The organism is Pseudomonas sp. ML2-2023-6 (assembly GCF_037055265.1).
GTDB classification, from domain to species: domain Bacteria; phylum Pseudomonadota; class Gammaproteobacteria; order Pseudomonadales; family Pseudomonadaceae; genus Aquipseudomonas; species Aquipseudomonas kulmbachensis.
In genome coordinates this window covers 2,357,724-2,414,917 of the sequence record NZ_CP146347.1, presented here as the reverse complement: position 1 = coordinate 2,414,917, position 57,194 = coordinate 2,357,724, and the positions used below count along the sequence as shown (strand labels likewise).

At 57.1% G+C, this 57,194-nt stretch carries 55 protein-coding genes (1 of these 55 only partly in view); 30 read left to right on the top strand and 25 right to left on the bottom strand.

Annotation, left to right across the window (positions count from 1 at the left end):
- The 7 genes from lpdA to sdhC form a co-directional block, all read right to left on the bottom strand.
- Nucleotides 1–1,252 carry the 5' portion of a dihydrolipoyl dehydrogenase gene (gene lpdA / locus V6L79_RS11280; RefSeq protein ID WP_261741572.1) on the bottom strand. Its footprint begins 185 nt before the window's first position, so 1,252 of the gene's 1,437 nt are visible here — the first part of the coding sequence; its start codon is at nt 1,250–1,252; the stop codon falls past the left edge of the window.
- 105 nt (nt 1,253–1,357) lie between these two features.
- Nucleotides 1,358–2,572 carry a 2-oxoglutarate dehydrogenase complex dihydrolipoyllysine-residue succinyltransferase gene (gene odhB / locus V6L79_RS11275; RefSeq protein ID WP_261741571.1) on the bottom strand — a complete coding sequence of 405 codons (1,215 nt, stop codon included), beginning with the start codon at nt 2,570–2,572 and terminating at the stop codon, nt 1,358–1,360.
- Between the two features lie 41 nt (nt 2,573–2,613).
- Nucleotides 2,614–5,445, bottom strand: coding sequence for a 2-oxoglutarate dehydrogenase E1 component (locus tag V6L79_RS11270; protein WP_261741570.1), 2,832 nt, complete (start codon nt 5,443–5,445; stop codon nt 2,614–2,616).
- 260 nt (nt 5,446–5,705) lie between these two features.
- Nucleotides 5,706–6,410, bottom strand: a complete 705-nt coding sequence (locus tag V6L79_RS11265) for a succinate dehydrogenase iron-sulfur subunit (RefSeq protein WP_261741569.1) — start codon at nt 6,408–6,410, stop codon at nt 5,706–5,708.
- Nucleotides 6,411–6,421: 11 nt separating this feature from the next.
- Entirely contained in the window at nt 6,422–8,197 is a 1,776-nt protein-coding gene (gene sdhA, locus V6L79_RS11260) for a succinate dehydrogenase flavoprotein subunit (protein WP_261741568.1), read from the bottom strand.
- A 3-nt stretch (nt 8,198–8,200) separates the two neighbouring features.
- A complete protein-coding gene (gene sdhD, locus V6L79_RS11255; RefSeq protein WP_003446906.1) occupies nt 8,201–8,569 on the bottom strand; it encodes a succinate dehydrogenase, hydrophobic membrane anchor protein in 369 nt (122 codons plus the stop codon).
- Complete coding sequence (gene sdhC / locus V6L79_RS11250) at nt 8,563–8,949, bottom strand: succinate dehydrogenase, cytochrome b556 subunit (RefSeq protein WP_261741567.1); 387 nt, start codon at nt 8,947–8,949, stop codon at nt 8,563–8,565. Before sdhC ends, sdhD begins: the two co-directional genes overlap by 7 nt.
- A gap of 350 nt (nt 8,950–9,299) precedes the next feature.
- Here sdhC and gltA point away from each other — a divergent pair, with 350 nt between their 5' ends.
- Nucleotides 9,300–10,589: a citrate synthase gene (gltA, locus tag V6L79_RS11245; RefSeq protein ID WP_261741566.1), complete on the top strand. Its 1,290-nt coding sequence runs from the start codon at nt 9,300–9,302 to the stop codon at nt 10,587–10,589.
- Nucleotides 10,590–10,849: 260 nt separating this feature from the next.
- Here the strand turns inward: gltA and V6L79_RS11240 are convergent, their stop codons facing one another.
- The 3 genes from V6L79_RS11240 to V6L79_RS11230 all read right to left on the bottom strand — a co-directional run bounded on the left by V6L79_RS11240 (nt 10,850) and on the right by V6L79_RS11230 (nt 13,896).
- Entirely contained in the window at nt 10,850–12,508 is a 1,659-nt protein-coding gene (locus tag V6L79_RS11240; RefSeq protein WP_261741565.1) for a cation acetate symporter, read from the bottom strand.
- Entirely contained in the window at nt 12,505–12,816 is a 312-nt protein-coding gene (locus tag V6L79_RS11235) for a DUF485 domain-containing protein (protein WP_261741564.1), read from the bottom strand. Before V6L79_RS11235 ends, V6L79_RS11240 begins: the two co-directional genes overlap by 4 nt.
- A gap of 222 nt (nt 12,817–13,038) precedes the next feature.
- Nucleotides 13,039–13,896 carry a glycine betaine ABC transporter substrate-binding protein gene (locus V6L79_RS11230; protein ID WP_261742396.1) on the bottom strand — a complete coding sequence of 286 codons (858 nt, stop codon included), beginning with the start codon at nt 13,894–13,896 and terminating at the stop codon, nt 13,039–13,041.
- A gap of 291 nt (nt 13,897–14,187) precedes the next feature.
- Here V6L79_RS11230 and V6L79_RS11225 point away from each other — a divergent pair, with 291 nt between their 5' ends.
- A complete protein-coding gene (locus V6L79_RS11225; protein WP_321836069.1) occupies nt 14,188–15,738 on the top strand; it encodes a beta (1-6) glucans synthase in 1,551 nt (516 codons plus the stop codon).
- A gap of 66 nt (nt 15,739–15,804) precedes the next feature.
- Here the strand turns inward: V6L79_RS11225 and V6L79_RS11220 are convergent, their stop codons facing one another.
- Nucleotides 15,805–16,167, bottom strand: a complete 363-nt coding sequence (locus tag V6L79_RS11220) for a hypothetical protein (RefSeq protein ID WP_321836068.1) — start codon at nt 16,165–16,167, stop codon at nt 15,805–15,807.
- 230 nt (nt 16,168–16,397) lie between these two features.
- On the opposite strand from V6L79_RS11220, the gene V6L79_RS11215 reads away from it, so the two are divergent.
- The gene (locus V6L79_RS11215) at nt 16,398–17,696 is read left to right on the top strand and encodes a serine/threonine protein kinase (protein WP_338580235.1); all 1,299 of its coding nucleotides are present in this window, start codon (nt 16,398–16,400) and stop codon (nt 17,694–17,696) included.
- Nucleotides 17,689–18,477: a VacJ family lipoprotein gene (locus V6L79_RS11210; RefSeq protein WP_261741560.1), complete on the top strand. Its 789-nt coding sequence runs from the start codon at nt 17,689–17,691 to the stop codon at nt 18,475–18,477. Before V6L79_RS11215 ends, V6L79_RS11210 begins: the two co-directional genes overlap by 8 nt.
- 132 nt (nt 18,478–18,609) lie before the next feature.
- Here V6L79_RS11210 and V6L79_RS11205 read toward each other — a convergent pair whose 3' ends face one another.
- Both V6L79_RS11205 and V6L79_RS11200 read right to left on the bottom strand, forming a co-directional pair.
- Nucleotides 18,610–19,755, bottom strand: coding sequence for a patatin-like phospholipase family protein (locus V6L79_RS11205; protein ID WP_261741559.1), 1,146 nt, complete (start codon nt 19,753–19,755; stop codon nt 18,610–18,612).
- Nucleotides 19,756–19,782: 27 nt separating this feature from the next.
- Nucleotides 19,783–20,715 (bottom strand): lipid A biosynthesis lauroyl acyltransferase, encoded by a 933-nt coding sequence (locus V6L79_RS11200; protein WP_338580234.1) that lies wholly within the window; start codon nt 20,713–20,715, stop codon nt 19,783–19,785.
- 118 nt (nt 20,716–20,833) lie between these two features.
- Here V6L79_RS11200 and minC point away from each other — a divergent pair, with 118 nt between their 5' ends.
- The 7 genes from minC (at nt 20,834) to V6L79_RS11165 (ending at nt 27,721) form a co-directional block, all read left to right on the top strand.
- Nucleotides 20,834–21,571 (top strand): septum site-determining protein MinC, encoded by a 738-nt coding sequence (gene minC, locus V6L79_RS11195; protein WP_261741557.1) that lies wholly within the window; start codon nt 20,834–20,836, stop codon nt 21,569–21,571.
- Between the two features lie 199 nt (nt 21,572–21,770).
- Nucleotides 21,771–22,583 carry a septum site-determining protein MinD gene (gene minD, locus V6L79_RS11190; protein WP_048358615.1) on the top strand — a complete coding sequence of 271 codons (813 nt, stop codon included), beginning with the start codon at nt 21,771–21,773 and terminating at the stop codon, nt 22,581–22,583.
- Nucleotides 22,584–22,586: 3 nt separating this feature from the next.
- Nucleotides 22,587–22,841 (top strand): cell division topological specificity factor MinE, encoded by a 255-nt coding sequence (minE, locus tag V6L79_RS11185; RefSeq protein ID WP_019828577.1) that lies wholly within the window; start codon nt 22,587–22,589, stop codon nt 22,839–22,841.
- Nucleotides 22,842–22,931: 90 nt separating this feature from the next.
- The gene (locus V6L79_RS11180; protein ID WP_261741556.1) at nt 22,932–23,567 is read left to right on the top strand and encodes an RluA family pseudouridine synthase; all 636 of its coding nucleotides are present in this window, start codon (nt 22,932–22,934) and stop codon (nt 23,565–23,567) included.
- Nucleotides 23,568–23,797: 230 nt separating this feature from the next.
- Nucleotides 23,798–25,087: a M18 family aminopeptidase gene (locus tag V6L79_RS11175; protein ID WP_261741555.1), complete on the top strand. Its 1,290-nt coding sequence runs from the start codon at nt 23,798–23,800 to the stop codon at nt 25,085–25,087.
- Between the two features lie 174 nt (nt 25,088–25,261).
- The gene (locus V6L79_RS11170; RefSeq protein WP_261741554.1) at nt 25,262–25,453 is read left to right on the top strand and encodes a hypothetical protein; all 192 of its coding nucleotides are present in this window, start codon (nt 25,262–25,264) and stop codon (nt 25,451–25,453) included.
- Between the two features lie 108 nt (nt 25,454–25,561).
- Entirely contained in the window at nt 25,562–27,721 is a 2,160-nt protein-coding gene (locus V6L79_RS11165; RefSeq protein ID WP_261741553.1) for a mechanosensitive ion channel family protein, read from the top strand.
- A 171-nt stretch (nt 27,722–27,892) separates the two neighbouring features.
- Here the strand turns inward: V6L79_RS11165 and V6L79_RS11160 are convergent, their stop codons facing one another.
- Nucleotides 27,893–28,612 carry a UTRA domain-containing protein gene (locus tag V6L79_RS11160; protein ID WP_261741552.1) on the bottom strand — a complete coding sequence of 240 codons (720 nt, stop codon included), beginning with the start codon at nt 28,610–28,612 and terminating at the stop codon, nt 27,893–27,895.
- A gap of 347 nt (nt 28,613–28,959) precedes the next feature.
- On the opposite strand from V6L79_RS11160, the gene V6L79_RS11155 reads away from it, so the two are divergent.
- From V6L79_RS11155 to V6L79_RS11130, 6 genes are all read left to right on the top strand, one after another.
- Nucleotides 28,960–30,027 carry an ABC transporter substrate-binding protein gene (locus V6L79_RS11155; RefSeq protein WP_321836066.1) on the top strand — a complete coding sequence of 356 codons (1,068 nt, stop codon included), beginning with the start codon at nt 28,960–28,962 and terminating at the stop codon, nt 30,025–30,027.
- Nucleotides 30,028–30,174: 147 nt separating this feature from the next.
- Nucleotides 30,175–30,990 carry an alkaline phosphatase family protein gene (locus V6L79_RS11150; protein ID WP_321836065.1) on the top strand — a complete coding sequence of 272 codons (816 nt, stop codon included), beginning with the start codon at nt 30,175–30,177 and terminating at the stop codon, nt 30,988–30,990.
- Entirely contained in the window at nt 30,987–31,823 is an 837-nt protein-coding gene (locus tag V6L79_RS11145; RefSeq protein WP_261741549.1) for an ABC transporter permease subunit, read from the top strand. The genes V6L79_RS11150 and V6L79_RS11145 overlap by 4 nt, the downstream gene beginning before the upstream one ends.
- Nucleotides 31,810–32,610 (top strand): ABC transporter permease, encoded by an 801-nt coding sequence (locus tag V6L79_RS11140; RefSeq protein WP_261741548.1) that lies wholly within the window; start codon nt 31,810–31,812, stop codon nt 32,608–32,610. The genes V6L79_RS11145 and V6L79_RS11140 overlap by 14 nt, the downstream gene beginning before the upstream one ends.
- On the top strand, nt 32,607–33,596 hold the full coding sequence (locus V6L79_RS11135) for an ABC transporter ATP-binding protein (protein ID WP_261741547.1): 990 nt from the start codon (nt 32,607–32,609) through the stop codon (nt 33,594–33,596). Before V6L79_RS11140 ends, V6L79_RS11135 begins: the two co-directional genes overlap by 4 nt.
- 34 nt (nt 33,597–33,630) lie before the next feature.
- Nucleotides 33,631–34,284 (top strand): HAD family phosphatase, encoded by a 654-nt coding sequence (locus V6L79_RS11130; RefSeq protein WP_261741546.1) that lies wholly within the window; start codon nt 33,631–33,633, stop codon nt 34,282–34,284.
- A gap of 127 nt (nt 34,285–34,411) precedes the next feature.
- Here V6L79_RS11130 and V6L79_RS11125 read toward each other — a convergent pair whose 3' ends face one another.
- Nucleotides 34,412–35,374, bottom strand: a complete 963-nt coding sequence (locus V6L79_RS11125) for a zinc-binding dehydrogenase (protein WP_338580233.1) — start codon at nt 35,372–35,374, stop codon at nt 34,412–34,414.
- Nucleotides 35,375–35,513: 139 nt separating this feature from the next.
- Here V6L79_RS11125 and V6L79_RS11120 point away from each other — a divergent pair, with 139 nt between their 5' ends.
- Nucleotides 35,514–37,595 (top strand): carboxy terminal-processing peptidase, encoded by a 2,082-nt coding sequence (locus tag V6L79_RS11120; protein WP_261741544.1) that lies wholly within the window; start codon nt 35,514–35,516, stop codon nt 37,593–37,595.
- Nucleotides 37,596–37,686: 91 nt separating this feature from the next.
- On the opposite strand, the gene V6L79_RS11115 is transcribed toward V6L79_RS11120, so the two are convergent.
- The 4 genes from V6L79_RS11115 to V6L79_RS11100 form a co-directional block, all read right to left on the bottom strand.
- Nucleotides 37,687–38,094, bottom strand: coding sequence for a sel1 repeat family protein (locus V6L79_RS11115; protein ID WP_338580232.1), 408 nt, complete (start codon nt 38,092–38,094; stop codon nt 37,687–37,689).
- Nucleotides 38,095–38,463, bottom strand: coding sequence for a hypothetical protein (locus V6L79_RS11110; RefSeq protein ID WP_338580231.1), 369 nt, complete (start codon nt 38,461–38,463; stop codon nt 38,095–38,097). It lies immediately after the preceding gene.
- Nucleotides 38,460–38,801, bottom strand: a complete 342-nt coding sequence (locus V6L79_RS11105) for a helix-turn-helix transcriptional regulator (protein ID WP_261741541.1) — start codon at nt 38,799–38,801, stop codon at nt 38,460–38,462. Before V6L79_RS11105 ends, V6L79_RS11110 begins: the two co-directional genes overlap by 4 nt.
- A 416-nt stretch (nt 38,802–39,217) precedes the next feature.
- Nucleotides 39,218–39,937, bottom strand: coding sequence for an FKBP-type peptidyl-prolyl cis-trans isomerase (locus V6L79_RS11100; RefSeq protein ID WP_261741540.1), 720 nt, complete (start codon nt 39,935–39,937; stop codon nt 39,218–39,220).
- Nucleotides 39,938–40,205: 268 nt separating this feature from the next.
- On the opposite strand from V6L79_RS11100, the gene V6L79_RS11095 reads away from it, so the two are divergent.
- Nucleotides 40,206–42,020: a di-heme-cytochrome C peroxidase gene (locus V6L79_RS11095; RefSeq protein ID WP_261741539.1), complete on the top strand. Its 1,815-nt coding sequence runs from the start codon at nt 40,206–40,208 to the stop codon at nt 42,018–42,020.
- A gap of 43 nt (nt 42,021–42,063) precedes the next feature.
- On the top strand, nt 42,064–43,200 hold the full coding sequence (locus tag V6L79_RS11090) for a catalase family protein (RefSeq protein ID WP_338580230.1): 1,137 nt from the start codon (nt 42,064–42,066) through the stop codon (nt 43,198–43,200).
- A gap of 120 nt (nt 43,201–43,320) precedes the next feature.
- On the opposite strand, the gene cysB is transcribed toward V6L79_RS11090, so the two are convergent.
- From cysB to V6L79_RS11070, 4 genes are all read right to left on the bottom strand, one after another.
- A complete protein-coding gene (gene cysB, locus V6L79_RS11085) occupies nt 43,321–44,295 on the bottom strand; it encodes an HTH-type transcriptional regulator CysB (protein WP_019410733.1) in 975 nt (324 codons plus the stop codon).
- Nucleotides 44,296–44,408: 113 nt separating this feature from the next.
- The gene (locus tag V6L79_RS11080; protein WP_338580229.1) at nt 44,409–44,909 is read right to left on the bottom strand and encodes a universal stress protein; all 501 of its coding nucleotides are present in this window, start codon (nt 44,907–44,909) and stop codon (nt 44,409–44,411) included.
- 93 nt (nt 44,910–45,002) lie between these two features.
- Entirely contained in the window at nt 45,003–45,920 is a 918-nt protein-coding gene (locus V6L79_RS11075) for a 5'-nucleotidase (RefSeq protein ID WP_261741536.1), read from the bottom strand.
- A gap of 39 nt (nt 45,921–45,959) precedes the next feature.
- Nucleotides 45,960–46,286, bottom strand: coding sequence for a co-chaperone YbbN (locus tag V6L79_RS11070; protein WP_261741535.1), 327 nt, complete (start codon nt 46,284–46,286; stop codon nt 45,960–45,962).
- Nucleotides 46,287–46,343: 57 nt separating this feature from the next.
- Here V6L79_RS11070 and V6L79_RS11065 point away from each other — a divergent pair, with 57 nt between their 5' ends.
- Nucleotides 46,344–46,790, top strand: coding sequence for a PilZ domain-containing protein (locus V6L79_RS11065; protein ID WP_261741534.1), 447 nt, complete (start codon nt 46,344–46,346; stop codon nt 46,788–46,790).
- Between the two features lie 131 nt (nt 46,791–46,921).
- Nucleotides 46,922–47,998 (top strand): 3-deoxy-7-phosphoheptulonate synthase, encoded by a 1,077-nt coding sequence (locus V6L79_RS11060; protein ID WP_261741533.1) that lies wholly within the window; start codon nt 46,922–46,924, stop codon nt 47,996–47,998.
- A gap of 134 nt (nt 47,999–48,132) precedes the next feature.
- Here V6L79_RS11060 and V6L79_RS11055 read toward each other — a convergent pair whose 3' ends face one another.
- Nucleotides 48,133–49,068: a LysR substrate-binding domain-containing protein gene (locus V6L79_RS11055; protein WP_261741532.1), complete on the bottom strand. Its 936-nt coding sequence runs from the start codon at nt 49,066–49,068 to the stop codon at nt 48,133–48,135.
- 345 nt (nt 49,069–49,413) lie between these two features.
- Here V6L79_RS11055 and V6L79_RS11050 point away from each other — a divergent pair, with 345 nt between their 5' ends.
- From V6L79_RS11050 to V6L79_RS11020, 7 genes are all read left to right on the top strand, one after another.
- Entirely contained in the window at nt 49,414–50,184 is a 771-nt protein-coding gene (locus tag V6L79_RS11050; RefSeq protein WP_261741531.1) for an ABC transporter substrate-binding protein, read from the top strand.
- A 111-nt stretch (nt 50,185–50,295) separates the two neighbouring features.
- Entirely contained in the window at nt 50,296–50,985 is a 690-nt protein-coding gene (locus tag V6L79_RS11045; RefSeq protein ID WP_261741530.1) for an ABC transporter permease, read from the top strand.
- Nucleotides 50,982–51,695 (top strand): ABC transporter permease, encoded by a 714-nt coding sequence (locus V6L79_RS11040; protein WP_261741529.1) that lies wholly within the window; start codon nt 50,982–50,984, stop codon nt 51,693–51,695. Before V6L79_RS11045 ends, V6L79_RS11040 begins: the two co-directional genes overlap by 4 nt.
- Before the next feature lie 27 nt (nt 51,696–51,722).
- Nucleotides 51,723–52,490, top strand: coding sequence for an ABC transporter ATP-binding protein (locus tag V6L79_RS11035; protein WP_261741528.1), 768 nt, complete (start codon nt 51,723–51,725; stop codon nt 52,488–52,490).
- A gap of 25 nt (nt 52,491–52,515) precedes the next feature.
- Entirely contained in the window at nt 52,516–53,628 is a 1,113-nt protein-coding gene (locus V6L79_RS11030) for a DUF2817 domain-containing protein (RefSeq protein WP_338580228.1), read from the top strand.
- A 257-nt stretch (nt 53,629–53,885) separates the two neighbouring features.
- Nucleotides 53,886–54,941 (top strand): aromatic ring-hydroxylating dioxygenase subunit alpha, encoded by a 1,056-nt coding sequence (locus V6L79_RS11025; RefSeq protein ID WP_338580227.1) that lies wholly within the window; start codon nt 53,886–53,888, stop codon nt 54,939–54,941.
- A 1-nt stretch (nt 54,942) separates the two neighbouring features.
- Nucleotides 54,943–56,040 carry an FAD-binding oxidoreductase gene (locus V6L79_RS11020; RefSeq protein WP_338580226.1) on the top strand — a complete coding sequence of 366 codons (1,098 nt, stop codon included), beginning with the start codon at nt 54,943–54,945 and terminating at the stop codon, nt 56,038–56,040.
- A 49-nt stretch (nt 56,041–56,089) separates the two neighbouring features.
- Here the strand turns inward: V6L79_RS11020 and V6L79_RS11015 are convergent, their stop codons facing one another.
- Nucleotides 56,090–56,371, bottom strand: a complete 282-nt coding sequence (locus tag V6L79_RS11015) for a GNAT family N-acetyltransferase (RefSeq protein ID WP_019827604.1) — start codon at nt 56,369–56,371, stop codon at nt 56,090–56,092.
- Nucleotides 56,372–56,868: 497 nt separating this feature from the next.
- Here V6L79_RS11015 and oprI point away from each other — a divergent pair, with 497 nt between their 5' ends.
- Nucleotides 56,869–57,120: an outer membrane lipoprotei OprI gene (oprI, locus tag V6L79_RS11010; RefSeq protein WP_003172710.1), complete on the top strand. Its 252-nt coding sequence runs from the start codon at nt 56,869–56,871 to the stop codon at nt 57,118–57,120.
- Nucleotides 57,121–57,194: the final 74 nt, after the last annotated feature.

Genomic DNA, 57,194 nt, shown 5'->3' with positions numbered 1-57,194 from the left:
GGACGCCCAGTACGCGGTCAGTTTTGGCATCAGCAATGACTTTAACAAAGCCACCGGTGTCGTTTGCTGCCATGGCACGGCCACTGGCTGCGAACGGGAAGGTGCCGACGTTAACTTCAACGCCTTCAGCTTTCAAGGCCTGTTCGGTTTTACCTACCCACGCGATCTCCGGGTGAGTGTAAATAACCGATGGAATCAGGTCGTAGTTCATCTCGGTCTTGTGACCTTTGATGCGCTCAACAACCATGATGCCTTCTTCCGAAGCCTTGTGAGCCAACATCATGCCGCGAACCACGTCACCGATGGCGAATACGCCCGGTACGCTGGTGGCGCAATGATCGTCAACAAACACGAAACCGCGCTCGTCGATGGTCACGCCGCTGTCAGCTGCCAGCAGTTCGGTAGTCACCGGACGGCGACCCACGGCTACGATCAGCTTGTCGAACGTGATGGTCTGTTCGCCGTTGGCGTCGGTGTAGGTCACAACGACTTCTTCGCCGTTAACCTTGGAACCGGTTACGCGAGCGCCCAGCTTGATGTCCAGACCTTGTTTGGTCAGGGTTTTGTAGGCTTCTTTCGAAACGGCAGCGTCAGCAGCCATCAGGAACGTGTCCAGAGCTTCCAGAACAGTTACCTGAGCGCCCAGACGGGACCATACCGAACCCAGTTCCAGACCGATAACACCAGCGCCGATAACGCCCAGACGCTTAGGTACGGATTGGAATTCCAGTGCGCCGGTCGAATCAACGATCACGTTGTTATCAACTGGAGCCGGTGGAATGTCGATTGGGCGCGAACCCGATGCCAGAATCACGTTCTCGGCTTCGATGATTTCAACGCTGCCGTCTGGCTTGGTCAGTTCAACACGCTTGCCGGCCAGCAGTTTGCCGTGGCCTTGCAGGGAAGTAACACCGTTAGCCTTGAACAGGGTAGCAACGCCGGAAGTCAGACCTTTAACGATGTTGGCTTTACGGCCAACCATCGCAGCTACGTCCATCTTCACTTCACCGGTGGTGATGCCGTGGATAGCAAATGCATCCTTGGCTTCGTGATACTTCCAGGAGCTGTCCAGCAGCGCCTTGGATGGAATGCAACCAACGTTCAGGCAAGTACCGCCCAGAGCCAGTTTGCCTTCCTTGTCGGTGTATTTTTCGATGCAAGCAGTCGAAAGGCCCAATTGCGCGGCCTTGATGGCTGCAACGTAGCCGCCAGGGCCCGCACCAATCACTACAACGTCAAATTTCTGAGACATGAAAATAGATCCTCTATTAGCTACAAGCTGTCAGCTGCAAGCTGCAAGCCCAAGCCAAGCTGCTTTTTCTCGCAGCTTGTCACCTGAAGCTTGCAGCTGCTTCTATTAGATATCCAGCAGCAGACGAGCTGGGTCTTCCAGCAGGTTTTTGATTGCTACCAGGAAACTTACAGCTTCTTTGCCGTCGATCAAGCGGTGATCGTAAGACAGAGCCAAATACATCATCGGACGGATAACTACCTGACCGTTGATTGCCATTGGACGCTGAAGGATGTTGTGCATGCCCAGGATCGCGGCTTGCGGCGGGTTAACGATCGGGGTCGACATCATCGAACCGAAAGTACCACCGTTGGTGATCGTGAAGGTACCGCCGGTCATTTCGTCGATCGACAGCTTACCGTCACGGGCTTTCTTGCCGTAAGCAGCGATACCGCCTTCGATTTCAGCCAGGCTCATCAGTTCGGCGTTACGCAGAACCGGAACCACCAGACCACGGTCGCTGGATACAGCAACACCGATGTCGGCGAAGCCGTGGTAAACGATGTCGGAACCGTCGATCGAAGCGTTCACAGCCGGGAAGCGTTTCAGCGACTCGGTAGCAGCTTTGACGAAGAACGACATGAAGCCCAGGCGTACGCCGTTGTGGGCCTTCTCGAACTGGTCCTTGTACTTCGAACGCAGTGCCATGATTTCAGTCATGTCCACTTCGTTGAAAGTGGTCAGCATCGCCATGTTCGACTGAGCTTCAACCAGACGCTTGGCCACAGTGGCACGAACGCGGGTCATCGGAACGCGTTTTTCTACGCGGTCGCCAACAGCGAATACCGGAGCAGCAGCGGCAGGAGCAGCGGCCTTGGCCGGCGCAGCAGCAGGAGCGGCCTTTTTGGCAGCAACAGCAGCAACTACGTCTTCCTTGGTCACACGACCGCCTTTGCCAGTACCGGCAACGGAAGCGATGTTGATGCCGTTTTCTTCAGCGATCTTGCGAGCTGCAGGAGCAGCAACAGGATCGTCTTCGCCATCAGCAGCAGGAGCAGCAGCCTGAGCGGCCGGTGCAGCAGCGGCTGGGGCAGCAGCAACACCGCCTTCAACGATGGAGCCCAGAACTTCGTCGGACAGAACGGTGTCGCCTTCGTTCTTGACGATAGCGCCCAGAACGCCGTCAGCTGTAGCCAGTACTTCCAGCACAACCTTGTCGGTTTCGATGTCAACAATCAGGTCGTCGCGTTTTACAGCGTCGCCCGGTTGCTTGTGCCAGGTGGCAACGGTGCCATCGGCAACCGATTCCGGAAATGTTGGGGCTTTGATCTCGATAGCCATGTTCTTTGGTTCCTTAAATTCGGTTTCAGTGCGCGAAGGCGTTAAACAGTGAACGCGTCTTGCAACAGTTTTGCCTGTTGCTCAGCGTGCATCGATGCGTAACCACAAGCAGGTGCAGCAGAAGCGTCACGGCCCGCGTACTCAAGTACGAGAGACTTGTCGTGACCGCCAATGATGCGGCGCATGTGGTGTTGGCTGCAGTACCAGGCACCCTGGTTCATCGGCTCTTCCTGACACCAAACAATATGCTTGGCGTTTTTGTACGGAGCCAGGACTTCAATCAAGTCGTCCTCAGGGAACGGGTACAGCTGCTCAAGACGCACGATGGCGATGTCATCACGACCTTCGGCACGGCGTTTTTCCAACAGGTCGTAGTAGACCTTGCCGCTACACAGCACGATGCGACCGACTTTCGCCGGATCTTGCGCATCGATTTCCGGAATAACGGTCTGGAACGAACCTTCGGCCAGATCTTCCAGGGTCGAGATTGCCAATTTGTGACGCAGCAACGACTTCGGTGTCAGGACGATCAGCGGCTTGCGCAGCGGACGGATAACCTGGCGGCGCAGCAGATGGTAGATCTGTGCAGGAGTTGTTGGTACGCACACCTGAATGTTGTGCTCAGCGCACAATTGCAGGTAACGCTCAAGACGTGCAGAGGAGTGCTCCGGGCCCTGACCTTCATAACCGTGTGGCAGCAACATGGTCAGACCGCACAGACGGCCCCACTTGTGCTCACCGCTGGTGATGAACTGGTCGATTACAACCTGGGCGCCGTTGGCGAAGTCGCCGAACTGGGCTTCCCAGATCACCAGCGCCTCTGGCGTGGTGGTCGAGTAACCGTATTCGAACGCCAATACTGCTTCTTCCGACAGCAACGAGTCGTACAGGTCAAAACGTGGCTGACCCTCGAACAGGTGCTTCAGAGGAATGTAGGTGCCAGCATCTTTCTGGTTGTGCAACACGGCGTGACGGTGCGAGAACGTACCGCGACCAATGTCCTGACCCGTCATGCGGATCGGGTGACCTTCGAACTGCAGGGTTGCGTATGCCATTGTTTCGGCATAACCCCAGTTGATCGGCAGGCCGCCGGCTTGCATTTTTTGACGGTCTTCGTAGATCTTCGCAACCTGACGCTGAACCACGAAGCCATCTGGAATTTCCAGCAGCTTGGCCGACAGTTCTTGCAGGGTCTTGAGATCAAAACGCGTGTCGTGACGAGCAGTCCAGGCGTGACCCAGGTATGGGCGCCAGTCTACAAACAGCTCTTTGTTAGGCTCTTTGACCAGACTTTTCACAACATGCAGACCGTTGTCCAGCGCGTTGCGATATTCGTCGATCTTGGCCTGAACGCGCTCTGCGTCTACCACTTTCTCTTGCGTCAGACGCTCGGCATACAGCTCACGGGTAGTGCGCTGCTTGGCGATCTGCTGATACATCAGCGGCTGAGTGCCGTTTGGCTCATCGGCCTCGTTGTGACCGCGACGGCGGTAGCAGAACAGGTCGATCACGACGTCACGCTTGAACTGCATGCGGTAGTCGATAGCCAGCTGGGTCACGAACAATACGGCTTCCGGATCATCACCATTTACATGGAGGATCGGGGCCTGAATCATTTTCGCGACGTCAGTGCAGTACTCGGTAGAACGCGAGTCTTCCGGATTGCTGATGGTGAAGCCAACCTGGTTGTTGATGACCAGGTGAACCGTACCGCCAGTCTTGAAGCCGCGAGTCTGCGACATCTGGAAGGTTTCCATGACCACGCCCTGACCTGCGAATGCAGCGTCACCGTGGATGGAAATCGGCAGTACCTTTTCGCCGGTGCTGTCGTTACGACGGTCCTGGCGAGCACGTACAGACCCTTCAACCACTGGAGAAACGATTTCCAGGTGGGACGGGTTAAACGCCATTGCCAGGTGAACTTCGCCACCGGAGGTCATGACGTTGGAGGAGAAGCCCTGGTGATATTTAACGTCACCGGAACCCAGCTCGATTTTTTTCTTGCCTTCGAACTCGTCGAACAGCTCGCGCGGGTTTTTGCCGAAGGTGTTCACCAATACGTTCAGACGGCCACGGTGGGCCATGCCGATAACGATTTCCTTGGTGCCGTAGTTGCCCGAACGCTGGATCAGCTCGTCCAGCAAAGGAATCAGGCTTTCGCCGCCTTCCAGGCCGAAACGCTTGGTGCCCGGGTATTTGGTACCCAGGTACTTCTCCAGACCTTCAGCAGCAGTGACGCGCTCAAGCAGATGGCCTTTGACTTCAGCCGAATACGCTGGACGGCCGCGTACGCTTTCGAGGCGCTGTTCAAACCAGTGGCGCTGCTCGGAATCGACGATGTGCGTGAACTCTGCGCCGATGGTGCGGCAATATGTCTGCTGCAACGCTTCGAGAATTTCGCGTAGGCTCGCTTCCTCTTTGCCGATATACAGGTCGCCGGCACGGAAGGTCGTATCAAGATCGGCATTGGTCAAGCCGTAATGATTGATCGACAGGTCTGCAGGTGCAGGACGCTGCCACAGCCCCAGCGGATCAAGCTGGGCTGCCTGGTGGCCGCGCATCCGATAGGCCTGGATCAATCGCAGCACTTCAACCTGCTTCTTCTCGTGCTCACTGCTCACGCTCCCGGCGGAAACCGGTTGGGCGCGGCGCTGGTTCTTTGCCAGCAGCACGAAATGATCGCGGATTGTGGAGTGCGAAACATCGTTGGCAGAGTTGCCGTCAGCGGGCAACGTCTGAAATTTGGTGCGCCATTCTTCTGGCACAGCGTTAGGGTCGTGCAGGTAGAGCTCGTAGAGCTCTTCCACATAGGCAGCGTTACCACCTGAAAGATAGCCGCTGTTCCACATGCGCTGCATCACGCTTTCTTGCATGCTTGGTCACCCTCGGTTAGGGGACACCATCGACGAGAACACCAGAGCACGCTTGAGAAAGTCCGAATACAGCGACTAAAACAAGCCACTTAGGATCACGCTGATAGTCCGGGTACCAGCCCGGATGCCCCTGCTGGTCTCATTTCTTCAAAATAAGAGCCGCAGCTTTATGAGCTGTTGCTCAGGTTAAAACTACGGCGCCGGTTGAAGCCTGCGCCGTAGCATCTACGGTTACAGCGGTCCTGCGTTACAGCTTTGGATCACACGCCGCTTTGCAGCAGCATGCTACGCACGTGTCCAATGGCCTTAGTCGGGTTCAAGCCCTTCGGACACACGTTTACGCAGTTCATGATCCCGCGGCAGCGGAATACGCTGAACGGGTCATCCAGTGAAGCCAGACGCTCGCTGGTCTTGGTGTCACGGCTGTCAGCCAGGAAACGATAGGCTTGCAGCAGTGCAGCAGGGCCCAGGAACTTGTCCGGGTTCCACCAGAAGGACGGGCACGAGGTCGAGCAGCAAGCGCACAGGATGCACTCGTACAGACCGTCGAGCTTTTCACGCTCTTCTGGCGATTGCAGACGCTCAATGGCCGGAGCCGGAGTATCGTTCTGCAGGAACGGCTTAACTTTTTCGTATTGCTTGTAGAAGATGCTCATATCGACGACCAGGTCACGGATAACCGGCAAACCTGGCAATGGACGAACAATCAGCTTGTTGCCTTTAACGACAGCGGACAGCGGCGTTACACACGCCAGGCCGTTTTTGCCGTTGATGTTCATGCCGTCGGAGCCGCAAACGCCCTCACGGCAAGAGCGACGATAGGAGAAACCCTCGTCCTGCTCTTTAACCAGCGCCAGCACGTCCAGCACCATCAGGTCTTTACCATTGGTATTGACCTGAAACTCTTGCATGAACGGCGCAGCGTCCTGGTCCGGGTTGTAGCGATAAACACTGACTTTCAACATATCGGCCACCCTTAGTAAGTCCGAATCATGGGTTCAAAGGTCGGGACGGTTTTCGGCGAGAAGTTTACGGCTCGCTTGGCAACGCGCTTTTCACCCGGGAAGTACAGGGTGTGGCACAGCCAGTTAACGTCATCACGATCTTCGAAATCTTCACGGGCGTGAGCACCGCGCGATTCTTTACGAACTTCAGCAGCGATTGCAGTTGCTTCAGCCACTTCGAGCAGGTTTTGCAGCTCAAGGGCTTCGATACGGGCCGTGTTGAACGCCTGGCTCTTATCGTTGATTTTCACGTTGGCGATGCGCTTGCGCAGATCAGCCAGCTGGGCAATACCCTTCTGCATGTATTCGCCAGTACGGAATACACCGAAGTAGTTCTGCATGCAGCTTTGCAGCTCTTTACGCAGGGTAGCTACGTCTTCGCCGTCAGTACGCGAGTTCAGGCCGTCCAGACGTGCCAGGGCAGCGTCGATGTCGGACTGGCGAGGACGAGCGTAATCAACGCCTTCTTTCAGGGTCTGCTCAAGGAACAGGCCTGCAGCACGACCGAACACCACCAGGTCAAGCAGCGAGTTGCCGCCCAGACGGTTGGCACCGTGTACCGATACGCACGCCACTTCACCCACTGCGAACAGGCCAGGGATGATGGTATCAACGCCATCAGCGTCCTGAGTGATCGCTTGGCCATGAATGTTGGTGGCAACGCCGCCCATCATATAGTGGCAAGTTGGAACAACCGGGATCGGCGCTACGGCTGGATCGACGTGAGCGAAGGTCTTGGACAGTTCCATGATGCCTGGCAGACGGCTGTGCAGAACTTCTTCACCCAGGTGATCGAGTTTCAGCATTACGTGGTCGCCATCTGGACCGCAACCGTTGCCCGCGATGATTTCCTTAACCATCGAGCGAGCTACAACGTCACGACCAGCAAGGTCTTTAGCGTTCGGAGCGTAACGCTCCATGAAACGCTCACCGTGCTTGTTGATCAGGTATCCACCTTCACCACGGCAACCTTCTGTAACCAGTACACCGGCGCCGGCAATACCGGTTGGGTGGAACTGCCACATTTCGATGTCTTGTACCGGCACGCCAGCACGCAGCGCCATGCCAATACCGTCACCGGTGTTGATCAGAGCGTTGGTAGTGGACGAGTAGATACGGCCTGCACCGCCAGTCGCCAATACGGTGGCGTTAGCGCGAACGTAAGAGGTTTCGCCTGTTTCGATGCAGATAACGATCATGCCGACAAAGTCGCCAGCCTCGTTCTTCACCAGATCGACACCGTAGTATTCGTTAAGGAATACAGTGCCAGCCTTCAGGTTGGCCTGGTACAGGGTGTGCAGCAGCGCGTGACCGGTACGGTCGGCTGCAGCGCAGGTACGGGCAGCCTGACCGCCTTTACCGAAGTCCTTGGACTGACCACCGAAAGGACGCTGGTAGATGCGACCCTGTTCAGTACGGGAGAACGGCATGCCCATGTGTTCAAGTTCGTATACGGCTTCCGGGCCTACGGAACACATGTATTCGATAGCGTCCTGGTCACCGATATAGTCGGAACCCTTGACGGTATCGTACATGTGCCAGCGCCAGTCATCGTTTGGATCTGCAGACGCGATCGCGCAGGTAATGCCACCCTGAGCCGATACGGTGTGCGAACGAGTCGGGAAAACCTTGGTGATTACGGCAGTCTTGTGACCACCTTGTGCCAGCTGCAGAGCAGCGCGCATGCCAGCACCGCCGCCGCCAATAATGATGGCGTCGAACGAAAGTGTATTAACTGTGTTAGCCATGAATCAGATACCCCAAAGAATCTGCACACCCCAGACGAAGTAAGCGAACATTGCAACGCCGCAGACTGCCTGGAAGAGGAAACGTACTGCTGTCGCGGACTTGCCAAGCGCCATTGGCGTCAGGTAGTCGGTCGCGATGGTCCACATGCCTACCCAGGCGTGTGCGCCCAGAGCAACAAGGGCCAGCAGGCTGAAGATACGCATCCAGTTGCTTGCAAACAGTTCATGCCATTGGGCGTAGCCAATGCCAGGGTTCGCAACGAGGTATCCGATCAGGAAAATGAAATAAGCCGCTAGAACGACCGCAGACACACGTTGTGCCATCCAGTCATAGAGGCCCGAACGCGATAGGTTCGTAACGCTGGTTACCATATCCAAACTCCCGCCAGAACGATCATCACCACGGAAATGGCGATTACGATTTTCGAGCCCAGTCGGCCGCCTTCAAGCGTCTCACCGATGCCCATGTCCATGATCAAGTGGCGCACACCGGCAACCAAGTGATACAGCAAGGCAGAGAGCAGGCCCCACGCAACGAATTTGGCCAGCGGACTGGTCAAGCATGCCTTCACCTCGGCAAAACCTTCTTCGGAACCCAGGGATTTGCTCAATGCATAAAGCATGATGCCCAGGCCGAGAAAAAGAATAATGCCCGATACACGGTGCAGAAATGACGTAACGCCGGTGATGGGGAGTTTGATGGTCCTTAGGTCTAGGTTTACAGGTCGTTGGCTATTCACGGCTTTTTTCACACTGAAGAGCCCCTAACAATCAGGGCAAGTTTGTTGGGATGCGCACTGGTCAGGTACCCACCACCCGGGAGTGACGACCCCCATCTAAACAGGCCCAAAAGCCCCTGGCGGTCGGCTGCCGAGTATAGACAGTTAGGTCACTAATGACAACGCAAACACCTCCCCCTAATAGCGCATTGCGCTTAGGCTATAAAAGGCGTAAACGGCTGGGATATTCGCGAAAAAATGCTTCTCAAAGCCTTGTACAGCAAGACTTTAGGCAAATTGACATTCAAATTTATCTCACTATAGTGGTGCGGGCCCTGCGTGGGGGGTCTGTCTGATGATTTCAAGCATAAATAGGAGGCCACATGGCTGACAAAAAAGCGCAGTTGATCATCGAGGGCGCAGCCCCCGTCGAGCTGCCCATTTTAACTGGCACCGTGGGTCCCGATGTAATCGATGTGCGCGGCCTAACGGCTACGGGCCGATTCACATTTGACCCTGGCTTCATGTCGACTGCATCTTGCGAGTCGAAGATCACCTATATTGATGGTGACAACGGTATCCTGCTCCACCGCGGCTACCCGATTGAACAGCTGGCTGAACACTCTGACTACCTTGAGACCGCTTATCTGCTGCTGAACGGCGAACTGCCGACTGCAGAGCAGAAGGCTCAATTTGTCAGCACCGTGAAGAACCACACCATGGTTCACGAGCAGTTGAAGACTTTCTTCAACGGCTTCCGTCGTGACGCCCACCCGATGGCGGTCATGTGCGGTGTAGTCGGCGCCCTTTCGGCCTTCTACCACGACTCCCTGGACATCAATAACCCGCAGCATCGCGAAATTTCCGCGATCCGTCTGGTTGCCAAGATGCCAACCCTCGCAGCGATGGTTTACAAGTACTCCATGGGTCAACCCATGATGTACCCGCGTAACGACCTGACCTACGCCGAAAACTTCCTGCACATGATGTTCAACACGCCGTGCGAGATCAAACCGATCAGCCCGGTACTGGCCAAGGCAATGGATAAGATCTTTATCCTGCACGCTGACCACGAACAGAATGCTTCGACCTCCACCGTGCGTCTGGCGGGTTCTTCGGGTGCTAACCCGTTCGCCTGTATTGCCGCTGGCATCGCTGCACTGTGGGGCCCTGCCCACGGCGGCGCAAACGAAGCCGTGCTGACCATGCTCGACGAAATTGGCGATGTTTCGAACATCGACACCTTCATCGCCAAGGCCAAGGACAAGAACGATCCATTCAAACTGATGGGCTTCGGTCACCGCGTTTACAAAAACCGCGACCCACGCGCCACAGTCATGAAGAAGACGTGCGACGAAGTACTTAAAGAGCTGGGGATCAAAAATGATCCGCAACTTGAGTTGGCCATGCGTCTGGAAGAGATTGCACTGACCGACCCGTACTTCATCGAGCGCTCGCTGTACCCGAACGTCGACTTCTACTCGGGGATCATCCTCAAGGCGATCGGCATTCCAACCAGCATGTTCACCGTGATCTTCGCTCTGTCGCGTACAGTCGGCTGGATCTCGCACTGGAAAGAAATGCTCTCCAGCCCGTACAAGATTGGCCGCCCACGCCAGCTGTACACCGGCTACGAGCAGCGTGACCTGACCAAACTGGAAGACCGCAAGTAAGGCATATCCCACGATATAGTCTTAGCTGCAAACAAAACGGCCTCTATATATAGAGGCCGTTTTTGTTTTGCGCCGTTTTAACCCTGTGCAGAACTGACTGCTGTGGGAGCGGGCTTGCTCGCGATGGTATCGCCGTGGCTCGCCTGACAGGCCGCAGTGATGCCATCGCGAGCAAGCCCGCCCCCACACAAACCTCAACACAAAAAAATCCCCCTGCCTCACGACAGGGGGATTGCTTTACACATAACGCCTACCGCTGATTAATGATCCACCGCCCCGCTCGCCCCAAGACCGGTCTGCGAACGCACAAACTGCGGGAAGAACAACGCACGCTCTTTCTCTGCTGACTTGGACTTGTCAGTAATAGAGAAGAACCAGATACCCGCGAACGCAATGATCATCGAGAACAGTGCTGGGTACTCGTAAGGGAAGATCGCTTTTTCATGATGCAGGATCTGCACCCAAATGGTCGGCCCCAGAATCATCAGGCCTACCGCACTCACCAGCCCCATCCAGCCGCCAATCATCGCACCGCGAGTGGTCAGGTTTTTCCAGTACATGGAAAGCAGCAGTACCGGGAAGTTGCAGCTAGCCGCGATGGAGAACGCCAGGCCCACCATGAACGCGATGTTCTGGCTTTCAAACAGGATACCCAGGCCGATCGCCAACACTGCCAATGCAATGGTGGTGATTTTCGAAACCCGAATCTCATCCTTGTCGTTGGTCTTGCCCTTCTTGATCACGCTGGCATACAGGTCGTGAGACACCGCCGAAGCACCAGCCAGGGTCAGACCCGCAACCACCGCCAGGATGGTGGCGAACGCCACTGCCGAGATAAAGCCCAGGAAGATACTGCCACCTACCGCATCAGCCAGATGCACGGCCGCCATGTTGTTACCACCCAGCAAGGCGCCAGCAGCGTCTTTGAATGCAGGGTTGGTGCTCACCAGGATGATCGCGCCAAAACCGATAATGAAGGTCAGGATGTAGAAGTAGCCAATAAAGCCGGTTGCGTACAACACGCTCTTGCGAGCTTCTTTCGCATCACTCACGGTGAAGAAGCGCATCAGGATATGTGGCAGGCCAGCAGTACCAAACATCAATGCCAGGCCCAGAGAGAACGCAGAAATTGGATCTTTCACCAGCCCGCCCGGGCTCATGATCGCCTCACCTTTAGGGTGAATCTTGACCGCTTCAGCAAACAGCGCATTGAAGTCGAAGTTGACGTGTTTCATTACCATCACGGCCATGAACGTCGCACCGGACAGCAACAGTACCGCCTTGATGATCTGCACCCATGTGGTTGCCAGCATGCCGCCGAACAACACGTACAGGCACATCAGGATGCCCACCATGATCACCGCTACGTGGTAATCCAGGCCGAACAGCAACTGGATAAGCTTACCGGCACCCACCATTTGCGCGATCAGGTAGAACGCAACCACCACCAGCGAACCGCACGCTGACAACGAACGAATCTGGGCTTGCCCCAGACGGTACGACGCCACGTCAGCAAAGGTGTACTTGCCCAGGTTGCGCAGACGCTCTGCTATCAGGAACAGGATGATGGGCCAGCCCACCAGGAAGCCGATCGAATAGATCAGGCCATCGTAGCCAGAGGTGTAGACCAGCGCGGAAATACCCAGAAAGGAGGCGGCGGACATATAGTCGCCCGCAATCGCCAGACCATTCTGAAACCCTGTGATTTTGCCGCCAGCTGCATAATAGTCGGCTGCCGACTTGTTACGCTTCGATGCCCAGTAAGTAATGCACAGCGTGGCGCCAACAAATGCAACGAACATGATGATCGCGGCAATATTAAGCGGTTGTTTTTGCACTTCGCCAGTCAGGGCCTCCCCCGCCCAAACCGCTGGTGCAAGGGCAGCGATGCCCAGTGTTGCCAATAGACGCCTGATCATTGCCCCGCCTCCTTGAGAATTGCATTGTTCAGCGCGTCAAACTCACCATTGGCCCGGCGTACATAGATTGCCGTCAGAATAAAGGCTGAAACAATCAGCCCCACACCAATCGGAATACCCCAGGTAATAGACGAATCAGGGGTCAACTTGGCCCCCATGATGTGCGACCCATAAGCAATTAACAGGATAAAGGCGGCATATAACCCGAGCATGATTGCCGAGAGAATCCAGGCGAATCGTTCTCTTTTTTTAACCAGCTCCTTGAAGCGCGGGCTGTTTTGAATCGAGAGGTAAATGCTGTCGTTCATTATTTTTGTCCTCGCAGCACAGATGAAATGGAACGCTTTCACTATTAGGGCGCTGCTGATTCAATTCCAGACGACTTTAGTAGTAGAGCCCCAATTTGCTGTAGCCCCCGATTTCTCTAGCCTGCAAGGACGATGACCGCTAGCACAACCGCCCATAAATGCAAAAACCGCCTGGCGTAAACGCCAAACGGTCTTGTGTACTGCGACCCAGACACTTCGCGATTATTTAGCGGTCCACTGAGCAACGCGTTCCGGATGTTTAGCGACCCATTCCTTGGCCGCAGCTTCAGGTTTTGCACCCTCTTGAATAGCCAGCATTACCTCGCCAATCTCATCTTTTGAATCCCAGGAAAACTTCTGCAAAAACGCCGCTACTTCAGGGGCTTTTTTATCCAGTTCCTTGCTGCCGATACTATTAACGGTTTCTGCAGCGCCATACACGCCCTGCGGATCATCGAGAAAGCGCAGCTTCCACTTGGCAAACATCCAGTGCGGCACCCAGCCGGTCACTGCGATGGGTTCATTCTTGGCATAAGCGCGCCCCAACTCAGAAGTCATGGCAGCCCCTGAACTGGCTTGCAACTTGTAACCCTTCAGGTCGTAATCCTTGATTGCCTGATCGGTCTTGAGCATCACACCTGAGCCGGCATCAATGCCGACAATCTTGTTTTTAAACTCGCTGCTGCCCTTCAGGTCGGCAATGGACCGTGCCTTTACATACTCCGGAACGATCAGGCCAATTCTTGCGTCTTTAAAGTTCGGACCATAATCGACAACCTTGTCTTTATTCTTGGCCCAGTACTCGCCATGAGTCACCGGCAGCCAGGCGGACAGCATCGCGTCCAGCTTGCCCGTCGCCACGCCCTGCCACATGATCCCGGTTGCTACCGGCATCAGTTTCACGTCATAACCCAGCTTCTGCTTGATAACTTCGGCCGCTACATGGGTAGTCGCCACGCTATCGGACCAACCATCAACATAACCAATATTCAGGGTCGGCTTGCTCTGAGCGCTTGCCAAACCCGCACTCATCGCCAGCACCAAGGCTGCTCCCGCGCTCAAAAGGCGTCGCATCTTCATCTTTGATTCCCCACAGTGCCGGGCCCGACGAGTGCCGGGCCACATCAGGGTTGGTGCAGGGTTTGTACCCCCTGCTTAACCTGCACCGTGATAATCAACCTCGACTGCCGACAGTCATGCTCTGACGACGACTTCCAGGCAGCAACCAACGACATTGCGACCATACCCCGTTGGAACCCCGGCACTTTGCCCGCAAGACTGCCTGAACTTTGCATGTCAAAATTATACGCGGGCGCTGAACCGGCTCAATTGCAGGTAAGATGCGCGGCTTTGCTCCCATACGGCCTGACCATGTCTGCGACTGCCCGCTTCCCCGTGCTGCCTTATCTGTTTGCCTGCTTACTGGGCGTGTTTGCCATTGCCGGCTTCTGGTACGGCCTTGGCCAACCGGTAATTTTGCCCGATGCCGCGACACCGACCCACAAGCTGCAATGTGCGTCCTACACGCCGTTCGACAAGGACCAGTCCCCCTTCGACCAGCCTTTCGTACCGCGCGCCGAACGCATGGACGCAGACCTGGCATTGCTCGCCACGCGCTTTCAATGTATTCGCACCTACTCCCAGGCAGGCCTTGAAGCCCTGCCGGAGTTGGCACGCAAGCACGGCCTGAAACTGATGATCGGGGCCTGGGTCAGCAGCGACCCTGTCGCCACTGAACAGGAAGTCGACGCCCTGATCGCCTCGGCCAACGCCAATCCAGACGTGGTCAGCGCGGTTATCGTCGGCAACGAAGCCCTGCTGCGCAAAGAAATAACAGCCCCGCAACTGGTCAAGCTGATCGGCAAGGTTAAAAGCCAGGTCAAGCAACCCGTCACTTACGCAGATGTTTGGGAGTTCTGGCTGCAACACCCGGAAATCGCTCCGGCAGTGGACTTTCTGACCATCCACCTGCTGCCTTACTGGGAAGATGACCCAGCGGGCATTGATCAGGCAGTGAACCATGTGGCGCAGGTCCGTCAGGTGTTCGGCAACAAGTTTGCCCCTAAAGACATTCTGATCGGCGAAACCGGCTGGCCCAGCGAAGGTCGCCAGCGTGAAACCGCCCTGCCGAGCCGGGTCAACGAAGCGAAATTCATTCGTGGCTTTGTCACGCTAGCCGAACAGAACGGCTGGAAATACAACCTGATCGAAGCGTTCGACCAACCCTGGAAGCGTGGCAGCGAAGGTGCTGTTGGGGGTTACTGGGGTTTGTTTGATGCCGATCGCCAGGACAAGGGCATCCTCGCCGGGCCCGTGTCCAACCTGCCGCACTGGCCTGTGTGGCTAGGTCTTGGCGCCACCCTGTTTCTGGGCACGCTGCTGATTGGCGGGCGGGTTCGTTCAACTCGCGCCGCGCTATTGCTGCCAGCACTGGGGGCTGTGGCGGGATGCAGCATCGTGGCCTGGGCCGAGCTGGCGTCAGTCACCAGCCGCTTTGCTGGCGAGTGGCTATGGGCTGGCTTACTGGTTGGCCTGAACCTGATCGTACTGACCCATGGCGCATTGGCCCTTGGCCAGAAAGACGGCTGGCGCGAACGCCTGTTCAACTTGCTGGAGCGGCGTGCGGGTTGGTGGCTGGCTGCGGCCGGTTTTGCCGGTGCCGTGATGATGCTTGGGTTGGTATTTGAACCGCGCTACCGCAGCTTCCCGAGTGCAGCGCTGCTATTGCCTGCACTGGTTTACCTGCTACGCCCGGTAACCGGCCCACGCCGCGAATTCGGGCTGCTGGCATTGATCATAGGCGCGGGCATTCCGGTGCAGCTGTACCGCGAGGGCCTGATCAATGAGCAGGCGTGGACATGGGCATTGGTGAGCGTACTGATGGTGATGGCTCTGTGGCGCAGCGTGCGCAAGCGCGCATAACACCCTTTTAGCATTACCCCTTGTGGGAGCGAGCCGGCTCGCTCCCACAACTGATCGTACAAACTCTTATCTGGCTGCCCGCACCAATCGCAGCCCTGCAATCACCACCGCAAACACCGCCAGGCTGGCGTTATACAATGCCAGCGCCGGCAAGCCGAACAACAAGGCCAGTACCGCCAGCGCGCTGCCGACCCGTCCGCGCACAAAGAACGCGACAATCGACAGTACCAACGCGATCCAGCCCATCACCCGGAAATGGATCAACAGCCCCAGGTTGGAGCGCAACTGGCATTCCCAGCGCGCAGCCTCAGCAACACACGTGCCCACCCACTGCGGGTCTTCCATCAAGCCGTATCGCAGCCCATAACTGGCCACGAGCCACACAGGCAGGGCGATAAGCAGCAAGATCAACGGCAAACGAGGTCGCATAAAAACTCCGATAGACAAAAGCGGCGCCCAGCTTAATCTCCATCCTCGTCTATGCAAGCCTTGCAATCAGATATCTGTTAACTAAAGTCATTCAACGTGTATCGTTGGGTAGCCTTTTGCCTGCCTGCGACTCTGTGGGGATTTATTTAGTGCCGCCATACGGCACTTCAGCACTAGCCCTGTGGTCATAGCCTGCGAATCATTTCCGCACCTTTTTAGGGATAGTCTTCATGCTTCGTTCTCTGCCCCTCGCTGCCTTACTGGGCGGCCTTATCTTGAGTGCGTCCGCACAGGCGGTCGATGTCGACCCCGCAACGTATGGCTACCCGATTACCAATCCGTTTGAAGCCACGATTGCCACCACTCCGCCGGACATGCGCCCCCTGCTGCCCGCCGAAGATGACATCAACCAGTCGGACTACACCCTCAGCCTGCGCCCCGAACGCGAATTCACTCTGCCCGCCAATTTTTGGGCCGTGAAAAAGCTGACCTACCGCATGGCCAAACAGGATCATCCGGCGCCACTGATGTTTCTGATTGCAGGCACCGGCGCGGCTTATGACAGCAGCCTCAATGAATACTTGAAAAAACTCTTCTACCAAGAGGGCTATCACGTCGTTCAGCTGTCATCACCCACCAGCTATGACTTTATGAGTGCAGCCTCACGCTTGGCTACACCAGGCATCAGCCAGTACGACGCCGAAGACCTGTATCACGTGATGCAAGCCGTACGCGCCCAACAGGCAAGCCTCCCCGTAACCGACTACTACCTGGCAGGCTATAGCCTGGGAGCGCTGGATGCAGCTTTCGTCAGCCACCTGGATGAAATCCGCAAAAGCTTCAACTTCAAAAAGGTGTTGATGCTCAACCCGCCGGTCAACCTGTTCACCTCCATCAGCAACCTCGACAGGCTGGTTCAAACAGAAGTCAAAGGCATCAACAACACGACCACTTTCTACGAACTGGTGCTGAACAAGCTGACCCGCTACTTCCAGGACAAAGGCCGTGTAGACCTGAATGCGGCCCTGGTCTATGACCTGCAAAACTCCAAGGAGCGCCTGAGCAACGAGCAGATGGCAATGCTGATCGGCACCGTGTTCCGCTTTTCGTCGGCCGACATCGTGTTCACCTCGGACCTGATCAACCGCCGAGGCCTGATCACTCCGCCGAACTACCCGATCACCGAAGGCACCAGCCTTACGCCGTTTCTCAAGCGTTCGTTGCAGTGTGACTTCGACTGCTACCTGACCGAGCAAGTGATTCCCATGTGGCGCGCCAAAACTGATGGCGGCAGCCTGTTGCAACTGATCGATCAAGTCAGCCTGTACGCGCTCCAGGACTACCTTAAAAACAGCCCGAAAATTGCCGTCATGCATAACGCTGACGACATCATCCTGGGCCCTGGCGACCTGGGGTTTCTGCGTAAGACCTTCGGCAATCGCCTGACGGTTTATCCGTATGGCGGCCACTGCGGCAACCTCAACTACCGAGTCAACGCTGACGCTATGCTGGAGTTTTTCCGTGGCTAAACAACTATTGCTTCTTGCCGCCCTGCTCAGCGCAGGCTTCGCCCAAGCGGATAACAGCAAGGCCCACACGGAGCTGACGCCGGATATCGACGGCTTTACCCAACCGTTGAAATTGCTCAAGTTCAATCCGGGCCTGGATCAGCGCGAGTTCGAACGCGCCACCATGAACGCGCTCAATGTGTATGACCCGCTGGAGTCACTCAACCGCCGTATCTACCACTTCAACTACCGCTTCGACCAGTGGGTGTTCCTGCCGGTGGTCGACGGTTATCGCTATGTTACGCCGAGCTTTCTGCGTACAGGCGTGAGTAACTTCTTCAACAACTTGGGTGATGTACCCAACCTGTTCAACAGCCTGTTGCAACTCAAGGGCCACCGTTCTCTGGAAACTACAGGGCGCCTGCTGCTCAACACGACTTTGGGTGTTGGCGGCCTGTGGGACCCGGCTACGGCAATGGGCCTGCCGCGCCAAAGCGAAGACTTCGGCCAGACATTGGGCTTTTATGGAGTACCGGGCGGCGCTTATCTGATGCTGCCTATCCTCGGGCCGTCGAACTTGCGTGACACCACCGGTCTGGCGGTCGACTTTGGCGTCAACCAGGAAATCAACTTCCTCAACGTACCTCACGAAAGCACCCGCCACCCCGAGATCTGGGTACTGGGCGCTGTCGACAAGCGTTACAACACCAGCTTCCGCTATGGCCAGTTCGACTCGCCGTTTGAGTACGACAAGTTGCGCTATATCTACACCGAAGCGCGTAAATTGCAGATCGCCGAGTAACCACACAGGCAAAATCTGTAGCCGCTGCCGCAGCCTGCTAAAGCTGCGCAGCGGCCCCCGTATTCTGATCGAATGCGAAGGTCCTGCGGACCTTATCGCAGCCTGTGGCAGCGGCTACACAAATCGCATGAACTACACCCGCAAAAACCGGCACAGCGCTTCGCGCTTGTCCATCGCGTCACGGCGCCCAAGCTCGATCAACTCGCGGCAATAGCCCGACTCAAACAACAAGTAACTCAGCACCCCTGCACCACTGGTCTTGGTCGCACCGGGGCCACGCAAAAATGTACGCAGCGCAACAGGCAATTCATGTCGATGACGGGCCGCGATCTCGTCGATGGGTTGGCTCGGCGCAATAACCAGCACTTCCACGGGCGCCAGCCCGAGATTATCGGTTTGCCGGGGCAGCAAGCGGCTGAAGTGATTCAAACGCTCCAGCAGTTCGATATCACTCTCCAGGCTGTCAATAAACGTGCTGTTGAGCATATGCCCGCCAATTTGCGCCAGGGTAGGTTGCGCTGCATTGTAGTAACGCGGCTCAGCGCCTTGTAGATCCGGCCCGCGTGGGTTACCGCTGACCCCCACCACCAGCACCCGGGTTGCTCCCAAATGCAGGGCAGGACTGATAGGCGCCGACTGACGCACCGCGCCATCGCCGAAGTACTCCTCACCAATCCTGACCGGAGCAAACAACAACGGAATCGCCGAGCTGGCCAGCAAGTGCTCTACTGTTAGCGCGGTGGGCATACCAATACGTCGGTGACGCAGCCAGCCATCGATAGTGCCCTTGCCCTGATAAAAGGTTATGGCCTGGCTCGAGGAATAACCGAACGCCGTCACCGCCACCGCGCGCAGGTGTTGGCCAGCAATCGCCTGATCAATACCCTGAAAATTGATCTTTTCGTGAAGCAGGTCCCGCAACGGAGAGCTATTGAGCAACGCCACCGGTACCTGCGAACCCAGCCCAAGCAGACTGTGGAACATAAACCGACTGGCCTGACGCAGAACTCCCGGCCAGTCGCTGCGCAATACGCGATGGCTTTCAAAGTTTTGCCAGAACGCGGTCAGGCTCTCGACCGCACGGGTGAAATCCATCGCTCCGCTGGCCAGGCTGACCGCATTGATCGCCCCCGCCGACGTGCCGACGATCACTGGAAACGGATTAGCCGCGCCTGCTGGCAACAATTCGGCAATCGCCGCCAGCACGCCAACCTGATAGGCCGCACGCGCCCCACCGCCTGACAGTATCAGGCCCGTAACGGGCGCGACGGCACTCATCACGAGTCGCCCTCGCAGGGGTATGCGTCAGCGGCGTTTGTCGTAGAGCTTGGGCTCGCCGGGCGGACGGGTCTTGAAGCGACGATGGGCCCACAGATACTGCTCGGGGCACTCACGTATCGCCCGTTCGACCCATTGATTGATTCGCAGGCAGTCCGCCTCATCGCTTTCTCCGGGGAAATCCCTCAGGGGAGGATGAATGACCAACTTGTAACCACTGCCGTCGGCCAGTCGTTGTTGAGTAAAGGGCACAACCTGCGCTTTGCCCAGTCGGGCAAACTTGCTGGTGGCAGTCACGGTGGCTGCCTCGACACCGAACAACGGCACGAAGATACTTTGCTTGGCGCCGTAGTCCTGATCAGGCGCATACCAGATCGCCCGCCCGGAGCGCAGCAACTTGAGCATGCCGCGTACGTCATCACGCTCGACTGCCAGCGAGTCGACGTTATGCCGCTCACGCCCCCGACGCTGAATAAAGTCGAACAATGGATTTTTATGCTCGCGGTACATGCCATCGATGGTGTGCTGCTGACCGAGCAAGGCGGCGCCAATCTCCAGCGTGGTGAAGTGAAACGCCATCAGGATCACACCCTTGCCTTCCAGCTGGGCCTGTTTGAGATGCTCCAGCCCTTCGACATGGGCCAGCTTGGCCAATCGTGACCGGGACCACCACCAGCTCATGGCCATTTCAAAAAAAGCGATGCCGGTCGAGGCGAAATTGTCCTTGAGCAACTGCTTGCGCTCGGCGGCAGTTTTTTCAGGAAAACATAATTCAAGGTTGCGCGTCGCAATACGCCGACGATCACCGGCCACCCGGTACATCAGCGCACCCAGCCCTCGGCCGATACACAGCTGGACTTTATAAGGCAGTTGAACAACCAGCCACAGCACGCCCAGCCCTAGCCAAAGCAGCCAAAAGCGCGGATGAAAAAAAGCAGCACGAAAACGCGGGCGATCCATTAATGATTCCGGACAGACACATGGCCGGGCATTCTACATCGTTCGACCCCGCTTGCGGCTCGCGGGCGTTCTCGTTATAAGTCTCAGCACTTTAAGTGACAAGCCGCGTTAACAGACCATGACCCAAACCGAATCGCTAGACCAAGCCCCTGTGTTCCAGCTTAAGGGCAGTATGCTCGCCATTACGGTGCTGGAACTGGCACACAACAACCTTGAGGCACTGGACCGCCAACTGGCCGCCAAAGTGGCTCAGGCACCAAATTTTTTCAGCAACACCCCTCTCGTACTGGCGTTGGACAAACTGCCCGCCGGCGAAGGTGCTATCGATCTGCCCGGGCTGATGCGCGTGTGCCGCCAGCATGGCTTGCGCACCCTGGCCATTCGGGCCAATCGCATTGAAGACATCGCAGCGGCCATCGCCATCGACCTGCCAGTGCTGCCGCCTTCAGGCGCACGCGAGCGACCGATTGATCCTGTCGAAGTGGTCCAGCCGAAAAAACCCGAAAAACCGCCAGAGCCTGTGATCAAGCCGACGAAAATCATCACCAGCCCGGTACGCGGCGGCCAGACGGTGTATGCCGAAGGTTGTGACCTGGTAGTTATTGCCTCAGTCAGCCCCGGTGCGGAACTTATGGCCGATGGCAACATCCATGTTTACGGGCCAATGCGTGGCCGAGCGCTTGCAGGTCATAAAGGCAACACCAAGGCCCGGATTTTTTGCCAGCAGTTGAGCGCTGAACTGGTGTCGATTGCAGGCAAGTACAAGGTATCTGAAGACTTGCGTCGAGATCCGTTGTGGGGAACAGGCGTTCAGATCAGTCTGTCAAGTGACATGTTGAACATCACCCGGCTTTAACGGATACTCTCGCCATTTTCCAACCATCTCAAAATCGTAGTGAAAACAGACTTTTCCTTGTAGGGACAAACAATCAGGCCGCATTTACACACCGTAAACGCAACCTGAACAATGCCCCGCCAAGGCTGTTCACCTGCAGTCGTTCATAGAGATGTTATTCAGGGGCTAAAAAGTCCTTTTTCCTTAGGGGTGAAACACCTTGGCCAAGATTCTAGTGGTTACATCCGGCAAGGGTGGTGTGGGTAAGACCACCACCAGCGCCGCTATCGGTACCGGCCTCGCTCTGCGCGGCCACAAAACAGTAATCGTCGACTTCGACGTCGGCTTGCGTAACCTCGACCTGATCATGGGTTGCGAGCGCCGCGTGGTGTATGACTTCGTCAACGTGGTAAACGGCGAAGCCAACCTGCAGCAGGCACTGATCAAAGACAAGCGTCTGGAAAACCTTTACGTGCTGGCCGCCAGCCAGACCCGCGACAAGGATGCACTGACCAAGGAAGGCGTCGAAAAAGTTCTGATGGAACTTAAAGAGACCTTCGAATTCGTGGTGTGTGATTCCCCGGCAGGCATCGAAACCGGCGCCCACCTGGCCATGTACTTCGCTGATGAAGCGATTGTCGTGACCAACCCGGAAGTGTCTTCGGTACGTGACTCGGACCGCATGCTGGGCCTGCTGGCCAGCAAATCGCGCCGCGCCGAGAAGGGCGAAGACCCGATCAAGGAACACTTGCTGCTGACCCGCTACAACCCGGACCGCGTCTCCAAGGGCGAAATGCTCGGCGTTGAAGACGTCAAAGAAATTTTGGCCGTGGCCCTGCTGGGCGTCATTCCAGAATCCCAGGCTGTACTGAAGGCTTCCAACCAGGGCGTACCTGTGATCCTTGACGATCAGAGCGACGCCGGCCAGGCCTACAGCGATGCTGTTGATCGCCTGCTGGGCAAAACCGTGGAGCACCGGTTCCTTGATGTACAGAAGAAGGGATTCTTCGAGCGCCTGTTTGGAGGCAACTAAACAATGAACATTTTTGACTTCTTTCGTACTCGCAAAACGCCAAGCACCGCGTCGGTTGCGAAAGAGCGTCTACAGATCATCGTGGCGCACGAGCGCGGCCAACGCAGCACCCCGGACTACCTGCCTGCCCTGCAAAAAGAGCTGGTCGAGGTGATCCGCAAGTACGTCAATATCGGGGATGATCAAGTACAGATCGCCCTCGAGAACGAGGGTAGCTGCTCGATTCTGGAACTCAACATCACACTGCCTGACCGTTAATCGATCCGGCTGACACCACGGCGACTTGGGCGCCTTCCTTGCGGGGGAGGTTCCCTCGTCGCCGTTGGCGTTTGTTAAGAGGCTGTTTTAATGCCGTTGTCCAATATTCACATCATCCATGAGGACGCTGGCGTCCTGGTGGTCAACAAGCCGACCCTGCTGCTTTCGGTGCCGGGCCGGGCCGAAGACAACAAGGACTGCTTGATCACCCGCCTGCAGGAAAACGGCTATCCCGAGGCGCGCATTGTCCATCGACTGGACTGGGAAACCTCCGGGATCATTCTGCTGGCACGGGACGCTGACACCCATCGCGAACTGTCGCGCCAGTTTCACGACCGTGAAACCGAAAAGGCCTATACCGCACTGGCCTGGGGGCAGCCCGAGCTGGACAGTGGCAGCATCGACCTGCCCTTGCGTTACGACCCACCGACCAAGCCCCGGCACGTGGTTGATCACGAATTTGGCAAAAACGCGCTGACCTTCTGGAAAGTTCTGGAACGCTGCGGCGATTACTGCCGGGTTGAGCTGACGCCGATCACCGGCCGCTCGCACCAGCTACGGGTACACATGCTGTCTATCGGTCACCCGCTGCTGGGCGATGGCCTTTATGCGCATCCACAAGCCCTGGCCGCCTGGCCGCGCCTGTGCCTGCACGCCAGCATGCTGAGTTTCACCCACCCGCAAACCGGCGAACGCCTGCGGTTTGAGTGCCCGGCTCCGTTTTGACTGCTGCGGCGCTTCCGTAGCAGCTGCCGTAGGAACGAGGCTGCGGTCGGCGGCGCAGCTGTCGTAAATTCAGGCATCGCGTTTTATCAGGTAAAACGCGCACTCAGATTTTACGATTGCTTCGCAATCGAACGCAGCCTCGTTCCTACGGCAGCTGCTACGGAAATTGCACCGCAACAATTCTTGCGATCAATGCGCTAAACTCGCGGCCTTGCTGTCTGGAGTAACTTATGCGCGAAGAGTTGAACCAAGGCCTGATCGACTTTCTGAAGGCCTCCCCTACCCCCTTTCATGCCACTGCAAGTCTTGTGCAACGCTTGGAGGCTGCAGGCTACCAACGCCTCGACGAGCGCGAGACATGGTTCACCGAAGCCAATGGTCGCTATTACGTCACCCGAAATGACTCTTCCATTGTTGCCTTCAAGCTGGGGCGTCACTCTGCGCTGCAAGGCGGCATTCGTATGGTCGGCGCTCACACAGACAGCCCGTGCCTGCGCGTCAAGCCTCAGCCTGAACTGCAACGCCAGGGTTTCTGGCAGTTGGGCGTCGAAGTCTACGGCGGCGCCTTGCTGGCCCCTTGGTTCGACCGCGACCTGTCGCTCGCTGGGCGAGTCACCTTCCGCCGCGATGGCCAGGTCGAAAGCCAACTGATCGATTTCAAGGCGCCGATTGCGACCATCCCCAACCTGGCGATTCACCTCAATCGTACCGCCAACGAAGGCTGGGCAATCAACCCCCAGACCGAACTGCCGCCGATCCTGGCTCAAGTGGCAGGCGATGAGCGTGTTGATTTCCGCGCCCTGCTCGCCGACCAGCTGGCTCGTGAGCACGGCCTCAATGCCGATGTAGTGCTTGATTACGAGCTGAGTTTCTACGACACCCAAAGTGCTGCAGTCATCGGCCTTAATGGCGACTTTATCGCCGGTGCGCGCCTCGACAACCTGTTGTCGTGCTATGCCGGCCTGCAAGCCCTGCTCACTACCGAGACTGAAGAAACCTGCCTGTTCGTGGCCAACGACCACGAAGAAGTCGGCTCTTGCTCGGCCTGCGGTGCCGATGGCCCGATGCTGGAGCAGATCCTGCAACGTGTGCTGCCTGACGGCGACGAGTACGTACGTACAATCCAAAAATCGCTACTGGTCTCGGCAGACAACGCTCATGGCGTTCATCCCAACTACGCCGATAAACACGACGCCAATCATGGCCCCAAGCTCAATGCCGGGCCGGTGATCAAGGTCAACAGCAATCAGCGTTACGCCACCAACAGCGAAACGGCCGGGTTCTTCCGTCACCTGTGCATGGCGGTGGAAGTTCCGGTGCAAAGCTTTGTGGTGCGCAGCGACATGGGTTGCGGCTCGACGATTGGCCCGATCACCGCCAGCCATTTGGGTGTGCGCACCGTGGATATCGGCCTGCCGACATTCGCCATGCACTCGATCCGCGAACTGGCCGGCAGCCATGACCTGGCGCATCTGGTCAAAGTGTTGAGCGCGTTTTACGCCAGCAACCAATTGCCATGAGGCAAATGCCTTGTAGCCACTACCGTAGGCTGCGATAAGGGCCGCCAAACCCATCGCAGCCTGCGGCAGCGGCTACAGGCTACGCATCTGGCCGATTCATTTTTGACACACATCACCACACATCTGCGTAATCCGACCTAGACTGGGATCATTCTTTTCCACAGGTCCATAACCATGTTCGAAACGTCTGCGTTCCACTCCATGATGATTCCCATTGTCTGCGGCATGCTGCTGCTGACCATTGGCTTCAACTTCCGCGAACGCAGTAGTGGCGTCGGCGTGCTGATGATTTGGGCTGGCATGCTGCTGATTTTCGGCACCATCATCTTTAAAATCCTCGCCAAACTGAACGAGTCATCGCTCTGATTTTTTGCTCCGCGTCCGCAATCGTTTATTTATCGGTTACAAGAAATGAATGATCGCGGGCCCTAGCGTACACTCGGCCAATTTGCCCCCTTCGAGGTTGATCGCCCAGTGTTTCTTCGTCTATTCGCCTTGCCCTATTGCCTGCTGGTTTGCCTGCTGACGCTGTTGCCCATGACGTCGGCGCAAGCCGTTGGCTTGCCGGGCATCCTGGGTAGTTCGGATAAAACCCAGGCACAACCGAGCGAGCCGCTGGGTCAATCGCTGGACGAGGTGATCAAAAACCTCGAAAACGATCAACAGCGCAGCAAGCTGTTGGCTGACCTGAAAAAGCTGCGCGATGCCACCAAAAAAGCCCAGCCCGAAGCCGAAATCGGCGTACTGGGTCTGATCGGTAGCACCTTGGCCGACCTCGAAAAACAGTTCTCCGGCACAGACAGCCCGAGCTATCGCTGGTCCAAGGAAATATCACAGGCCCAGGACGAGCTGGAAGCATTGATGCTGCCAGCCAGCGAATGGATACCGATCATCTTTGCCTTTGCATTGATCATCATGGTCTGGAGCCTGCTGGCCGCACTGCTGATTTGGGTCAGCCACCGTGTGCGCGTGCGTTTTGGCCTTAGTGAAGAATTGCCGCAACACCCCAAGGCCGTCGACATGCTGCGCTTTGCCTTGCGCAAGCTGGGCCCGTGGATGGTCGCGCTGATGATCACGGTGTACATGAGCTATGCCCTGCCGTCGTCGCTGGGCAAAGACCTGGCGATGGTGCTGGCCTATGCCCTGGTTATCGGCACGTGCTTCTCAGCCATTTGCGTCATCCTGTTCTCGCTGCTCGATGGACCGCACCGCCACCGAGCCCTGCATATTTTGCGGCACCAGGCTTTTCGCCCGCTGTGGTGGATCGGCAGCTTCGCAGCGTTTGGTGAGGCGCTGAGCGACCCGCGGCTGGTTGCGACCCTCGGCGTGCATCTGGCCCATACGGCAGCTACGTTTGCCAATGTGATGGCCGCGCTGTCCACCGGGCTGTTTATCATCCGGTTCCGCCGCCCCATCGCCCACCTGATCCGCAACCAGCCATTGTCGCGGCGCCTGACCCGCCGCGCCTTGAGCGACAGCATCGAGATCCTCGGTACCTACTGGTATATACCGGCACTGATTCTGGTTGGTGTTTCGCTGGTCGCGACGTTTGTCTCGGCAGGCGATACCAGCACTGCATTGCGCCAGTCACTGATCTGCACCGTGCTGGTGGTGTTATGCATGGTGATCAACGGGCTGGTGCGACGTCATTCGCAAAAACCGCAACGCGGACACAAGCGTCACGCGCTGTATTCCGAACGTCTGACAAGCTTCCTCTATACCCTGGCGCATCTGGTTGTGTGGCTGGTGTTCATCGAACTGGGCCTGCGGGTCTGGGGCATGTCCCTGATCAGCTTCACCGAGGGTGAAGGGCACGAGATCAGCGTCAAGCTGTTCAGCCTCGGCGGCACTCTGCTGTTTGCCTGGCTGATCTGGATTCTTTCCGACACCGCCGTGCATCACGCCCTGACCCGCTCGCGCAAAGGTCTGGCCAATGCGCGAGCCCAAACCATGATGCCGCTGATTCGCAACGTGCTGTTCGTGGCGATCTTCATCATTGCGCTGATCGTTGCCCTGGCCAATATGGGCATGAACGTCACCCCCCTGCTGGCGGGTGCCGGTGTGATCGGTCTGGCCATCGGTTTTGGTGCACAGTCACTGGTAGCCGACCTGATCACCGGCCTGTTCATCATCATTGAAGACTCCCTGGCCATCGACGACTACGTCGATGTCGGTGGGCACCTGGGCACTGTTGAAGGGCTGACAATTCGTACAGTACGCCTGCGGGACATCGACGGCATCGTGCACACCATCCCGTTCAGCGAAATCAAAAGCATCAAGAACTATTCCCGCGAATTTGGCTACGCCATCTTTCGGGTTGCGATCCCCTACAACATGGACATCGACGACGCAATAAAACTGATGCGCGAAGTCGGTCAGAAGATGCGCACCGACCCCCTGCAGCGACGCAATATCTGGTCACCACTGGAGATCCAGGGGGTTGAGAGTTTCGAGTCCGGCAGCGCCATTTTGCGTGCTCGTTTCAAGACTGCTCCGATCAAGCAATGGGAAGTGTCGCGGGCATTCAACCTGTCGCTCAAACGGCATCTGGATGAAGCCGGGCTGGACCTGGCGACCCCGCGCCTGAGTGTGCAGGTGGTAACTGCGGGCAGCGGAATATTGCAGAAGGATTGATGCCTGGACATGTAGCAGCTGCCGAAGGAACGAGGCTGCGTTCGATTGCGAAGCGATCGTAAAACCTGAGGCCGCGATTTAACTGATAGACAGCGGGTTCAGGTTTTACGACGGCTACGCCGCCGAACGCAGCCTCGTTCCTTCGGCAGCTGCTACGGAGCACGCATTGGTTCAGCGCTCCAGCACATCCACCCCGACATGAATCGCATCATGTCGCCAATACTCCAGATCGCAATCGATCAGCCGTTCGTGCTGATCGTAATTGACCCGCGCAATTCGCAAGCCTGGGCTACCCGTTGAAACCTTGAGCGTGGCTGCAGCCTCCATCGGCAACGCCGTGGGCACGATTTCGAAACGCACCCGACCGTAATGCAAATCGTAGTGCCGGGCATACAGCTCGGTGATCGACTGTGTGAGATCACATTCCAGAATCCGTGGGAAATATTGCGGGTTCAGGTAGTGCTCGACATACAGCACCAGCCGCCCATCAATGCGCCGCGCACGGCAAATCTGGATCACGCTGGACAGCGCCGGCAATTGCAGGCGTTCGCACACCGCCGCCGTGGCGGGTTGCAGGCGCGCCGAAATCACTTCGGTGGTCGGCACTCGCCCTTGGGCCGTGACCATTGCATGGAAGTGGCTGCGCTGCATCAGGTTGTAAGCCAGACGTGGCGGTGAAATAAACCAGCCACGGCGCTCTTCGCGATAAACCATCCCTTGAGCCTCAAGCTGCAGCAGTGCCTCGCGCACCGTGACCCGGGTGGTGGCAAACAGCTCACTAAGTTTTCGCTCAGCGGGTAACTGACTGCCGCCCGCCAACAGGCCGTGCTCTATCTGCTCTTGCAGCGTGCGACTGATCGCTGTCACCGCTTTGGGTGCACCTTCTCGCATCAACGTTACCTATCTGGACTAGTCCAGCACCAAATGTGGGCAGGCCTGACCTGTTAACGGGTCAATCCTTGAGCCTGCCAGCCTAGGCAGAACATATGACTGTTACATGACAAGCGCCGCGCCGCATGCCACTTGAAAAGCCCCAAAGCCCTTGCCAGTCGGGGCCTTGTCGATGGTCTAAGCTTGTTCGTAACACACCCGCGGACCTGCAACACCTCCTGCACAAGTAATGCCGACATTAAAGTGTCATCTGCCGGGCTTAAATTGGCTCAGGTATTGCTGACCTAGACCAACCCACCGCAAAAGAGCAATAAAACCCAGCGTTGAAAACGCCCAAGGAGCTTCGGATGAAACAGTTTTTCCTAGCAACACTGTTAGGTTCAAGCATCGCCCTGTGCACGTCGGCCATGGCCGCCGATGTCGATTTAAAAGCCCTTGAAGCCGCAGCAAAGGCTGAAGGTGCGGTCAACAGTGTCGGCATGCCCGATGACTGGGCCAACTGGAAAGGCACCTGGGCCGACCTGAACAAGCTCTACGGCCTCAAGCACATCGACACTGACATGAGCTCGGCCCAGGAAGTCGCCAAATTTGCAGCAGAAAAAGACAACGCCAGCGCCGACATTGGTGACGTAGGCGCAGCCTTTGGCCCGATTGCAGTCGCCAAGGGCGTGACCCAGCCGTACAAGCCAACCACCTGGGACCAGATCCCTGCATGGGCCAAGGACAAGGACGGTAACTGGGCCCTGGCATACACCGGCAGCATCGCGTTTATCGTCAATAAAAAGCTGCTGCACGGTTCCGAAGTTCCAACCAAGTGGGCTGATCTGAAGTCCGGCAAATACAAGGTTTCAATCGGTGACGTGAGCACTGCAGCGCAAGCCACCAATGGCGTGCTGGCAGCTGCGCTGGCCAATGGCGGTGATGAAAAGAACGTGCAACCTGCCCTGCTGATGTTTGCTGACATCGCCAAGCAAGGTCGCTTGTCTCTGGCCAACCCGACCATCGCCACCATGGAGAAGGGCGAAGTGGAAGTCGGCGTAGTCTGGGATTTCAACGGTCTGAGCTACAAAGCCAAAATGGTCAACCCGGATGACTACGTGGTGCTGATCCCGTCCGATGGCTCGGTGATCTCGGGCTACACCACCATCATCAACAAATACGCCAAGCACCCGAACGCGGCCAAACTGACCCGCGAATACATCTTCAGCGATGCCGGTCAAACCAACCTGGCGCGAGGCAATGCTCGGCCGATTCGTGCTGAGCACCTGAAGCTGCCGGCAGACGTTCAAGCCAAGCTGCTTTCCAACGATCAGTACAAAAATGTAACGCCAATCAAGGACGCAGACGCCTGGGAAAAAACCTCCAAGGCCTTGCCGCAGCTGTGGCAGGAAGAAGTCATTATCAATATGCAGTAACTGACTGAACCGGCACCTGTAACCGCTGCCACTGGCTGCGATGGGTTGCGAAGCAGCTCTGCTTTTTGGGGGCCTTCGGGCCCTATCGCAGCCTTCGGCAGCGGCTACAGGGTTGGCATGCTACATCTGCTTGCGGAGTCGCCGTACATGAAACACAACGTTATTTTGGTAGTCCTCGACGGTTTGAATTACGAGGTCGCCCGCCAGGCAATGGGGCATTTGCAGGCTTATGTCGGAGCCGGGCGCTGCGCGCTGTACAAGCTCACCTGCGAACTGCCTGCACTGTCGCGCCCCCTCTACGAATGTATCCTCACCGGTGTGCCGCCGATTGAAAGCGGCATCGTGCATAACAATGTGGCGCGCTTGTCCAATCAGCGCAGCGTGTTCCATTACGCCCGTGATGGCGGGCTGACCACTGCGGCCGCGGCCTATCACTGGGTCAGCGAACTGTATAACCGCTCCCCGTTCGTCGTTGCCCGGGACCGCCATACCGTTGCAGCCGATCTACCGATTCAGAACGGGCATTTCTACTGGAGCGATCACTACCCCGACTCTCACTTATTCGCCGACGCCGAAAGCCTGCGCCTGGCGCACCAGCCGAACTTTCTACTGGTTCACCCCATGAACATCGATGATGCCGGGCACAAGCACGGTCTCGACACCCCGCAATACCGCAACAGCGCACGTTCGGCCGACATCATTCTGGCCGATTATCTGCAAGGCTGGCTGGACGCTGGCTACCAAGTACTGGTGACTGCCGACCACGGCATGAACAACGATCGTTCGCACAACGGCTTACTACCCGAAGAACGTGAAGTGCCACTGTTTGTGCTGGGGGATGCCTTTAGCCTCAATCCGGATGTCGCGCCTAAACAGACCGAGCTGTGTGGCACCGTCTGCGAACTGCTGGGCGTAGCCCACGACAAACCGTGGTGCCAGGACCTGTTGAGGCCCGCATCATGAGTCGTGGCAAATGGCTTGCGCTGCTGTGCCTGGTGCCCTTCGCAGTATTTTTTATCGTGTTTCAGATTGCCCCGCTGGTGTGGGTACTGATCCACAGTGTGCAATCTGAAGAAAGCGGCTGGGGCTTGGCCAACTTCATCAAGATCTTCAACTCGAAATTCTATTTGCAAGCGATTCAGCACAGCCTGGAGATCAGCTTCTGGTCCAGCCTGTTTGGCATCGTGATCGCCGTACTGGGCAGTTACTCCCTGCGCAAGGTGGATTCACGGCTACGCAATTTTGTTAACGCGTTCGCCAACATGACCAGCAACTTCTCCGGTGTACCATTGGCCTTTGCGTTCATCATTCTGCTGGGCTTTAACGGCAGCATCACGATCATGCTCAAACAGGCGGGAATCATCCAGGATTTCAACCTTTATTCCAAAACCGGCCTGATCATCCTGTACACCTATTTCCAGATTCCGCTCGGAGTGCTTCTGCTTTACCCGGCCTTCGATGCCTTGCGCGAAGACTGGCGCGAATCAGCCTCCTTGCTGGGCGCGAACAGCTGGCAGTTCTGGCGCCATATCGGCCTGCCGGTACTCACCCCGGCATTGCTCGGTACTTTCGTGATTCTGCTGGCCAACGCCCTGGGCGCCTACGCCACGGTGTATGCGTTGACTACCGGCAACTTCAACGTACTGCCCATCCGTATTGCCGCGATGGTCTCCGGTGATATCAGCCTGGACCCGAATATGGCCAGCGCCTTGGCGGTGATTCTGGTGGGTTTGATGACCCTGGTAACCCTGGTCCATCAGTGGCTGTTAAAGAGGAGCTACCATGTCGCGCGTTGAATCCACGTCTGCCAGCGTTTACCACCGCAGCGTGGTCTGGCTGCTGTTTCTAATTTTACTTCTGCCGCTGCTGGGCACCCTGGTTTATTCCATAGCCAGCAGTTGGTCGGCGACTATCCTGCCCAGTGGTTTCACCTTCAAGTGGTATAGCCAACTGTGGAGCGACCCGCGTTTTCTTGCCGCTTTCGGCCAGTCGCTGCTGGTGTGTGTCGCTGCGCTGGTACTGTCGGTGATTCTGATTTTGCCGCTGCTGTTTGTGGTGCATTACCACTTCCCCAAGCTGGATGCGCTGATGAACATCCTGATCCTGCTGCCTTTTGCCGTACCGCCCGTGGTGTCATCGGTAGGCCTGCTGCAGCTCTATGGTTCCGGCCCGCTGCAAATGGTCGGCACTCCGTGGATTCTGATTGGCTGCTATTTCACCGTCGCGCTGCCCTTTATGTATCGAGCGATCACCAACAACCTGCAAGCAATCAACCTGCGCGACCTGATGGACTCCGCCCAACTGCTGGGTGCCAGCACCTGGCAGGCCGCGTTTCTGGTGGTACTGCCCAATTTGCGCAAAGGCCTGATGGTGGCCCTGCTGCTGTCGTTCTCGTTCCTGTTTGGCGAGTTTGTATTTGCCAATATTCTGGTGGGCACCCGCTACGAAACCCTGCAGGTGTTCCTGAACAACATGCGTAACAGCAGCGGCCACTTCACCAGCGCGCTCGTGATCTCCTATTTCCTCTTTGTACTGGTGTTGACCTGGGTTGCCACCTTCCTGAACAAGGACAAAAGCCAATGAGCTTCGTCAGCGTCGAACGCCTGCAAAAATCCTATTCCGGCACGCCGGTCTTCAGTGATATCAACTGCAACATCGCCAAAGGTGAATTCGTCACCCTTCTCGGTCCGTCCGGCTGCGGCAAGTCCACACTGTTGCGCTGCATCGCGGGGCTAACCCCGGTGGATGGCGGCAAAATCCTTCTGGATGGCCAGGACATAGTGCCGCTGAGCCCGCAAAAACGCGGGATCGGCATGGTATTTCAAAGCTATGCGCTGTTCCCCAACATGACTGTCGAGCAAAACGTGGCATTTGGTTTGCGCATGCAAAAGGTCAAAGCCGATGACAGCCACAAACGCGTGGCCGAAGTGTTGCAACTGGTGGAACTCAATGACTTTGCCAAGCGCTACCCCCACCAACTGTCTGGTGGCCAGTGCCAGCGGGTCGCGTTGGCGCGCTCGCTGGTAACGCGCCCACGCCTGCTGCTGCTGGATGAACCGCTGTCGGCGCTGGATGCACGCATTCGCAAGCACTTGCGCGAGCAGATCCGCACGATTCAGCGCGAGCTGGGCCTGACCACAATATTCGTCACCCACGATCAGGAAGAAGCCCTGGTCATGAGCGACCGTATTTTCCTGATGAACAAAGGCCACATCGTCCAAAGCGGCAATGCACAGACACTCTATGCCGCACCGGCAGACGCGTTCGCCGCAGGGTTTATCGGTAACTACAACCTGCTGGACTCCGACACCGCCAGCCGCCTGTTGCAACGCCCGATCAACAGCCGCATCGCCATCCGCCCGGAAACCCTCGGCTTGAGCCTGCAAGGCGAGCCCGACACGTTGATCCGCAACCACAGCCTGTTGGGCAATGTGATCCGCTATCGCGTCGAGACGCGCGGGGTCGAATTGATCGTTGATGTGCTCAACCGCTCCCCCGGCGATCTGTACCCGGACGGTCAGCGCGTAGCGCTGTCGATCGATTCGAGTACCCTTTGTGAGGTAGCCTGATGTACTTGAATTTACTGAAGGGAGAGTTGTGCTGATGGCTCTGGCAATCTTTGATCTGGACGAAACCCTGATTCACGGCGACTGCGCCACCCTGTGGAGCGAGCAGATGGGCCGCTTGGGCTGGGTCGACCCGAAGTCGTTCATGCAGCGCAACAACGAATTGATGGACGCCTACAGCCGGGGCGAGCTGGCCATGGAGGACTATATGGCCTTCAGCCTGGAACCCCTGATCGGTCGCACCCCCGAAGAAGTCGAGCATTTGGTCGGCCCCTGGGTTGAAGACTTTATCGAACCGATCATTTTCAGTGACGCGACGCGAACCATTGCCGCACACCGCAAGGCTGGTGACCGGATCCTGGTGATTTCGGCCTCGGGCACACACTTGGTCAAGCCCATTGCAGAGCGCCTGGGCATCGATGAAGTACTGGGGATTGAACTGGAAGTTGCCCACGGTTTCTACACCGGCAACACCGTGGGCACTTTGACTTACCGCGAAGGCAAGATCACGCGCCTGCTGGAATGGCTCGATGAGCAGGAAGAGAATCTCGAAGGCGCGAGCTTTTACTCCGACTCGCGTAACGATTTGCCGTTATTGCTCAAGGTTGACCATCCCCATGTCGTCAATCCGGATCCGGTATTGCTCGAACAGGCTGAAAAGGCCGGATGGCCGATCCATCACTGGAAGTAACATCTCATACCTGTAGCCTGCGCGTGGGAGCGAGCCTGCTCGCGAAGATCATTCGCGAGCAGGCTCGCTCCCACTGGGGCTTGACCTGGAACAGAGTATCTAAACGATGTGCGTACGCTTCAAATAGCTACACCAGACTCGCGTCAATCACCAGCACCAGCTTGCCCGACACCTGATTACTGGCCAGTTCGGCAAACGCCGCCTGGGCCTCTTCAATCGGGAAGGTTTTAGCCAGTTGCGGGCTCAAGCGGCCTTCGGTGAACAACGGCCATACCTGCTGCCCCAGATCACTGAGCAGGTCAGCCTTGAACTGGTCGCTGCGGCTGCGCAAGGTCGAGCCCAGTAACTGGATACGCTTGCCCAGTACCAACGCCAGATCCAGCTCGGCCTTGCGACCGCCCATCAAACCGATCAACACCCAACGCCCGTCCTGTGCCAGCAACTTGAGGTTGGATTCGGCATAGTTGGCGCCCACCGGGTCGAGCACTACATCAAAAGGACCCAAGGCCTTTAGATCGTCCAGCCCATCGGTGCGCACCACTCCACCTTGAGCGCCCAGCACCTGGCAGTAAGCCAGCCGGTCAGCCGAACCTACGGTCACCCAGCACGGGCTGCCAAAGGCCTTGCACAGCTGAATGGCCGCTGAACCAACACCACTTGCACCCGCGTGCAACAGCACTTTTTCACCTGGTTTGAGACCCGCCAGTTGAAACAGGTTGAGCCAAGCCGTGCTGTAAACCTCAGGCAAGGCCGCGGCTTCAATCAACGACAAGCCTTCCGGCACCGGCAAAGCGTGACGGCCATCGACCACCACCTCTTGCGCCATGCCACCGCCCGCCAACAGCGCGCAAACCCGGTCGCCAAGCTGCCAGGAGGAACCCGGGCCCACTTCGCTGACCACTCCGGAGCACTCCAACCCCAACATCTGACTGGCACCCGGCGGCGGCGGATACAAGCCAGCGCTCTGTAACAAGTCGGCCCGATTGAGACCCGCAGCCGCTACTCGAATCCGAATTTGTCCTACATCACAGGTAGGGCTTGGCTCCTCAACCCATGTCACTTGACCTTCAACGCCTTGCAATGCTTTCACAGTGCCTCCATAGTGAGTCTGGACTGAGCCCGGCGCTATAGCACCGGGCTTTTTGCATTATGCGACCGGTCCTTGATGGAACCGGCGACTTCAAAGACGGCCTAATATGCGTTATCAATTGCCCCCGCGTCGAATCAGCATGAAGCATTTATTCCCTAGCACCGCACTTGCCCTATTCATTGGCTTAGGCGTTTTGCCGTTTTCGGCCAATACGTTTGCCGCTAACAGTTGGGATAACCTTCAGCCCGATCGTGATGAGGTAATTGCCAGTCTTAACGTTGTTGAGCTGCTCAAGCGCCATCATTACAGCAAGCCGCCACTGGATGACGCCCGCTCGGCGATCATCTATGACAGCTACTTGAAGCTGCTGGACCCTTCGCGCAGTTACTTTCTGGCAAGCGACATTGCCGAATTTGACAAGTGGAAGTACAAGTTTGACGACTTCCTCAAAAGCGGCGACCTCAACCCCGGTTTCATCATCTACAAGCGCTATCTGGATCGCGTCAAGTCGCGTCTGGACTTCGCCCTTGCCGAGTTGAACAAAGGTGTTGATTCGTTGGACTTTAAAGCCAAGGAAAGCCTGGAGATCGACCGCAAGGAAGCTCCATGGCTCAAGTCCGAAGCCGAGCTCAATGATCTGTGGCGCAAACGCATCAAGGACGAAGTCCTGCGTCTGAAGATTGCCGGCAAGGAGCCTGCGAAAATTCAGGAACTGCTGACCAAGCGCTACAAGAATCAACTGGCGCGCCTCGATCAGACCCGCAGCGAAGATATCTTCCAGGCGTACATCAACACCTTCGCCATGTCTTACGATCCGCACACCAACTATCTGTCGCCAGATAACGCGGAAAACTTCGACATCAACATGAGCCTGTCGCTGGAAGGCATTGGTGCCGTGTTGCAGAGCGATAACGACCAGGTGAAAATTGTCCGTCTGGTGCCCGCAGGCCCGGCCGACAAGACCAAACAGGTCGCTCCGGCGGACAAGATCATCGGTGTCGCCCAAGGCGATAAAGAGATGGTCGACGTAATCGGCTGGCGTCTGGACGAAGTGGTCAAACTGATTCGTGGCCCTAAAGGCTCTGTGGTGCGCCTGGAAGTGATTCCAGCGAGCAACGCGCCTAACGACCAGACCAGCAAGATCGTGTCCATCACCCGCGAAGCGGTGAAGCTTGAAGAGCAGGCCGCGAAAAAGTCTATTCTCAACCTGAAACAGGATGGCAAGGACTACAAGCTCGGCGTGATTGAAATCCCGGCGTTCTACCTGGACTTCAAAGCGTTCCGTGCAGGCGACCCGAACTACAAGAGCACCACCCGCGACGTCAAAAAACTGCTGACCGAGTTGCAGAAAGAAAAAGTCGATGGCGTGATCATCGACCTGCGCAACAACGGCGGCGGTTCGTTGCAGGAAGCCACCGAACTGACCAGCCTGTTTATCGACAAGGGCCCAACCGTTCTGGTGCGTAACGCAGACGGTAAGGTCGACGTTCTTGAAGACGAAAACCCGGGCGCGTTCTACAAAGGCCCGATGGCGTTGCTGGTCAATCGCCTGTCGGCTTCAGCCTCGGAGATTTTTGCCGGTGCCATGCAGGATTACCATCGTGCGCTGATCATTGGCGGCCAGACCTTCGGCAAAGGGACGGTGCAAACTATCCAGCCGCTGAATCATGGCGAACTGAAACTGACCCTGGCCAAGTTCTACCGAGTATCCGGTCAGAGCACCCAGCATCAGGGCGTACTGCCCGATGTCGCTTTCCCGTCGATCATCGACACCAAGGAAATCGGCGAGAGCGCACTGCCTGAAGCCATGCCGTGGGACACCATCCGTCCTGCCATCAAGCCTGCTGTCGATCCGTTCAAGCCTTTCATCAATCAGTTGAAAGCCGAGCATGACGCACGAGTTGCCAAAGATGCCGAGTTCATCTTTATCCGCGACAAGTTGGCCCTCGCCGAAAAACTGATGACCGAGAAAACCGTCAGCCTCAACGAAGCGGAACGTCGCGCACAACACGCCGACATCGACGCCAAGCAGTTGGTGATGGAAAACGCCCGTCGTCAGGCCAAAGGCGAAGCACCGCTCAAGGAAATGAAGAAAGAAGACGAAGATGCATTGCCGGTCGAACCTGAAAAGACCAAACCGGAAGATGACGCCTACCTGAGTGAAACCGGGCGGATTCTGCTGGACTACCTCAAGCTCAGCTCGCAGGTTGCCAAGAAGTAATTCCAGCCGATGTAAAAAAGGGCGGGCCGCGTAATGCGCCCGCCCTTTTTATTGGCGATGGGTAATGCCAGGGCAGTTACGGGTCGGCCTGCTATCGCGAACCACCCTGCTCATTCAACATCTCCAGCTTATGTGCTGCCAACGGGTGCCCGGCTTTTACCGCCATCGTCCACCAGCGTGCAGCCTCGACTGCATCAGGCGCTTTGCCGAGCGAACCTGCCAGGCAGAAAACACCCACTTGGTATGCGGCCTTCGCATCGCCGCTCAGCGCTGCCAGGCGCAACAAACGCACGCCCTCCTCCTTTGCCCCCAATCCTTGACCGCGAAAGGCTAGGATATGCCCATAGAAGCTTTGGGCGCGGGCATCCCCCAGGTTGGCCATGCGCGAGAACTGTCCTTCCATCCAGCGCCAGATACGCGGTTGGCGGACACACCAGGACCAGTGAAACAACTTGCGCGCCAGCCAGTAGCTCAAGCGCGCTTTAAATCGCCAGAGCACTCAAGCTTCCTCGTGCTCGTAAGCGTACTCAAACACCCGTACGACCTCAGAGGCATGCCACGACGCGGCAGCAATGCCATCCGGCGGGCCGGGAAAGCGTCCAAGTCGCTCTGCGCATTCAAAAAAACCGGTACGTGGCAGGCGGCTTGCGCCCTGGCTGATCACCAGCGAACTGCGCAATGGTTGATCGGCCTTGGCATCCATTGCCGCCAGATGCTCAAGTGCTGCGGTCAAGGTCAACATGGCCGGGCTCGGCAATTGCAACCGCTCCAACAACGCACGGTACGTCAGCAAATGGCGCTGTCGACGCGCCTGATCGAGCTCAGCCAACAACCCGTCCCAGTGTTGCCGACTGATGCGAACGCTCATGATGCTTCCCTCCAACCTGCGATACCCAGTTCCCAGGCCAAGCTGCGACGAATAGCGAGATCCGGAAGACGCTCCCCGGATTCGATCATTCCCAGATACGACGCACTGATGCCTACTGTGCGCGCCAGCGCCTCAAGGGCCAGGCCCTTGTTCTCGCGCAGAACGCGCAATTGATCGAGCCCGAGCAGAACCTGCTCGGGAACTGCCGGCTGCACATCCGGTGCTGGTGCTGGTGCCGGCTCCTTGATACCTGCAGCCTTGAGCAGAGCCTGATAGCTTTCCCATGAGAGAACTGCGTATTCGGGCTCGCCATTGCGCTTGATAATTTGAAGATCCATTACTAAACCCCGTCAGACTTTTATATAGCTCGAGTCGGAACTTTCCCTATAAGCCTAATCCTAACAGCTACCAAGGGCTCGGGAGTTTTTGATCTCAAATAGGCGATTAGTGGAAAACGCCCCAAAACAGCACGTTGATCGGCAAATGTTATCCACACAAATTGTGGATAACCTTGTGAACAGAGCTGTTTTTCATGGCTGAAAGGCCCGTCCCATAAGGCTTGTAGTCAGATCGGGCGTTTTTTACACACATAAAAAAACCCATAAATTCATTGACTTGGCAGTCAGCAACCACTAGCCAAGGGAACTTATGGGACATTTTGAGTTTTGTAGGACAGAACTTACAAAAATTCGACTCGGACTACAGATACGACAACGCCCCGTCGAGACGGGGCGTTGTGCGTACAAAAAACTGCTTATTGGGCAGCGTCTTGCTCTGCTTTGGCAGGATCTTTGATGCCCAGCAGTTCCAGGTCGAATACCAGTACCGAATTGGCCGGGATCGACGGGCTTGGGCTTTGTGCGCCGTAAGCCAGTTCGCTTGGGATGTACAGCTTGTACTTCTCGCCAACGTGCATCAGTTGCAGGCCTTCAACCCAACCAGGGATTACACCGCTAACCGGCAGATCAATCGGGCTACCACGCTCTACCGAGCTGTCGAACACCTTGCCATCAATCAGTTTGCCTTCGTAGTGAACAGTCACCACGTCGGTAGCTTTAGGCTGAGGACCATCGGCTTTCTTGATTACTTCGTACTGCAAGCCAGAAGCGGTAGTGACAACACCAGCTTTCTTGGCATTTTCTTCGAGGAATTTTTTGCCTGCAGTAGAGGCTTCTTCACTCATTTTGGTCAGACGCTCTTCCGCACGCTTTTGCAGTGCTGCGAACGCTTCGATCAGTTCATCGTCCTTGAGCTTTTGCTCTTTCTTGCCGACGGCATCTTCGATGCCCTGGGCTACAGCCTTGGAATCAAGGTCATCCATGCCTTCCTGAGCCAGGCTTTTGCCCATGTTCAGGCCGATGCCGTACGAGGCTTTTTGCGCAGGGGTTTTCAGCTCTACGCTGGTCTGCGAATCACAACCCGCCAGTACCAGACTTACCAGGGCCACAGCTGCCGCCAACCGATGCTGTTTCATGCTATTTCCTTGTTCATGCGCCAAATGGGCAATCGAATAAAGCCGCGAGCTTATCAGGCGGCCGCGACCAATGGCTACCGGGTTAAGAGAGACAAATCATGGATAAGTTCACCGCCGGAACGGTGTTCTCGGAAGAATTCATAATAGCCGCAACTTTTATTTACACATCTGAGAACCTGCCAAACCTGACAGTGCCACCCCATGATTGCTTGATGCCAGGCCACACCTGAGGCATAAGGCTGTAAATATTCTTACAAGGAGCGTTATTGTGCGTCTGTTTTACCGTGTTTTGCTGGGGTTGCTGGTGGCATTGGCCCTGGGAATTGGCCTGGTGATTTACTTCATTGCCAACCCGAAGCTGCCTGCCTACCAACCCCCGCAGCAACTGCACTATCTTGACCAGTGGAGCCCTGCTGACCGTCAAACTTATTACTACACCCCTCAGGGCACACAGGTTAAAGGCCTGCATTACGACTGGTTCAGCGCCCTGGAGCTGCCTTTTTCAAAGCAGCCTTTCGCAGCGCCCGAGTATTTGGCGCGCTTTGGCTTTCTGGTTGCCCCCCAGCAACAGGCCAGTGCCGCCAACCCGGCCAATTTGCCAGTGGGTTTTACTCGTCACCAGAACCCTGGCAGCACCGTGGAGTACCTGGATATCACCTGCGCAGCCTGTCACACCGGCGAGTTGCGGTTCAAAGGCCAGGCACTGCGCATTGACGGCGCCCCGGCACAGCACGTGCTGCCATCCAGCGTACCTACCTTGCGCGGCGGCAGTTTTGGCCAGGCGCTGGTAGCCAGCCTTGCAGCGACTTATTACAACCCGTGGAAATTCGAGCGTTTCGCCCGCACGGTGCTGGGCGATCAATACGATGCGCAACACCAGCAGCTGCGCAAGGACTTCAAGGCGTCGCTGGACAACTTCCTGAGTGTGGCCTGGAACGATACCCATCGCGGCCTCTATCCGACGCTAGAAGGCCCTGGCCGCACCGATGCATTTGGGCGTATTGCCAACGCCAGCTTCGGCGATGCAATTTCCCCCGCCAACTACCGTGTGGCCAACGCTCCGGTAGACTATCCACACCTGTGGGATATGTGGACGTTTGACTGGGTGCAGTGGACCGGCTCGGCCAAGCAGCCGATGGCACGCAACATTGGCGAAGCGCTTGGCGTTGGCGCCACCCTGAACTTTTTCGATCCCCATGGTCAGCCACTGCAAGGCGATGCTCGTTATCCGTCGAGTGTCCGGGTCAATGACCTGCACCTGATCGAAGAGACCCTGCAAAAACTCAAGCCCCCGGTCTGGCCCGAAGACCTGTTCGGCCCGGTCGATCGCCCTCTGGCCGCCAAAGGTCGCGCGCTATTCAGCGAAAATTGCGCCGGGTGTCACGTGCCGCCTGTGGTTGAAGAAAACGGGCGATGGGTCAAGCAACTCAAAATGCTGCCGGTCGAGGTGATTGGCACCGATCCCAATACCGCGAATAACATCGCCGACAACCGTTACGACCTGAGCGCATTGCAATGGGACCCCGCCGAACTGGCCGGAATGAATGTGGATTTGTTCCCCAAAACCGACGCGCCTCTGGACATGAGCAAACTGTCGGTAGCCAAGGGTTTGGCCTACGTAACCGCCTTTGTTGAAAAGCGTGCCTACCACGACGCCAACATCGGCCCTGAAGAGCAGGATCGCCTCAATGGCTTTGGCCTGCCAATTGGCGTCATGGAGTTGCGTGCCTACAAGGCTCGGCCGCTCGACGGGATCTGGGCCACGGCACCCTTCCTGCACAACGGTTCGGTACCTACGGTGTACCAACTGCTGTCACCACAGTCCGAGCGCGACGCTACCTTCTATCGCGGCAGCTTTGAGTACGACCCGCGCCATTTGGGCTACCGCACAGAGGCCTTTGACGGCGGTTTTGTACTCGACACCCGCATCAGCGGCAATCACAACAGCGGTCACGAGTTCCGCTCCGGTCCTCGTGGCAATGGGGTGATCGGCCGCCTGCTGCAACCCGAAGAACGCTGGGCGCTGCTGGAGTACTTGAAAGTGCTCGGCGGTCCTCTTGAGCAACAGTTGCCCAACCAATGAAGCGCCTTCAACACACCGAAGCTTTCGCTAAAAGGATGTTTGCATGCTGACCACTTTCTGGCTTCGACTCGGCAAATGGCTGGGCAAGTTGCTGTTGCTGCTGATTGCCCTGGGGTTACTCGGCTGGGCGCTTGCTACAGGCTGGTACACCTGGCAGCATCGCGGGCCGGTCTCGGCTCAGGAGCAGATACCGGCGGGTGAAGCCGCCATGACCCAGGACACCCTCCAGACAGCGATCAGGATCGTCGACCAGCATCGCGAGAACACCCGCTATCTGCGCGATGCTCACGCCAAGGCTCATGGCTGCGTCAAGGCGCAAGTCCAGGTGCTGGATGACCTGGACCCGACTTTGCGCGAAGGCGTGTTTGCCACCCCAGGCAAAACCTGGCAAGCCGTGATGCGCCTGTCCAATGGCAACGCTTACCCGCAATTCGACAGCATCCGCGATGCCCGTGGCATGGCGATCAAGTTGCTCGACGTGCCGGGGGCTCAACTGTTGCCGAGCCAGCAAGGCCGTCACGAACAGGACTTTGTGATGTTCAACCACCCCAACTTCTTTGTCAGCGATGTTGCCGAATATCGTCAGAACATCGCGGCCCAGGCCGATGGCAAAAAGATCGCAGCGTTCTTCCCGTCATGGGACCCGCGCAGTTGGCAAGTCCGTCATTTGTTTATTGCCCTGGCCACATTGGCACCGGCTCCGGCCAGCCCAACTCAAACCACCTACTTTTCGGTATCGCCTTACAAGTTCGGCACGGCCAATGCCAAATACCGGGTAGCCCCTGACCCCGACAGTTGCCCGGCGTATAACTTGCCCAAGCAGAACGAGGCGCTGCCCAACTTTTTGCGCAACGCCTTGAACCAGCAACTGTCCACGGACCGAGTACCGGCCTGTTTTGTGCTGCAAATCCAGCGTCAGAACGCCAATCGCTTTATGCCGATCGAAGACACCAGTATCGAGTGGAAAGAGTCTGACGCGCCCTTCGAGACCGTGGCACGAGTCAAGATTGCCCCTCAAGACTTCGACACCCCAAGTCAGAATCTGACGTGTGACAACCTGTCGTTCAGCCCGTGGCACGGGATTGAAGAGCATCGGCCGATAGGCGGGATCAACCGTTTGCGCAAAGCGGTGTATGACGCGGTGAGCGCGTATCGGCATACGCGTAATGCCGAGCAGTAACCGCAAACACATATAGCCGCTGCCGCAGGCTGCGATGGGCAGCGCAGCGGCCCTGATTCTTAAAGGTCCTGCGGACCTTATCGCAGCCTGCGGTAGCGGCTACAGTCCAGAATGGCGCACTTAATGCACCGGCAGTTCAACGCCTTCGAACAGGTCTTCCAGTTCCTGTTTGTTGTGGCACGCAATGGCCTTGGCCATGACTTCACGGGTGAGGTGCGGAGCGAACTTTTCGATAAAGTCGCACATAAACCCACGCAGGAAGGTGCCACGGCGGAAACCGATCTTGGTGATGCTCGACTCGAACAGTTCGCTCGCGTCCAGTACCACCAGGTCGTTGTCGAGTTTGGTGTCCACGGCCATTTTGGCCACGATGCCAACACCCAGACCCAAACGCACATAGGTTTTGATCACGTCGGCGTCAGCAGCGGTAAACACCACTTTAGGGGTCAGGCCGCGGTGACTGAAGGCTTCGTCGAGTTTGGAGCGACCGGTAAAGCCGAACACATAGGTCACGATCGGGTATTCAGCCAGCGCTTCAAGGGTCAGCTTCGGCAATTTGGTCAGTGGGTGACCTTGTGGCACCACAACACAGCGATTCCAGCGGTAGCACGGCATCATCACCAGATCACCGAACAGCTCCAGGGCCTCGGTGGCAATCGCAAAATCGACCGTACCATCGGCGGCCATTTCGGCAATTTGCATCGGCGAACCCTGGTGCATGTGCAACGCAACATCCGGGTATTGCTTGATGAAATTACTGATCACCGGCGGCAAGGCATAACGCGCCTGGGTGTGGGTGGTGGCAATCGACAGCGTGCCTTTTTTCTCGTTGGAAAATTCCTGGGCGATCTGCTTGATGCTTTCGACCTTGCGCAGGATCTCGCCAGCGGTGGTGATAATGCGCTCGCCTGCCGGTGTCACTCGGGTCAGGTGTTTACCACTACGGGCAAAGACCTCGACCCCCAGCTCATCTTCAAGCAGGCGGATCTGTTTGCTGATACCCGGCTGTGAGGTGTAAAGACTCTGCGCGGTGGCCGAAACGTTGAGGTCGTGGTGCGCCACTTCCCAGATGTAGCGCAATTGTTGAAGCTTCATATGCATCCCTCAAAGCTGATAGACGCCAAGGGTATCGGCGGCGGTATATAACTATATGGAAGGTTGGAATAAGAAATCTAGAACTTTTTATCGTTTTTATCGATTCATCAGCCTTACACAACAGTACTGCGCCGACGCTGCATCAGCGGCACCAGATACACCGGGATCTGTACCAGATCGATAATCCGGGCTGCCGTACGCCCCAAATGCGATTCGCCCCCCGTTGACTGGGCATGACTGCCCAGAACCAGCAGATCAACCAACAGTTTGCGCGACTGCTCCAGAATGACCTGCGAAGGCTCGCCCTGAATAACCTTGACCGATCGAATCAGGGCCAGTTCCCGCTCCCCCCCTGCCAACTCCTCGCGAATACTTGCAAAAACCCGCAGCTCTATATTTGAAAGCATGGTGTCCATGCCCTGCTGATGCAGCTCGCTCAACGCCTGCTCATCGAGGTAGCTTTCTAATACCGACTCGGCAAACAGCCCCATGGGCTCAACCACATGCACTACATACAGATCTGCGCCGAAACTGCTGGCCAACCCCAACGCATGCTGCATCACTACCGGCGAGTAAATACCGAGATCAGTGGCGTACAGAATTGAGCGAATCATACGACCCCCTCGACAGCTTTAATGGACGAGATTGATTCAGCTTAGCAGCGCACGGACAAGTACGATGATCCGCGCAATAACTTGCCCACGCGGCTACTCGGGCGTTGAGTCCGCGGATTCATTGCTGATGCCGTGGGGCACATGACCGGTAGCGACAACCTGACGCGCCCTTTCACAATGACCGGCCTGATCGTCGAAAAACACGTCCGCTGCAAAGGCTTCCAGAAAGGCCGATTTATCCAGCCCGCCGAGAAACAGCGACTCGTCCAGGCGAATATCCCAATCACGCAACGTGCGTATCACCCGCTCATGGGCTGGCGCCGAACGTGCGGTGACCAGCGCGGTACGAATCGGGCATGCATCATCAGGAAACTCGCGTTGCAGCAGGTTAAGCGCCTCCAAAAAACCTTTGAACGGCCCGCCACGCAACGGGTTGCGCGCGGACTCGCGCTCAAGGGACTGAAACGCCTCAAGGCCACCGGTCTGAAACACGCGCTCTGACTCATCGGAAAACAGCACCGCATCACCGTCGAAGGCAATCCGTAATTCGTTGCTCTCGGCACGCAACGCGCCACCCGACAAAATGGTCGCCGCCGCAAACCCGGCATTCAATGCGCTGCGCACATCATCGGCATGGGTCGATAAAAAGAGATCACAGCCAAATGCATTGAGATATGGATGCGGATTGCGCCCACCGGAAAACGCTGCCCGGGAAATATTCAGGCCGTAATGCTGGATCGAATTGAACACCCGCAACCCGGTATCGGCACTGTTGCGCGACACCAGCACCACCTCGACCCGCTCGCGCCCAAGGCTGGCGTTGAAACTAAGGAGCTTCTTGACCAGCGCGAAGGCATCCCCCGGGGCAAGTACTTCATCTTCATGTTCGATCTGGTACTGGCGGTATGCCTCGATCCCTTGGGTCAAGTACACCTGATGGCTATCACTCAAGTCGAACAGGGCCCGAGAAGAGATGGCCAGCACCAGCTTGCCTTTTAAGCCTTTGCTCATATCGCCTCCACAGGTTTTCAAGCGAGTACAAATATCGGATCAAGGTAACTCGTCAGGCTCAAGCATCAAGGCGAGTCGAATATGGTGCGCCAATTCGCCTTCACTCAAACGGGACTTGAGCTCACCGTAAAACGCCCCGTCGCGCACCACAAACAGGGTTGGCAAATGGAAAATTTCATAGCGCTCGACCAGGCCCCCGTTGTCACTGGCATCGATCCAGCACAGCCGGTCAATGGGCAACTGCATCTCTGGCAGCATGCGCCGAGCAGTGCGACAGGCCGAACAACCAGCGCTGGTAAAAATCACCAGCGAGGTCCCGGGCAGCGCCAGCAGCTGCTGATCGGCATCAAAGTCGGTCAGTTCCATTTCGCTCACTATACTCATAAGACAATATTAAATTGATGGCACTTGGAGTCAGTGTTCATGGGTCGTTTTTTACCTCACCCAGATGATGTTCCCGTTGAGATAACGCTGCGCAAACAACCTTCACTTTCGCGTCAGAAGCTGCACTCTATCAGCCTCGGCGGCGTGTCATGCAATAGCGATAGAGGCTGGCGACGCGGCACTGCGGTCGACCTGTACATGCCCACCCTGGGGGAAAACGCACATTACCCAGGCTATATCGCCTGGTGCGAGAAACACCTGCAGGGTTACCGCGTCGGGATTGCCCTGATCGACGAACAAACCCTGTTTGGCGCGCGCATGGGCGAACAGATTTGCCAGATCGAGCACTACTCACGCCTCCAGCGCCAACAAAATCCATGCCCGCAAGACCTGGAGGCCCTGGCCCTGGAATGGGTCAGTCACCACGCTGCGGAGTTCTCCCAGGCGACCCTCGATCACGCAATGGCGCAGGCAGTGCTGGATTAAAGCTGTGCTTGCCCATTGTCGAATAACCGGTTAACGCGTTAAGGTTCGGCTCCCCGATGCGATCAACCAAGCAGTGCTCCGCCGCACGGGGATCGCTGGCGGCCGGCACCCGTGACCTGACGAGTAACACGATGGCTGATTTACCGATCGACGACCTAAACGTTGCCTCCAACGAAACCCTGATCACACCTGAACAGCTCAAGCGCGAAATGCCTTTGCGTGAAACGGCTCTGCAGACCGTGACCAAAGGCCGTGAGGTGATTCGCAACATCCTGGATGGCACCGACCATCGACTGTTCGTTGTTATCGGGCCTTGCTCGATCCACGATATCAAGGCTGCCCACGAGTATGCCGAGCGCCTTAAAGTGCTCGCCGCAGAAGTCAGCGACACGCTGTACCTGGTGATGCGCGTTTATTTCGAAAAGCCACGGACCACCGTGGGCTGGAAAGGCCTGATCAACGATCCGTACCTGGACGACTCCTTCAAGATCGAAGACGGTCTGCACATTGGCCGCAAACTGCTGCTGGATCTGGCTGAAATGGGCCTGCCAACGGCCACTGAAGCCCTTGATCCGATTTCCCCGCAGTACTTGCAGGACCTGATCAGCTGGTCGGCGATTGGCGCCCGTACCACCGAATCGCAGACCCACCGCGAAATGGCTTCCGGTCTGTCTTCCTCGGTAGGTTTCAAGAACGGCACCGATGGCGGTCTGACCGTGGCGATCAACGCCCTGCAGTCGGTTTCCAGCCCGCATCGCTTCCTGGGGATCAACCAGGAAGGCGGCGTGTCGATCGTCACCACCAAGGGCAACGCCTACGGCCACGTGGTATTGCGCGGCGGCAACGGCAAGCCCAACTATGATTCGGTCAGCGTCGCGCTCTGTGAGCAAGCGCTGAACAAGGCAAAAATCCGTCCGAATATCATGGTCGACTGCAGCCACGCCAACTCCAACAAAGACCCGGCGCTGCAACCGCTGGTCATGGAAAACGTGGCTAACCAGATCGTCGAGGGCAACCAGTCGATTATCGGCCTGATGGTCGAAAGTCACTTGAATTGGGGCTGCCAGGCAATCCCGAAAAACCTCGAAGACCTGCAATACGGCGTGTCGATTACCGATGCCTGCATCGATTGGGCGGCCACCGAAAGCACCTTGCGCAGCATGCATGCCAAGCTCAAGGATGTGCTGCCAAAACGTGATCGCGGCTAACACACCTGATCTGTAGTGCTGATACTCCTCAACTTGTAGCCGCTACCGCAGGCTGCGATGGGCAGCCTAGCTGTCCTGCCTTCAACGGCGAAGGTCCTTCGGACCTTCTCGCAGCCTGCGGCAGCGGCTACAGGTCAGTCTGAGCCCAGCAAACGCTGGCTTGCCACCATCTGCTCCCGCCCACGCGCCACCATCCAGCGATGAAAATCGCGGCAATGCGCGTTGTCAAAAGCGCCCTTGGCGCCCACCAGAAAATACGCTGAAGGCAAGGGCAAGCCGTAAGGGAACGGCATGACCAAGCGCCCCTGCGCCAGGGCATCAGCCACCATCGAGTATTGCGCCAACACCACACCCTGCCCCGCTTGAGCGGCATGGATTGCCATGGCCGACAATGAATAAACCCGATAACCGTCGCGCAACCCTTCGCAGTCAACCTGCTGGGCCTTGAACCAGTCGCGCCACGACGGTGGTGAAGCAAACTTGGGCAACCAGTCAATCGACAGCAAGGGATAGGCCAGCAAGTCCTGCGGGCTGTTGAGCGGCGCCTCGGTGCGCAACAGCTGCGGGCTCAGCACCGGCACCACGCAATCGCGGTATAGCTCAATGGCGTTCTCACTCGCCACGTAATCGCCGTAGGTGAAGCGAAAGTCGATGTCATAGCCGTCAGGCGACGGCTCGGCATGGCTGCCATCAAGAAACACATTGAGCTGGGGGTGCTCGGCCTGCCAGGCATAAATATGCGGCGCCAACCACTCCGAAAGCAGCGACGGCAACGCGCTGATGCGCAGGTTGCTGGCATTTTTCGAGCGCTCGACTTCGGTCTGGGCAATGCGCAAACTTTCAAAAGCAGCGGCACAACTCTCGTGATAACGCTGCCCGGCAACGGTCAGGCGGATGCGCTTGCCGACTTTGTGGGTCAGGCTCAAACCCAGGGTGTCCTCCAGCAGTTTCATCTGCTGACTGACAGCCCCGGCCGAAATCCCCAGGCGCCTGGCCGCCTCCACAATCCCGCCAAAGCGTCCAACGGCTTCAAAAACCTGCAAGGCACGCAGGGAAGGCAAGCTGTTCATCCACATCTCCAGAGGCAATTCAGCGGGTCGATACTTTAGCTGAGCTATAGAAAGCCACAGCTTTCACCCTCTTTTAGAAAAATAAAAGCCTCGTATTCTGAAGAGCCCCTGCGCCGCACAGCGAGGAAAATTCCCACACAGATGTAACTCTACGTAACGGCACACCCTACTGGCTGGCACAGCCCGCGCGTTAGTGGCCCGTACCAGGCCAGAGAACCGCTCTGGCACGCCATCCCACCGAATTGGCCTGTAATTTGCTCGTCATGTATATACAGGTACGGTCAATGCGCATCGTATATGTAGATCGGTCATAACGCTGAATCCGTCTGACAAAGGAAAATAACAATGAAAAAACTTGTCCTCGCAACCGTCTTGGCACTGGCATCTACCGGCATTCTGGCCAAGGATCTGAGCGAGATTCGCTTCGGTGTTGACCCCACTTTCGCGCCCTTCGAGTCCAAAAACGAAAAGGGTGAACTGGTGGGCTTTGATATTGATCTGGGCAACGCCATCTGCGCCGAACTCAAGGTCAAGTGCAAATGGGTAGAGACCCCGTTTGACAGCAGTATCCCGGCCTTGCGCGCGAAGAAGTTCGACGCGGTGTTATCAGCCATGACCGTTAACGAGCAGCGCAAAAAGAACGTCGCATTCTCGGATCGCCTCTACAACTCTCCCAACCGCTTGATCGCGAAGAAAGACAGCGGCCTGCTGCCGACCCCCGAGTCGCTCAAAGGCAAGCGTGTCGGCGTCGCCCAGGGCACCACTCAGGAAGCTTACGTCAAAGCCATTTGGGCGCCGCAGGGGGTGATCATGGTCACCTACCCCAACCAGGACCTGCTGTACCCCGATCTGATCAGTGGTCGTATTGATGCCAGCCTGACCGATGCTGCCGTGGCGGATATCGGCTTCTTGCAGACCAGCAAGAACACCGGTTTCTCGTTCGCCGGTGACGCGGTGACCAACACCGAGATCCTCGGCGAAGGCATCGCCATCGGCCTGCGCAAGGATGACCCGGTATTGCTCGAAGCCATCAACCGGGCACTGGCAGCCATGCACAAGGACGGCACCTACGACACCATCCAGAAAAAATACTTCACCTTCGATATCTATAACTGAAGCCCGCGTCTGAACGGTGCCGGATAGCCTGCATGCAGGTGGTCCGGCGCCTTGTATTGCACTTTCGCGCAACCGGCCTGCGGGCCGTCGTTGCCTCTGGAGCGACAGAACATGCTTTTACAGGGCTATGGCTCACTGATTGTCGAAGGGACGCTGGCAACCATCCAATTGGCACTGCTGTCGATGCTGCTGGCCGTAACACTGGGCCTGATCGGCGCGTCGGCCAAGCTGTCGAAACAACGGACCTTGCGCAATCTGGCAGCGGGCTACACCACGCTGATCCGTAGCGTGCCGGATCTGGTGATCATGCTGCTGCTGTTTTTCAGCCTGCAAATCTGGCTGAACAACTTCACCGAATGGCTGCAAGTCGATCAGATCGACATCAACCCGTTTGCCGCCGGGGTGCTGACTCTGGGTTTTATTTACGGGGCCTATTTCACCGAAACCTTTCGCGGAGCCTTTCAGGCCGTGCCTGCCGGCCAGCTCGAAGCAGCCGTGGCATACGGCATGAACCGGCGTCAGGTATTCATCCGCGTGCTGTTCCCGCAAATGATGCGTTTCGCGCTGCCGGGCATCGGCAATAACTGGCAAGTACTGATCAAAGCGACGGCGCTGGTGTCGATCATCGGTTTGATCGACATCGTCAAAGTCACCCAGGATGCCGGTAAAAACTCGATGGACCTGTTCTTTTTCAGCGTGATCGGCGGGCTGATTTATCTGGCTCTGACCACCGTGTCCAACGGCGTATTGATGTGGCTTGAGCGTCGCTATTCGGTCGGCGTCAGAGGTGCCCAACTGTGAACGAAATCATCCAGGAATATTGGAAGTCCTACCTGTGGTTCGATGGTTATCAGCTGTCGGGCGTGGCCATGACCTTGTGGCTACTGGTTGCTTCGATTGCCATCGGTGGCACTCTGGCCGTGCCATTGGCTGTCGCACGGGTGTCGCGCAACCCGCTGCTGCGCATCCCGGTGTGGTTCTACACTTACGTGTTTCGCGGCACGCCCTTGTACATCCAACTGCTGATTCTCTACACCGGGATCTACAGCTTGCAGATAGTGCGTGACCAGCCGGCGTTGGACGCGTTCTTTCGCGAAGGCATCAACTGCACCCTGCTGGCGTTTGCGCTCAACACTTGTGCCTACACCACGGAGATTTTTGCCGGAGCCATTCGAGCCACGCCCTATGGCGAAATTGAAGCCGGGCGTGCCTACGGCATGTCTGAATTCACTCTGTACCGACGCATCATTCTGCCCTCGGCGCTGCGCCGCTCGCTGCCGTTCTACAGCAACGAAGTGATCCTGATGCTGCACTCCACCACCCTGGCCTTTACCGCCACGGTGCCGGATCTGTTGAAGGTCGCTCGCGATGTGAACTCGGCCACCTACTCCTCGTTTGAAGCCTTTGGCCTGGCCGCCGTGTTGTACGCGGTGATGGTCTTTACCCTGGTCTGGGTGTTTCGCCGCTGCGAAAACCGCTGGCTAGCCTTCTTGCAACCGCAGGCCCATTAAACCGGCGTCATTTGGAGAACATCGAGCATGTACAAACTCAGTATCGAGGGCTTGCACAAGAAGTATGGCAATCACGAAGTCCTCAAGGGCGTGTCGCTCCAGGCCAAGGCCGGTGACGTGATCAGCATTATTGGCTCAAGTGGCTCGGGCAAAAGCACCTTCCTGCGTTGCATCAACTTTCTGGAACAGCCCTGCGCCGGCAGCATCACGGTCAACGATGAGCCGATCCGTACCAAACAGGATCTGAACGGAGCCTTGTGTGTGGCTGATCCACGCCAGCTGCAAAAAATCCGCACCAAGCTGGCCATGGTGTTTCAGCATTTCAATCTGTGGCAACACATGACCGTACTGGAAAACATCATCGAAGCCCCGGTGCATGTGCTGGGCATCAAGCGCAAGGAAGCCATCGAGCGGGCGCGCCAGTATTTGCACAAAGTGGGCCTGGCACCGGAAGTCGAAAACAAGTACCCGTCCCATCTTTCCGGCGGACAACAGCAGCGGGTCGCCATTGCCCGGGCTCTGGCGATGGAACCGGAAGTGATGCTGTTCGATGAGCCCACATCGGCCCTGGACCCGGAGCTGGTCGGTGAAGTACTCAAGGTGATGCAGGCCCTGGCTGAAGAGGGCCGCACCATGGTGGTCGTGACCCATGAAATGGGTTTTGCGCGCAATGTCTCCAACCATGTGATGTTTCTGCATCAAGGACTGGTGGAAGAACAAGGACCGCCGGGCGAAGTGCTGGTCAATCCCAAGAGTGAGCGTTTGACCCAGTTTCTTTCCGGGCGCTTGAAGTGAGCAGGCAGTTCAACAGGAGAAAGGCATGACCACAGGTTTCCCTTCAGACCGCAGTTTTGCCCACCAGCGGGAACAATTTCTGGCTGCGGCCAACGAAGCTGGCGCGCAACTTCATGAGTATCCCCATCCACTACGCGGCCCATTTGGCGAGGCACTGAGCACCGACGTCGCGCTGATCGGCAACCCCCAGGCCAAACACCTGCTGGTAGCCCTGAGCGGCACCCACGGCGTGGAAGGCTATTACGGCTCGGACTGTCAGCGTCAATGGCTGGACGACTTGCGCGAGCGCAGCCTGCCCGAGGATGTCGCGGTGTTGATGATTCACTTGATCAACCCGTGGGGCACGGCCTGGATGCGCCGGGTTAACGAAGACAATATCGACCTCAATCGCAACTACCTGGACTTCAATCAGGCAGCGCCCGACAACCAGCCTTACGAAGCACTGCACGCGATCTATACCTGCGACCAACTGCGCGGCCCGCACCGCGAGCAGGCGGATGCCCTGCTCAATGAGCGGGTGCAACGTGAAGGCTGGTCGGCGGTGATGTCGATTGTCGAAGCGGGCCAGTATCGCCATCCCGATGGGCTGTTTTACGGCGGTAACGCTGCCAGTTGGTCGAACCGGACGCTGCACCGCATTCTGCAGGAGCATCTGGGGCACGCCAGCAGCGTCATGTGCTTCGACCTGCACACCGGGGCCGGTGAGTACGGCCATCCGATGCTGATGACCATCGCCCAGGCCCCTTACCCGGCACTGAAAGATGCCCAGCGTCTGTTCGGTCCGTGGCTGTACACCTTGATGACCGGTGCTGGTAGCCACAGCGACACGGGGGTGGCCGCCACCGCCACCGGTTACACCTCGCAGGCAATCATTGATGCCCTGCCCCAAGTGCAACTGATGCCGTTTGTGATCGAGTGCGGCACCTACCCCGGCGAGCAGATTCATACGGTGTTGCGCGACGATCAGTGGCTGCATTTGCACGGCGACCTGTTCAGCCCCGAGGCGCGACAGATCAAACTCAAACTGCTGGAGCAATTCTTCCCGGCCGACCCTGACTGGCAAGAGCTGGTCTGGGTGCGTACGCGGCAGATCTGGGAGCGGGCGCTGGAAGAGCTGACCAAGTCAGCTACACCATAAATCCTGTAGCCGCTGCCGCAGAGATACTTCAAGCGTGGGAGCGAGCCTGCTCGCGAAGATCATTCGCGAGCAGGCTCGCTCCCATTGGGGCTTGATCTGGAACAGAGTATCTACAGGGGTGTACTCGATCAACGTCATCAGTTAAGCAAATCTAAACAAAACAACAGATTTACCCATCTATTCTTACTCAAGCGCTCCCTCTTATTCTGGTCTCGTCCTCGCACAGGGCACATACCAGAATAATAAGGAGAGACCGCATGTTTATGCGCAACGCGTGGTACGTCGCAGCCAGTGAAACCGAGTTGGGTGAGGAGTTGCTTGCCGTCAAGTTGCTCAACGAGTCCGTGGTGCTGTATCGCAAGGGCGATGGCACCCCGGTTGCCCTGGAGGATGCCTGCCCGCACCGCAAGTTGCCGCTGTCGTTGGGCCGACGCAAGGGCGATGACATCGAATGCGGCTATCACGGCCTGACCTTCGACTGCTCCGGCAGTTGCGTCAAGGCCCCCGGCAGCAGCCATGTCCCCAAGGGCGCAAAAGTGCGCAGCTATCCGCTGCAAGTGCGCTACGGCCTGATCTGGATCTGGATGGGCGATGCCGAACTGGCCGATGCCGACAAGATTTGCCAGGTACCCGAATGGGACGATCCGGCCTGGGGACTCAACCGTGGCGACAGCATGCTTATCCCGTGCAACTACCTGTACATGACCGACAACCTGCTTGATCCGTCCCATGTAGCGTGGGTCCATCAGTCATCTTTTGGCAACGCCGCCTGCGCCCAGGAGCCGCTGCAAACCCGGGTCAGCGATGTCGGCGTAATCGTTTCGCGCTGGATGCGTGACGTTGAAGTTGCGCCCTTCTATGCCAAGTTCGTCAAATTCAGCGGCAACTGCGATCGCAAGCAACACTACGAAGTCCACTACCCCGCGCAGGCCATTATCAAGGCCATCTTCACCCCCGCGGGCACCGGTAGCGATGATGGCGAGCTGCATGAGCAGGTGTTCCTGATGAACTCCTATAACTTCATGACCCCCATCGACGAATCGAACACGCGCTATTACTGGTTTCAGGTGCGCAATTTCGATCAGGACAACCCGAATATTTCCCGTCAGTTTGATGAAGACGTACGCCACGCGTTTGCCGAAGACCGGATTGTGCTCAGCGCAGTCCATCAAGGCATGACCCACAAGCGCAGCCCCAATATTGACCTGGCTTCAGACGCGGGCCCACTGCGGTTTCGGCGTAACCTGGCGCGCTTGATTGCACTTGAGCAACCGGAACAGCTGATCCCGCTGATGCCTGCAGTGGAGGCCTGAGATGAGTACGCAAACACCGGGGTTCAGTGCCTGGCGGGTGATCGACAAGCAACCGGAAAGCGCCATCATCACCTCCTTCGTGCTGGCACCTGCGGACGGTATCAGCCGTCTGGATTTTCGCCCAGGGCAGTTCCTCACCCTGCGCCTGACTCTGGCAAACAACAGCACGTTGCTGCGCAACTACAGCTTCAGCGCCTGCGCCGCCAAACCGGGCCAGGTACGGATTTCGGTCAAGCGCGAACCGGCACCCCTTGACCAGCCTCAACTGCCGCCGGGGCTGGGCTCCAACCACCTGCATGACTGCGTACAGACGGGCGACTTGCTGCAAGTCGCAGGCCCGTCCGGAACCTTTGTGCTGGATGAACTCAGTACCCGCCCCGTGCTGTTGTTCAGCGGCGGGGTTGGCCTGACGCCGATGGTCAGCATGCTCCACAGCCTGAGCCGCGACTCGAGCCGCGCCGTGTATTTTGTGCATGCCTGCGAAAACGGCACGGTACATGCCCTGCGCGATGAAGTCCTGGCCCTGACCGACCGGCGCCCGGGTATCAACGTGCATTTTTGCTATCGCACCCCCGGCGCAGACGACCGGAGTCGTTACCATAGCGAAGGCCTGATTACCCGCCAGACCCTGCAACAGTTGCTGCCGCTGGACGACTACGATGTCTACCTGTGCGGCCCACGCCCGTTCATGCAAGCGAACTGGCGCCTGTTGCGCAGCCTGGGAGTCGCCAGGGAACGTATCCACTATGAGTTCTTTGGCCCAGCTGCCGTGCTTGAAGAAGACGAGGTCAGCCCGCTGGCAGCACCTGTCAGTCCTCCAACCGCACAGCGCCCGGAAGCCGACACGCTGAGCGTGTGCTTTATGCCGTCCGGTACTCGGGTGGTGTGGGATGAAAACTGTCACTCGCTACTGGAGTTGGCCGAGCAGGCAGGCCTTGAGCCCGCCTTCAACTGCCGGGCGGGGCTGTGCAACACCTGCCAGGTACGACTGCAGGAGGGAACCGTGGAGTATCTGGAGGAACCGCTGGAGGCACCGCAACATGGCGACATCCTGCTGTGTTGTACGCGCCCCACCAGCGCGATTACCGTGCAGTTATAGCCGCACACAAAAACGCCGGGGCGTGCCCGGCGTTTTTGTGAATCTGCTTTCAGGTGTTGGCTTGAGGGCGCTTGTGGCGCTCCATGTAGCGCTCAACATAAGAACATGAGGGGATCACCTCATAGCCCATCTTGTCGGCGTAATCGAGCGCCTGCTCTGTCAACGCTGCCGCAATCCCCCGACCACGCAAGGCGTTGGGCACGAACGTGCGATAGATATCCAGAGTCTGCTTGCCCAGATCCATGTAGGTCAGGTAAGCACGATGACCGTCGACAGTGGTCTCAAACTGGTGACCTGCCTGGTCATGGTGGATAGACAACGCCTCGCTCATCATTGCTCCTTCGCGGGTCTCGAACCGTGACCCCTACCTTACTGATGTTTTTCCGCCGAGGGAACTACTACGCCATCGCCCACACTGCCAACACGCGACGGGTCGACAGGACTGAGCAAAGAGTAGCCACTCTCAAGGCAAATGTTCAATTCATGCGATCGGCAGTTGTCAGCAGAATAAGCCTGCCCAAACGTTTCGTCAGCCCGATAACCCGAAAGAAGCCCTGAACATTTTTCGGAAGGTTGAGGCTATGACGTAGACGCGCATTTAAAGTCACGTACTGGCAACACCGGCATGGCATTGCGTAACACTTGAAACTGACTGTTTTACAAACACAATCTGTTAAAGCTAGCCCATCAACAATGCTTTCCAATTATTTTTTTTGGTTCTTGCGCTAGGTCATTTTACTTACTACAAGTAATGGGTACTATGTACGCCGGCTGTTTCCTCACTTTGAAGGAACAGCTTTAATTAGAAAGTCCTTGAAGGGGAACACGATGAACAACGTTCTGAAATTCTCTGCTCTGGCATTGGCCGCAGTTCTGGCTACCGGTTGCAGCAGCGTATCTAAAGAAACTGAAGCCCGTCTGACTGCAACTGAAGATGCAGCAGCTCGCTCCCAGGCTCGTGCTGACGAAGCCTACCGTAAAGCTGACGAAGCTCTGGCTGCTGCTCAAAAAGCACAACAGACTGCTGATGAAGCTAACGAGCGCGCTCTGCGCATGCTTGAAAAAGCAAGCCGCAAGTAATAGTCCTTCGGGATTGTTACCAAGCCGACCTATTTTTAGGTCGGCTTTTTTATTGCCTGCCAGCGACTAAACAG

Coding starts and splice junctions, on each gene's coding strand:
- odhB (WP_261741571.1), bottom strand. CDS start 2,572: ATGGCTATCGAGATCAAAGCCCCAACATTTCCGGAATCGGTTGCCGAT.
- V6L79_RS11270 (WP_261741570.1), bottom strand. CDS start 5,445: ATGCAAGAAAGCGTGATGCAGCGCATGTGGAACAGCGGCTATCTTTCA.
- V6L79_RS11265 (WP_261741569.1), bottom strand. CDS start 6,410: ATGTTGAAAGTCAGTGTTTATCGCTACAACCCGGACCAGGACGCTGCG.
- sdhA (WP_261741568.1), bottom strand. CDS start 8,197: ATGGCTAACACAGTTAATACACTTTCGTTCGACGCCATCATTATTGGC.
- sdhD (WP_003446906.1), bottom strand. CDS start 8,569: ATGGTAACCAGCGTTACGAACCTATCGCGTTCGGGCCTCTATGACTGG.
- gltA (WP_261741566.1), top strand. CDS start 9,300: ATGGCTGACAAAAAAGCGCAGTTGATCATCGAGGGCGCAGCCCCCGTC.
- V6L79_RS11240 (WP_261741565.1), bottom strand. CDS start 12,508: ATGATCAGGCGTCTATTGGCAACACTGGGCATCGCTGCCCTTGCACCA.
- V6L79_RS11235 (WP_261741564.1), bottom strand. CDS start 12,816: ATGAACGACAGCATTTACCTCTCGATTCAAAACAGCCCGCGCTTCAAG.
- V6L79_RS11230 (WP_261742396.1), bottom strand. CDS start 13,896: ATGAAGATGCGACGCCTTTTGAGCGCGGGAGCAGCCTTGGTGCTGGCG.
- V6L79_RS11225 (WP_321836069.1), top strand. CDS start 14,188: ATGTCTGCGACTGCCCGCTTCCCCGTGCTGCCTTATCTGTTTGCCTGC.
- V6L79_RS11220 (WP_321836068.1), bottom strand. CDS start 16,167: ATGCGACCTCGTTTGCCGTTGATCTTGCTGCTTATCGCCCTGCCTGTG.
- V6L79_RS11215 (WP_338580235.1), top strand. CDS start 16,398: ATGCTTCGTTCTCTGCCCCTCGCTGCCTTACTGGGCGGCCTTATCTTG.
- V6L79_RS11205 (WP_261741559.1), bottom strand. CDS start 19,755: ATGAGTGCCGTCGCGCCCGTTACGGGCCTGATACTGTCAGGCGGTGGG.
- V6L79_RS11200 (WP_338580234.1), bottom strand. CDS start 20,715: ATGGATCGCCCGCGTTTTCGTGCTGCTTTTTTTCATCCGCGCTTTTGG.
- minC (WP_261741557.1), top strand. CDS start 20,834: ATGACCCAAACCGAATCGCTAGACCAAGCCCCTGTGTTCCAGCTTAAG.
- minE (WP_019828577.1), top strand. CDS start 22,587: ATGAACATTTTTGACTTCTTTCGTACTCGCAAAACGCCAAGCACCGCG.
- V6L79_RS11180 (WP_261741556.1), top strand. CDS start 22,932: ATGCCGTTGTCCAATATTCACATCATCCATGAGGACGCTGGCGTCCTG.
- V6L79_RS11175 (WP_261741555.1), top strand. CDS start 23,798: ATGCGCGAAGAGTTGAACCAAGGCCTGATCGACTTTCTGAAGGCCTCC.
- V6L79_RS11170 (WP_261741554.1), top strand. CDS start 25,262: ATGTTCGAAACGTCTGCGTTCCACTCCATGATGATTCCCATTGTCTGC.
- V6L79_RS11160 (WP_261741552.1), bottom strand. CDS start 28,612: ATGCGAGAAGGTGCACCCAAAGCGGTGACAGCGATCAGTCGCACGCTG.
- V6L79_RS11155 (WP_321836066.1), top strand. CDS start 28,960: ATGAAACAGTTTTTCCTAGCAACACTGTTAGGTTCAAGCATCGCCCTG.
- V6L79_RS11150 (WP_321836065.1), top strand. CDS start 30,175: ATGAAACACAACGTTATTTTGGTAGTCCTCGACGGTTTGAATTACGAG.
- V6L79_RS11145 (WP_261741549.1), top strand. CDS start 30,987: ATGAGTCGTGGCAAATGGCTTGCGCTGCTGTGCCTGGTGCCCTTCGCA.
- V6L79_RS11140 (WP_261741548.1), top strand. CDS start 31,810: ATGTCGCGCGTTGAATCCACGTCTGCCAGCGTTTACCACCGCAGCGTG.
- V6L79_RS11135 (WP_261741547.1), top strand. CDS start 32,607: ATGAGCTTCGTCAGCGTCGAACGCCTGCAAAAATCCTATTCCGGCACG.
- V6L79_RS11130 (WP_261741546.1), top strand. CDS start 33,631: ATGGCTCTGGCAATCTTTGATCTGGACGAAACCCTGATTCACGGCGAC.
- V6L79_RS11120 (WP_261741544.1), top strand. CDS start 35,514: ATGAAGCATTTATTCCCTAGCACCGCACTTGCCCTATTCATTGGCTTA.
- V6L79_RS11110 (WP_338580231.1), bottom strand. CDS start 38,463: ATGAGCGTTCGCATCAGTCGGCAACACTGGGACGGGTTGTTGGCTGAG.
- V6L79_RS11105 (WP_261741541.1), bottom strand. CDS start 38,801: ATGGATCTTCAAATTATCAAGCGCAATGGCGAGCCCGAATACGCAGTT.
- V6L79_RS11100 (WP_261741540.1), bottom strand. CDS start 39,937: ATGAAACAGCATCGGTTGGCGGCAGCTGTGGCCCTGGTAAGTCTGGTA.
- V6L79_RS11090 (WP_338580230.1), top strand. CDS start 42,064: ATGCTGACCACTTTCTGGCTTCGACTCGGCAAATGGCTGGGCAAGTTG.
- cysB (WP_019410733.1), bottom strand. CDS start 44,295: ATGAAGCTTCAACAATTGCGCTACATCTGGGAAGTGGCGCACCACGAC.
- V6L79_RS11080 (WP_338580229.1), bottom strand. CDS start 44,909: ATGATTCGCTCAATTCTGTACGCCACTGATCTCGGTATTTACTCGCCG.
- V6L79_RS11075 (WP_261741536.1), bottom strand. CDS start 45,920: ATGAGCAAAGGCTTAAAAGGCAAGCTGGTGCTGGCCATCTCTTCTCGG.
- V6L79_RS11070 (WP_261741535.1), bottom strand. CDS start 46,286: ATGGAACTGACCGACTTTGATGCCGATCAGCAGCTGCTGGCGCTGCCC.
- V6L79_RS11065 (WP_261741534.1), top strand. CDS start 46,344: ATGGGTCGTTTTTTACCTCACCCAGATGATGTTCCCGTTGAGATAACG.
- V6L79_RS11060 (WP_261741533.1), top strand. CDS start 46,922: ATGGCTGATTTACCGATCGACGACCTAAACGTTGCCTCCAACGAAACC.
- V6L79_RS11055 (WP_261741532.1), bottom strand. CDS start 49,068: ATGAACAGCTTGCCTTCCCTGCGTGCCTTGCAGGTTTTTGAAGCCGTT.
- V6L79_RS11050 (WP_261741531.1), top strand. CDS start 49,414: ATGAAAAAACTTGTCCTCGCAACCGTCTTGGCACTGGCATCTACCGGC.
- V6L79_RS11045 (WP_261741530.1), top strand. CDS start 50,296: ATGCTTTTACAGGGCTATGGCTCACTGATTGTCGAAGGGACGCTGGCA.
- V6L79_RS11035 (WP_261741528.1), top strand. CDS start 51,723: ATGTACAAACTCAGTATCGAGGGCTTGCACAAGAAGTATGGCAATCAC.
- V6L79_RS11030 (WP_338580228.1), top strand. CDS start 52,516: ATGACCACAGGTTTCCCTTCAGACCGCAGTTTTGCCCACCAGCGGGAA.
- V6L79_RS11025 (WP_338580227.1), top strand. CDS start 53,886: ATGTTTATGCGCAACGCGTGGTACGTCGCAGCCAGTGAAACCGAGTTG.
- V6L79_RS11020 (WP_338580226.1), top strand. CDS start 54,943: ATGAGTACGCAAACACCGGGGTTCAGTGCCTGGCGGGTGATCGACAAG.
- V6L79_RS11015 (WP_019827604.1), bottom strand. CDS start 56,371: ATGAGCGAGGCGTTGTCTATCCACCATGACCAGGCAGGTCACCAGTTT.
- oprI (WP_003172710.1), top strand. CDS start 56,869: ATGAACAACGTTCTGAAATTCTCTGCTCTGGCATTGGCCGCAGTTCTG.